A 57,671-nucleotide genomic window follows, 5' to 3' on the forward strand; every position below is an offset into this window, starting at 1 on the left:
GCTTCTATCTGCCCAATCTCTACGTGAAGAATGCCGGAACCAAACGTCAGACAGCGATACAGGCCGCATGGCCGGATGCGCTTGATCTTCTGTTAATCTGCGTCGAATCCGGTATGTCGATTGAGGCGGCATTCAAAAAAGTATCGGAGGAGATTGGCGTCCAATCTGCTGAGCTTGCCGAGGAACTTGTTCTGACCAATGCGGAGCTATCATTTCTGTCTGAGCGTCGTCAGGCCTATGAAAACCTGGCCCTGCGTACCGGGCTGGAAACGGTCAAATCGGTGGTGCAGGCGCTGACACAATCTGAACGCTATGGCACATCGATTGGTGGAGCGCTGCGGGTGCTTTCAGATGAAAGCCGCGAAATGCGATTGATGGCTGCGGAAAAGAAGGCAGCCGCATTGCCGCCGAAGCTTACGGTGCCCATGATCGTGTTTCTTTTGCCGGTATTGTTCTGCGTCATTCTTGGCCCGGCAATCATCCAGATCAACGCGCAAGGCGGCATCTTCGGTCACGCCACAGCGAAATAGCGGTGGAAGCCGCTATATACCCGGAGGTCGCAGATCAGACGATCAGCCTTTCGGCGACTTCTTGTCCTTGAGCATGTTCCATGAATTCTGCTGCGAGAGCATGGACCGCAAATACTGAACATTTGTTTTTGCCTGCTGGGCGGAAAGCTCCTGACTGGCAATCTGTTCGGCTTCATCGAAGCGACCCTGCAAGCCGACAACAAGCGCGAGGTTTTGGCGAACACGGCTATCCGAACCCGGTGCACCAACTGCCTTACGCATATAGGTTTCAGCTGTACTCAGCTCGCCCGAGAGAACGTAGGACATCCCCATGTTGGAAAGGATGGAAGCTTCATCGGGCTTGACCTGCAAGGCCTTGCGGTAGAGGTCACGCGCTTCTCCAGTCTTGCCGAGCTGGTCGAGGATTGCGCCTTCAGCCGATAGCAATCTCCAGTCCGGATATTCCGGTGTTTGCGCCCGGCGCAAAGAGTCTAGCGCGGCTTCAAATTGGCCACTGCTCGCCAGTGCCTTGCCATAGGCCGCCAGAACATCGCGATCTTTGGGATAGGCGATGGCAAGACTGCGCATGACAGCCAATGCCTGATCGCTACGATTTGTCATGCGAAGGACAGTGGCATAATTGATTGCAGTCGCTTTATCCTTCGGATTGCCTTGATAGCGTGTTCCAAGACTAGTCGATGCCTGCATCAATTGTTGCTGGTTCATCTGGTCGAAATTGCCGGCTGGCATTGTGGGTGAATTGCTGGCCGCCGGACTTATGGAACCGGTCGTCGTTTTATCCGTGGTGGAACACCCGGATATGCCGCTGGCCAGAGCGATTAACGCTACTGACAAAATGAAACTGCGCTTACGTTGAATAAAAGCTGGACCTGTCATAATTTGCCCCACGCGCAGTTTATCGTCTGCGACTCATTCCCGTATGAAAGAAATAATCTGTTAACCCTAATGGACTCTTAACAACGTCGATCCGGGATGCAGAAGTTTGATCAGGAGAAACCCATGGCCGCCGAAATTACAGCGAGAAAGTCGCGTGACAGCAAACCCATATGGTTTGTACGCAAAGGCGAGTTGGAAACAGCCGGTCTTGAAAGCGCAACACTCAGCTGGGCAAAAGCAAATGGCTTTGAAGGACAGGCTGGACGTGTGTTGACGGTTCCTGGCGTGAACGGCGAAATTGCTGGTGCGCTCTTCGGTTTGGGTAAGGACGAAAATCGACTTGCGGCGGGGAAACTTGCAACGGCTTTGCCGGACGGGGCCTGGCATATTGCGGGCGCTGTCAACGAACCTGATTTGACAGCTTTGAGCTTCCTTCTTGGAGGATACAAGTTCACCCGCTACACCAAAAAGGACAAGACAAGCATCAGCCTGACGCTGCCCGAAGGCGCGGACAAGGCGGATGTAAAGCGCTTGGCCAAGGCAGTCGCTCTCGCGCGCGATCTCATCAATACGCCAACCAATGATATGGGGCCGGTTGCGCTTGAAACTGCAGTCCGCGATGTGGCCGACGAGCATAAAGCCTCGGTCAATGTCGTAAAGGGCGATGCCCTGTTGAAGAAGAACTTTCCTATGATCCATGCGGTAGGGCGCGCTGGCAGCGAAGAACCCCGGCTGATTGATCTGGAATGGGGAAAAAAGAACGCGCCGAAAGTAACGCTGGTAGGAAAGGGCGTCTGTTTCGATACGGGCGGTCTGGATATCAAACCAGCCAGCAGCATGCTTCTGATGAAAAAGGATATGGGCGGCGCAGCCAATGTACTGGCGCTTGCGCAACTCATCATGGACGCGAAATTGCCGGTGCGCCTGCGCCTGTTAATACCGGCTGTTGAAAATTCGATAGCTGCCAATGCTTTCAGGCCGAGCGACGTGCTGACCAGCCGCAAGGGGTTGACGGTAGAAATTGGCAATACTGATGCAGAGGGCCGGCTGGTTCTGGCCGATGCGCTGGCGCTTGCCGATGAAGAAGAGCCTGAGATTCTCATCGACATGGCGACGTTGACCGGTGCTGCACGTGTGGCGCTTGGACCCGACCTGCCGCCATTTTACTCCAACGATGATGCTTTTGCCTGGGACGTGGCTGCCAGTGCAACCGCTGTTGCCGATCCGGTTTGGCGCATGCCGCTTTGGACACCTTACGAGGCCAAGCTTTCTTCGCGTGTCGCGGACATGAACAATGTCACCACGGATGGGTTTGCCGGCTCGATTACGGCCGCCTTGTTCCTGCAGCGCTTTGTAACCAGGACGAAGACTTGGGCTCATTTCGATATATTTGGTTGGAACCCGGTAGAGAAAGCGCATTCACCCATTGGCGGAGAAGCCCAAGCCATAAGGGCGCTTTACCGTCTTTTGAAAGAACGCTATCCAGCAAGTTGAGCGGCTTGCATCGCAAATGTGACAGAGTAGAATGAAACGGAACCGAAATGATTGCGGAAGCCGTTCATGCTTGAACTCAAGCCCTTGCAGGCGCTGACATTGTGGAAGGAAATCGCCCTTTCAGAAGTGCGTGATGACGCCCATGATCTGACCATGCGCCAGCTTGCAATCCTGCTTACGATCTATCTGGAGCCGCCGCCGCACACGATCCGCGCGATGGCTGCAAAGCTGGCCGTAACAAAACCGGTCATCACCCGTGCTCTCGACACAATGGGCGCCTATGGTTTGGTTGATCGTCACCGTGACGAAAAGGACAAGCGCAACGTTCTCGTCAAGAGAACAGTAAAAGGTGCGCTCTATGTTGAAAGGCTCGGTGATCTTGTGATCGCCAAAGCGAGAGGATTGCCACTTTGAAATCACCCGAGAAACTCGACAAGCGGCTGAATGCATATAGGCCTGATCTTGCCGACGAAAGTCTGCGCGGGCTTGTCGAGGCTGAGCGCTTCGTCGAAGGCAAGCCGATGCGCATCGCCGACCCTGTGGTGGATGTCCGTTCCGAGCCGCGCGGCGATGCAGGCATGACAACGCAGTTTCTTTACGGCGATGACGTCCTTGTTTTCGAAGACGATAATGGCTGGTGCTGGGTGCAGAACGAGCGCGATGGTTATGTCGGTTATGTGGTGGATACATCGCTTTATCGCCGCGCCGATGAAGCGACGCATATTGTCATTGCTCCCCGTACATTCGTTTATGTCGGCTCCGATCTGCGTTATCCGCGATCCCGTGCCTTATCGATGGGTTCCCTCGTGACAATCACTGGCGGGCAGGAGCGTCGCGGCACGCTTTACGCCATGCTGCCAAGCGGTGAGGCGGTCATTGCCAAGCATCTCGTGCCTATTGATGAAGTGGCACAGGACCATGTTGCCGTGGCCGAAAGCCTTATGCACACGCCCTATCTTTGGGGAGGCGTTTCCGGCTTTGGCATTGATTGCTCAGGTCTGGTGCAACTGTCTCTGTTGATGACCGGTCAAGGCGCTTTGCGGGACACGGACTTGCAGGAGGGATCTGTCGGCGAATTGATCGAGCCCGATGAACATTACAAGAATCTCAAGCGCGGTGATTTCGTATTCTGGAAAGGCCATGTGGGCATCATGGCCAGCCATTCCACGCTGCTTCACGCAAGCGGCCATACAATGAGCGTTACGCTGGAACCCTTGCCCGATGCTATCGAGCGCATCGCTTATTTGTATGGGAAGCCAACAGCAGTGCGGCGGTTGTAGTATTGGCAGTCATGTGGTGCGTGGTTCGACGGGGCTCACCATGAGGAATGTGAACTGGCTGCAACGACAATCGCAATTTAACGGGCTATGTTCCTGCAAGGAACCACCTCCCTCATGGTGAGCCCCGTCGAACCACGCACCATTGATTATGCAAGCTTAGTATTGAGCAGCCTTATCGACAATGTTCTTTAAAGGCTCACCGCGCTCATAGGATTCGATCTGGGCGACGATTTCAGGCACCAGTGCTTGCGGGCTTGAACTTGCAGCTGCATGCGGTGTGACAATGACCTGCGGATGGGTCCAGAAAGGACTGTCCTTCGGCAGCGGTTCCTTATTGAACACGTCGAGGGTTGCTGCGGAAAGCATGCCGCGGTCAAGTGCTGCCAGAATATCCGCCTCATTTTGCAGGCCGCCGCGTCCGGCATTGATAAGGACAGGCGCGCCGAGAGGACCTTCCGGCTTCAGCTGCGCAAATATGTTCATCGACAGGATGTTCTTCGTGTCCGGCGTCAAGGGAAGCAGGCAGACAAGAATATCTACATCCTTGAGAAAATCCTTCAATCCATCCTTGCCATAATGGGTTGTAACCCCTTCGATGGTTTGCAGGCGGCGGCTCCAGCCACTGACGCGGAACCCGAGCGTGCGAAGCTTTTGCGCGGCGTCACGTCCAAGCACACCAAGACCGAGAATGCCCACATTCACTTCATGAGCGGCTGGCTGGCGCCGATCTTCATGCCACACGCGCTGCTTTTGCTGCTCGCGGTAGCGAAGACCAAGACGGTGATGGTCCAACACCTGCCAGACCACATATTCGCTCATGCGCATGGTAAGATCAGGCGAGACAATACGGACGATTGGAACATCAGGGATTTGCGTGTCATGAAACACATGATCGACGCCTGCACCCAATGAGAAAATCACTTCGAGCTTGGGCAGATTCATCAGCGAACCGGGGCGCTGTTTCCAGACAAGTGCATAGCGAACATCATTCTTGTCAGCTTCACTATCAAGCACGAGTTTGCGCTTGGGCGCTGATTTAGCGAATTCCGTCTGCCAAACCTCCGGGTCCCAGCCGGTTACCGCCAGCAGGATCTTATCACTCTCCAAGCTTGTCATTCGCTAACCGCTCCCTGTTCGGCCGTTTCTATCCTGAAGGCCGCGGCCATCAGGGCTTTTGTATAATCTGTCTTCGGACGTGCGAAGATTTCCTCCGATGGTCCATATTCCACCGCCTTGCCATTGCGCATCACGAGAACATCATTGGCAAGCGCCCTGACAACTTTCAAATCATGGCTGATGAAAAGATACGCCAGATTATGCTTCTGCTGCAATGAACGCAAAAGATCGACAACCTGTGCCTGGACGCTCATGTCGAGCGCAGATGTGGGCTCGTCCAGCATGACGAAACGCGGGTTAAGCACCATGGCGCGCGCAATGGCGATGCGCTGGCGCTGACCACCGGAAAATTCGTGCGGATAGCGGAAACGATTTTCCGGATCAAGGTTCACTTCCTTAAGAGCAGTCACGACGCGCGCATCGCGTTCATCGGCAGAAAGTTTCGGCTCATGAACCTTCAAACCTTCTGCGATAATCTCTGCGATCGACATGCGCGGCGATAGCGAGCCGAACGGGTCCTGAAACACGATCTGCATTTCGCGCCGCAACGGACGCATCTGTTTGAACGAAAACTGGTTGATATCCTTTTCGCCGAAACGGATGACACCTTCCGAAGAAATCATGCGTGACAGGGCAAGGCCGAGCGTGGTCTTGCCGGAACCGGATTCGCCCACGACGCCCAATGTCTGACCGGCGCGAATGGTCACGTCGATGCCGTCAACGGCCTTCACATGGTCGATTGTGCGGCGGAAAAAGCCCTGCTTGATAGGAAACCAGACCTTCATATTCTCGCCGCGCATGACAGGCTCAGCCGAAAGATCAGCCGAGGGCGGATTGCCTTTCGGTTCGGCTGCAAGCAGATGCTTGGTATAGGCGTGCTGAGGATTGTCGAATATTTCCTTTGTCGGCCCCGTTTCGACAATTTTGCCACCTGTCATGACGCAGACGCGATCCGCGATTTTACGGACAATCCCAAGATCATGGGTGATGAAGAGCATCGACATGCCTTGCGCAGATTTCAGCTCCGCAAGGAGTTTGAGAATTTGGGCCTGCACGGTCACGTCAAGTGCCGTTGTCGGTTCATCGGCGATCAAAAGCTTTGGCTTGTTGGCGAGAGCCATGGCAATCATGACGCGCTGCCGCTGTCCGCCGGAAAGCTGGTGCGGATAGGCGTCCAGACGCTTTTCTGGCTCGCGGATGCCAACCTCTTCAAGCAATTCCAGAGTGCGCTTGCGCGCAGCCTGATCACGCATGCCCTGATGTAGCTTGAGAACTTCAACGATCTGCTTCTCAATCGTGTGGAGCGGATTGAGCGAGGTCATCGGCTCCTGGAAGATCATCGTAATGTCATTGCCACGCACACGGCGCAGGTCAGTTTCATCCTTGTCGAGTAAATCCTCGCCATTGAACAGAATCTGGCCTGAAGGATGCGAAGCAGGCGGGTAGGGCAGAAGCTTCAGCACTGAAAGGGCCGAGACGGATTTACCCGAACCGGATTCGCCAACCAGAGCGACCGTCTCACCCTCAGCAATATCGAAAGAAATATGATCAACCGCGAGCGTTTCCCGCCCGTTTTGCGTGAAGGCAACGGAGAGATCGCGGACGGAGAGGAGGGGAGCTTTGGTCATTTGAAAGCCTTGCGTGGATCAAAGGCGTCACGTGTTGCCTCACCGACAAAGATCAGCAGTGACAACATCAACGAAATCACGGCGAAGCCAGTAATGCCCAGCCAGGGAGCCTGCAGATTGTTCTTGCCTTGTGCGAGCAGCTCGCCAAGCGATGCCGAGCCCGGAGGCAGGCCGAAACCGAGAAAATCCAGCGAGGTCAATGTGGTGATTGATCCATTGAGGATGAAGGGCAGGAAGGTCAGTGTCGTCACCATGGCATTGGGCAGAAGGTGACGGAACATGATTGTCCGGTCGGGGACGCCAAGCGCACGCGCTGCGTTCACATATTCGAAATTACGAGCGCGCAAAAATTCGGCACGGACAATGCCAACAAAGCTGACCCAGGAAAATAGCAGCAGGATACCGAGCAAAATCCAGAAGCCGGGAGGCAATATGGATGACATGATAAGCAGGAGGTAGAGCGTGGGTACCGAAGACCAGATTTCGATGAAACGCTGGGCGATAAGATCGACCCAGCCACCGAAATAGCCTTGCAGTGCGCCCGCAGTAACACCAATGACCGCGGAGCAGGCGGTCAGGATAAGGCCGAACAGCACAGAAATGCGAAAGCCATAAAGTGCCCGGGCAAAGACATCGCGGGCCTGATCGTCCGTCCCGAGAATATTCATATTGCCGAAAGTGCAATTGGGATCATTGACGCCGAGCGCATAGCGATTGCAACGCTCTTCAGGCGTATAGAGCCAGAAGGGCTTTGAAGGCGCGGTTTCCGGCAGTTCATTATTGACTGTCCTGTAGGAGTAGCGCACCGGCGGCCAGATGGCCCAGCCGTTGGCATTGATCTCATCCTGAATAACCGGATCGCGGTAATCCGTAACCGCATAAAAGCCGTTGAACTTTTCTTCTGGGTAATCGACCAGAACCGGAAAGAGAATCTCGCCTTTGTAGGAGACGATGATCGGCTTGTCATTGGCAACAAGTTCCGCACAGAGCGAGACAGCAAACAGGAAAAGGAAAATCCAAAGCGCCCACCAGCCGCGCCGGTTTGCCTTGAAGTTTTGCCAGCGTCGCGCATTGAGCGGCGAAAGGCGCGGTCGCTTCACGGAGGCGGGAGCGGTTCCCACGATATCGGTCATCACACGTCCCTCCGCTCAAAGTCGATGCGCGGATCAATCCAAGTGTAAAGCAGGTCAGATAAAAGGGTCATGAGAATGCCGATAAGGGCAAAAATATACACGGTGGCTATAACCACGGGATAATCACGGTTGAGGATCGACTCATAGCCAAGAAGGCCAAGGCCATCGAGAGAGAAGATGGCCTCTATAAGCAGCTGACCTGTGAAGAAGATGGATATGAAGGCGCTGGGAAATCCGGAGATCACGATCAGCATGGCATTTCGGAAAACATGGCCATAAAGGATTTTTCGTTCTGAAAGCCCCTTTGCGCGCGCGGTGGTCACATATTGTTTGCGTATTTCATCAAGAAACGAGTTCTTGGTCAGCAAGGTCGTTGTGGCAAAGGCCGACAGGAGTATCGCTGTCAAAGGCAGAACAAGGTGCCAGGCGTAATCCACGATCTTCTCAAATCCGGATAGCTGGCTAAAATTATTTGAGGTCAAGCCGCGCAGCGGAAACCAATCAAAGAACGAGCCGCCTGCAAAAAACACGATGAGCATGATACCGAACAGGAAGCCGGGAATCGCATAGCCAATGATGATAATTCCACTGGTCCAGATATCGAAGGATGATCCGTCTTTGATGGCCTTGCGAATGCCCAAGGGTATTGAAATCATGTAGGATAACAGAGTTGTCCATAGACCAAGCGATATGGAAACCGGCAGTTTTTCCTTTATCAACTCAATGACGCTGATATCGCGGAAATAGCTTCGCCCGAAATCAAAACGGACATAATTCCAGACCAGAAGGCCGAAACGCTCCAATGGAGGCTTATCCAAGCCAAACTGCTTTTCAAGGCTGGCGATAAAGGCCGGGTCGAGACCCTGTGCGCCGCGATATTTGGAGTTGCCCAATCCCGTCCCAAGCTGATCCTGAGCCTGGCCAATATCGCCGCCGCCACCGCTGATGCGGTCCATGGCATTGCCGCCCTGTCCGGTCAGTTGGCTGATAATACGCTCAACCGGCCCACCGGGTACGAATTGCACGATGACGAAGCAGACAAGCAAAATGCCGAACAATGTCGGTATCATCAGCAGAAGGCGTCGCAGAACATAGGCTCCCATCAGGGGCGCCCTCTCATCGCTTTCAGTCCATCAAACTTTGCCAATTGCCTTCGCCTTTGCTTCGTCGAACCACCACAGCGTTTCAACCGGGAAACCATAATCGGGTTTGGGCTCCTTGAAGCCGAACATGTCCCAATAGGCGATCGGATGATTCGCTGAGTACCAGTTTGGAATCCAATCACGCCTGATACGCAAGAGCCGATCTAAAACCCGCAATAGCGAAACCAGTTCGTCACGCGTTCTTGCATCGCTCACTTTAGCGATAAGCGCATCGACAACCGGATCGGCTGTGCCGGGAAAATTATACGAACCCGGGATATCCCTGCCCTTGGAGCCGAATATCTCCTCCAGTGATTCTCTTGTTGGCGTAGGGGAGAGTTGCACCGCCATACCGATCATGTCGAAATCAAAATTCTGAATGCGGCTTTGATATTGCGCGGGATCGGCCAAGCGCAGATAGGCGTTGATGCCCAAGGCCTTCAGATTGTTTACGAAAGGTGAGTAACTGCGGGTGAAGACTTCAGCATAAATCAAGAGTTCAAGATTGAGCGGTCTGCCTTGCGCATCCACCAACTTGTCACCATCCCGTTTGAATCCCGCCTGATTTAAAAGGTCGGATGCACGCTTCAAGTTTTTGCGGTCACGCCCGCTGCCATCAGAAGGTGTTTGCAACAATGCATCGCCGAATATGGCCTCGGGCAACCTGTCACGAAAAGGTTCCAGAATGGCGAGTTCTTCCGCAGAGGGCTTTCCGCTTGCCCGGAAATCCGATTGCTCAAACACTGAATGGGAGCGCTCATATGCACCATAGAAAAGATTTTTCTGGGTCCACTCAAAATCAAAGCACAGTGCAATAGCTTCGCGTACCTGGGGGTCGCGGAAATGCTCGCGGCGCTGATTAATGGCCCAAGCCTGCAATTGCGGGCGCTTTTCCGTTGTAAACTTGCGTTTAATGACACGTTTCTGTTGTACCGCAGGGAAATTGTACTCTGTCGCCCATGTTTTTGCGGTTGCTTCATATCGCCAGAAAATATCGCCTTTTTTGAAAGCCTCGAATTCCGGTTGGCGCTCCCGGTAGAAATCAATTTTAATACGATCAAAGTGGTTTTGACCGCGTTGTACATTCAGGTCCTTGGCCCAATAATCCGCCACGCGTTCATACTCTATGGTTTGGCCAGGAGCGACACGGCCAACACGATATGCCCCCGAGCCAAGCGGCGGTTCCATTGTTGATGCCGCAAAGTCGCGGGTGGCGTACCATTTTTGGGAAAAAATAGGTATTGAGGCAATATCGAGTATCGCACGGTCAGAATGCTTGCCTGAAAAAATCAGCTGCACGGTATGCGCGTCCAGTGCAGCAATTTTGCTCAACTCCGTCAGAACCAGACGGAGTTGGGGATGCCCTTTGTCCTTGAGGGTTTCAAAGCTGAAAACAACATCTTCCGCAGTGATTGGCGAGCCGTCATGGAAGCGGGCTTCCTGCCGCAGTTTGAAGGTGAAGCTATTGCGATCGGCGGAAACGGTAACTGTTTCTGCCACCAGACCATAAATCGAGTCCGGTTCGTCCAGTGCAGATGCCATCAGCGTATCGAAACAGAGTTCCATACGGGGCGGAGCATCTCCCTTGTTCGAGAACGTATTGAGCGTATTGAAGGTTTGGGGCGACTGATTAAAAACCCACGTATTGGGCGAAAAAGCGAAGGTTCCGCCCTTGGGAGCATCGGGACTGGCATAGTCAAAATGCGTAAAATCCTTCGGGTATTTCAACTCGCCAAACGCAGAGAGGCCATGAAGCGGAACGTCCGTCTGCACATCTGCCAAGGCCAATTTTGGAGCCATGGCAGTGAGCATTGCAGCGCCCGAAAGCTTCATAAGTTCGCGGCGGTTAAATCCCGTCATTGGGCGCGCGCTTTCAAAGCCTGTTCCTTTGCGGTGTCGATCCACCATGAAAAGGGATCCATGCCAATATAGTCGGGCTGTTTTTCCGGCATTCCGAATTTGTTCCAGTATGCCACCCTGCTTCGGTCGTCATACCATTGCGGTACGACGTAGTAATTCCACAGGAGTACACGATCCAGCGCATGGGTTGCGGCAATAAGCTCTTCGCGATCCTTAGCAAGGATTACCTTGTCAATGAGTTTGTCGATGGCGGGGTTTTTAATGCCCATATAATTGCGCCCCCCCTTTACGTCCGCATTGGCTGAACCCCAGTAATCGCGTTGTTCATTGCCGGGAGAAAGCGTTTGTCCAATACCCATAATTGCCAAAACATCATAATCAAAATCATTCACTCTTGCCGCATATTGCGCGGCATCGACAGCTCTTATTTGTGCATCGATTCCCAGTTTGCGTAAACTGGCCATGAACGGCCCGATTGTTCGCTCATCACGAGGATCATCACCAAGAAACTCAATGGTCATTGGCTGGCCGGCTTGATTGACCAGCTTGCCATTCTTCTGTTCATACCCAGCCTCACGCAACAATCCCACTGCCTTGCGCAAATTCTCACGCAACGCTTGCGGTGTATCAGAAACCGGATTCTTGAATTCCTGAGTGAATACTTCTTCGGGGACTTCGCCTTTGACAGTTTGGAGGATTTCCAGCTCCTTGCCTTGAGGAAGTCCGCTCGAAGCGAGTTCTGTACCTGAGAAATAGCTGTTGATGCGCTTGTATTCGCCAAAGAACATATTCTTGCTCATGGTCTCAAAGTCGAAAGCCAGGTTTAGCGCCTGCCGAACTCGTATATCCTTGAACTTGTCGCGCCGTGTATTGAGCAGGAAACCCTGCATCCGGCCCGAAGATCGGGTCGGAAAGATCGTTTTAATGACATCTCCCCGGACAATTGCCGGAAAGTCATATTCACGTGTCCAGCGTCCAATGCTGGGTTCGCCACGAAAATCCTGAAAGCCACCCTTCTTGAAAGCTTCCCAGCTGGCATTGGCATCCCGAAAATATTCATACCGGATACGCTCAAAATTGTTGCGTCCAAGAACGGTCGGAGCATTCTTTGCCCAGTAATCAGCGACACGAACCCAGATGATTGTCTTACCGAAATCGACGCTTTCAATTTTATAGGGGCCAGAGCCCAACGGGATTTCCGATGTAGGCTTTGTTATATCGCGCTTATTGCCGTTTTTATCGGTTCCTTCCCACCAATGCTTTGGAAGTACCGGAAACTCACCGATGATACTTGGAAGTTCACGATTGCCCTTAACGCCAAAGGTGAATGTCACTTCACGTTCCCCTGTTTTCTCGGCCTTGGTCACGTCGTGATAATATTTGTTATATAGCGGGCTTTGCTCTTTCAGCACATTGAATGACCATATTACATCGTCGACCGTAATCGGCTGACCATCGTGCCATTTTGCTGTCGGGGTTAATCGGAACTTGGCCCATGAAAAGTCTTCAGGATAAGAGACCGCTTCGGCGAGCAAACCATAGCTCGTGGCGGGTTCGTCAAGGGCACGGTCGAGCAACGTATCGTAGAGATGCCCTCCCATAATTGTACCGCCGGGAAGGCCCGCAGCAGAGGTTCCTTGCACGATGAATGGGTTCAGACTGTCAAAGGAACCTTGAGCTATGAGATTGAGAGTTCCACCTTTGGGTGCATCCGGATTGACGAAGTCATAATGCTTGAAACCGGCCTTATATTTGGGCTCGCCCAAGGCACTCGTAGCATGACGCCATTCCGGTTCCGCCGCATGTGCAATCTGAAGGGTGCCAAGGGTTGTGGCAGCGAGCAGCGCAAGGCTGATAACGAAGCGGCGAAATCTCAAAACAGGTCTCCACAGTTCTATCTGACAGGCAGTCTAAGAGAAAATGCGGCAGAGAACAGGCCTTCGCTTAAAAAACACGGGGAGTTGATACAAAAAAGCCGGGCATTGAGCCCGGCTTTTAGATCGATATGAGTAGGTTTTAGTGTGCTGGCGCTGGCTGAGCAGGCGCTGCGGGTGTTTCGCCCGCTGGTGCCGGAGCGGCAGGTGCAGCGCCTTCAGCAGGCTTTTCACCGGCTGGAGCAGCATCAGCTGCAGGGAATGGCTTCGGGCTATCTGAAAGCGTCTGCAGATAGGCGATCAAATCGGCACGCTCCGGATCTTTCTTGTCACCCGCAAAGCCCATGGCGGTGCCTTTGATATAGCCCTTTGGCGAGGTCAGGAAGTGATTGAGGTGATCATAGGTCCACTTCTCCTGGCCACCCTTGGAGAATTCCTTCATGGCGCCGGAATAGCTGAAACCTTCATGGGTCGCGATCGGGCGCTCAACAATGTCCCAAAGATTCGGGCCGACCTTGTTAGCGCCGCCCTTTTCTGCGGTGTGGCAAGCAGCGCAACGCTTGAACACAGCTTCACCGCGCTTCGCATCAGCTGAAGCGAGCAGGGTTGCCACCGGCACCGCTGCGGCAGGAGCCTCTGCGCCTGCGGTTGCTTCGCCGCCCTCAGGTGCTTCAATAATAAAGCCTGGCTTTTCGGGAGCGTGCGAATTGAACAGGGAGTCGGACATGATGGCCGCGGACATGACAACGAACACTGTTGCCAGAAACGCCATGGCGTACTTATTAAATGCGGATCCCATCGTCGCTCATTACTCCTCTTGCGGAGGGCTTCAATATCTGATCAATGCAAACCGCTGCATTTGTGGCAGAAACCCCTCGTGATTGCGCGGAAACTAGGGGTTTTATCTCCCACTTGCAACACATATAAGGGCGGTTCTGCCTGAGACTTTTTGACACCGTAGGGGTGTGAGGAATGATGAGAATATTGAACCTGATACCGGCAAGAATGGCTTCGACACGGCTTCCCAACAAGCCTTTGGCCGATATTGCAGGCAAGCCGATGATTGTTCACGTTGCTGAGCGCGCCATAGCTGCGGGCCTTGGCCGCACCGTTGTGGCCACTGATACGGCTGAGGTAAAGTTGGCAGTCGAAGCTTACGGGCTGGAAGCTGTCATGACCCGAAGCGATCACGAATCCGGCTCCGACCGCATCTATGAAGCGCTGCAAGCACTCGACCCTGATGGGAATATTGATGCGGTTGTTAATGTGCAGGGTGACCTGCCAACCATCGAACCGGATGTTATAAAGCGCGCTCTATTGCCATTGCTCAATGGTCCTGCCGATATTGGTACGCTGGCGGTCGAGATTCGCCATGAAGCGGAAAAGACCAATCCCAATGTGGTCAAGATCATCGGCTCGCCTTTGAGTGAAACCCAGTTGCGCGCACTCTATTTCACGCGTGCGACAGCCCCTTGGGGCGAGGGGCCGCTTTACCACCATATCGGGCTTTATGCCTATCGCCGGGCCGCTCTTGAGCGTTTTGTCAGGCTTGGCCCTTCGCCGCTGGAGCGGCGTGAGCGGCTGGAGCAACTGCGCGCGCTTGAGGCTGGGATGCGCATTGATGTCGAGATTGTCGATTCTGTGCCGCTGGGTGTGGACACCCAGGAAGATCTGGATCGCGCCCGCGAATTATTGAATATGAAACAAGGCCAAGGATAATGACCAAGACCAACCGCATCTCTTTTCAGGGTGAACCCGGAGCAAATTCCGATACGGCTTGCCGCAACATGTTTCCAACGATGGAACCTATGCCTTGCCCGACCTTTGAAGATGCGTTCAATGCGGTTGAAAGCGGTGCAGCCGATCTGGCAATGATTCCAATTGAAAATACCATTGCCGGACGTGTTGCCGATATCCACCATCTGTTACCGGAATCGCGACTACACATTGTTGGCGAATATTTTCTGCCGATCCATTTTCAGCTGATGGTTCTACCGGGCACGAAGCGCAGCGAGATCACCTCTGTCCACAGCCATATCCATGCACTTGGCCAATGCCGCAAATATATTCGCAAGAATGGCTGGAAGCCGGTGATCGCTGGCGACACCGCCGGTGCAGCGCGGCTGGTCGCGGAAGTCAAGGACAGGACGATGGCTGCTTTGGCGCCGCGTCTGGCATCAAGCCTCTATGGTTTGGATATTCTCGAAGAGGATGTCGAGGACACTGAAAACAATGTCACGCGCTTCGTCGTGCTGACAAAAACCAAAAAATGGGCACCGCGTACCTCCGATGCGCTGATGATGACCACTTTTGTATTCCGCGTCCGCAACGTTCCGGCTGCACTTTATAAAGCGATGGGCGGTTTTGCCACGAACATGGTGAATATGACCAAGCTGGAAAGCTACCAGATCGACGGTAAATTCACGGCGACGCAGTTTTACGCGGACATTGAAGGCCATCCGGACGATAAGAATGTCGCCCAGGCGCTGGAGGAGCTGGAATTCTTCTCGAAGGAAGTGCGTGTATTGGGTGTCTACCCAGCTGACACGACATTCCGAAGCTCGCAAATAAGCGAAGACTAATTATTGAGCTGAGATTCGGTCGAGAAATTGCTGGACTGCTTGATTGAATTGGTCAGGCCGTTGCAGCGGCGCGAAGTGACTGACGCCCTGTAGCAGGAGAAACTCTGCGCCCGGGATGGTGCGCGCGAGATATTCGGCATGTTCCTGCTTGATAAATTCGTCATGCTCGCTTTGAACGACAGTGACCGGCACCGTAATCTTCGCCAGCTCGGCGGCACCATAATTAGGTTCCGTTTTCATCATTCTGCCGACGGCTGCCAGAAAGTCCTCGAACTGATCAGGCGTTGCCGATAACTCGGCATAATCCTTGACATGGCGGCTGAAGCAACGATCGAGCGCTAGGCTTGGCTGGACTTCCTTGGTGCCGCTCGGGTCCATGTTGCAGCCAAAGAAAAAGACACCGGTGACGCGATGCGATGCCTTTATGCCGAGCACCATTGATGTGCAGGCGCCGTCGCTCCAGCCAAGTAGAGCGGCCTTGGCAATGCTCAATCGATCCATGACCGCAAGCACATCGGATGCCATCAGCTCATAGCTATAGGGTTTACTGTCACGCGTGCTGCGGCCATGTCCACGGCTGTCGATGAGAAGCGCGCGGTGTCCGGCATCGACAAGAGCTGGAACCTGATAGCCCCAATTGCCGCCATGGCCCAATCCGCCATGAAGCAGGATTACCGGCGCTCCGGCACCATAGGCAGAATAGTGGATGCTGGCTCCATCGTTCTCAACGAAACCCTCGTCGGTCGCGTCCGGTAATGGCAGCGCACCATTGGCTTCAAAGTTTTTCAGCTCATCATCGCGAAAGTCCACAGGCGTCGCCTTTCTATCCAATGATTAAAACTTGCTCTCCACCCAGCTGCGGATGAGGTGGGCTGCAATGGCCCCTGCGGGCGGCGTCATAAGGCCATCTGGATGCGTACGGTCCATCATGGTCCTGACTTCTTCGCGGCTGAACCAGCGTCCAGCCTCAAGCTCTGCCGTATCCAATATATAATCGTCCGAGAGGGCTTCGGCATGGCAACCGATCATCAAAGAATAGGGGAAGGGCCAAGGCTGGCTGGCATGATAGAGAACACGCCCTACAGGCAGGTTGGTTTCTTCCATGGTTTCGCGGCGCACTGCATTTTCGATAGTCTCTCCGGGTTCGATAAACCCGGCGAGGCAGGAATACATGCCGGTCCCAAAATGCGCCCCGCGCGCCAGCAGGCACTTGTCGCCGCGCACGACCATCATGATTGCCACCGGGTCTGTGCGCGGAAAATGCTGAGCCTCGCAATTGGGGCATGTACGACGATAGCCGCCATCCCGCATGACGGTTTCATGGCCGCAGCGCCCGCAAAACTTGTGGGTGTCATGCCATGAGAGCAGTGACACGGCTTGCGCCATGGCTCCTATCTGATCTGGGGGAATAAGCCCTTGCGTATAGGCCGAACGATAGTCAACCGCCTCAATGCCCATAGGTAGCGCTTCCGGAGAAAGGCCGCTCGGTCCTGCCAATATTGGCATATCGTCTTGAAGGCCGAGATAAATTGTCTTGTTCAACCCCGGGAGAAGCACCGAGGCTGCTTCCATCCCGAAAAACGCATTCCCTTCCGAGGCGCTGCGATCAACCAGTATCTTGCCATCGCCCACCAGCAACATGCGCGCATCGGCATTTGCCAGCGCAAGGGTGACAACGTCGTCACTCCGTTTTTCCGAATGCCGATTGATCCTGTTCCCGGCGAATCCCACAAAATGGCTGGGCTCGGCTAGCGGAGCATCAAAAAGACGAAACGACATGAATGGAAGCTCCAGAACGGGGAAACTGGACGGGGATTGTTTAAATAGCGTCGAGAATCGTTTTCGCAAAGACCTTTGCGTCGTTTTTGCTGTAAGGCTCGCGTGTTCCATGGCCCCAGACCGGCCCAGGCCATGCCGGATCGCCAGTGTTCCGTGCAATGACATGCACGTGTAGTTGGCGAACTATATTGCCAAGTGCAGCCGTATTGATCTTTTCGCAATTGGTAATCGACTTGAGTGCCTGCGCCGCGATGCCCGCCTCGAATGTCAACATCGTCTGATCGAGCGGCGTCAATTCATGAACTTCAGTGATTCCCGGTCTTTGCGGCACAAGAATAAGCCATGGCCAACGCCGGTCATTCATCAAGCGCAGGTCACAAAGACCCAGTTTTACGATGGGGAAGGTATCTGCGTTTAGTTTTGCGTCGAGTGCGAATGTCATGATGTACGAGTAAATAGCAGTTTTTTTCTGTGTGCGCTTGCTTTTTGCGTTGGGATTGCCGATATGAAAACCGGGAGGTTGGTGGTGGACGAGCCACTCGCCAACCGGGTCAGGTCCGGAAGGAAGCAGCCCCAACGAGCCAGGCACGGGTCGCCGTGCCAGCCTCCCACCCTTTTTATGTGTACCTGCCTGTGTCAAAGCCGCAACCGGCATTGACGCTATGGTGCATGGCGGTCCAAACTTGCGCCATATACAAGAAGCAAATGCAGGAGCGGAAACAAACGCGATGGACACGAAAAAGCCAGACAGCGCCTATCGCGTGCTCGCCCGCAAATATCGCCCCGAAAATTTCAACGATCTGATTGGCCAGGAGCCAATGGTCAGGACGCTGACCAATGCGTTCGAGACAGGACGGATCGCGCAAGCGTGGATGCTGACGGGTGTGCGCGGTGTCGGCAAGACCACGACTGCGCGAATTCTTGGCCGCGCCCTCAACTACAAGAATGGCGATATAGACAAGCCAACCATAGACCTCTCTGTCATGGGCGAGCATTGTCAAGCTATCATGGAAGGCAGGCATGTCGACGTGATCGAGATGGATGCTGCTTCCCATACGGGCATTGATGATATTCGCGAGATCATCGAACAGGTGCGTTACCGTCCGGTATCGGCACGTTATAAGGTTTATATCATCGATGAGGTGCATATGCTCTCCAATCAGGCCTTTAACGGCCTGTTGAAGACGCTTGAAGAGCCGCCGCCCCATGTGAAATTCATTTTTGCGACGACGGAAATCCGCAAGGTTCCCATCACCGTTCTGTCGCGCTGCCAGCGTTTCGATTTGCGCCGCATAGATACCAGCCTGTTGACCTCGCATTTACGCAAGATCGCAGGTCTGGAAAACATAACGGTGGACGATACCTCGCTGTCCATGATCGCGCGGGCAGGCGAGGGTTCCGTGCGTGATTCGCTGTCCATTTTCGATCAGGCCATAGCGCATGGAGCAGGCACAGTGAATGGCGAGGCTGTGCGTTCGATGCTCGGCTTGGCGGATCGTGCGCGGATCATCGATTTGTTCGAAATGCTGATGCGCGGCGACGTGGCTTCGGCATTACGTGAGTTCCGCTCGCAATATGATGTTGGAGCTGATCCCAGCGTAGTGTTGACCGACCTTGCCGACTTCAATCATTTGGTCACACGCATTCGTTTTACCCCGGATGTTGCCGACGATATTTCATTGTCAGAAGACGAGCGGCTGCGCGGACGTGATTTTGCAGAGAAATTGTCCATTCGCGTCCTTTCCCGGACTTGGCAGATGTTGCTGAAGGGTATGGCCGAGGTCGAGAATTCAAATCGCCCCGTTCAGGCAGCCGAAATGCTGCTCATCCGCATTGCCCATGCCGCAGATTTGCCCACGCTTGATGAAGCATTGAAGTCGCTGGATGATGGCACAGCTTTGTCTGGTACCGCCGGCGACAATAATGGGCCGCGTCCGAATCCGGGCAATGGCGGTGCCTCAATGGCACGTGCCAGCGATGCGGTGGTAACTGCTCGCGGCACTGTGAACGCGAGTGGCGGCGCAACCATGCGGCTGGTTGAACCAGCTATCCAACCGGAACCGGCCATGCTCGCTTCGCCGCAGATTGTTGAAGAGGCCGTTCCTTCGGTTCAGATAGGCAGTATTGAAGATATCATCGCACTTGCAGACAAGCAGCGTGATATGCAGTTCAAGATCATGGTCAAGAATTGCGTGCGGCTGGTCAGTATCAAGCCCGGGCGTCTTGAGATTAACCTGACCGAAACTGCGCCGAAAACCCTGCTGACAGATTTGTCGCAAAAGCTTGGCGAGTGGACCGGTATTCGCTGGATGGTTTCGCTTTCGCGTGAGGAAGGCAGCAAGACGCTCAACGAAGTCGAAACGGCAAAGCGTGAAGGCTTGCTGAGCGATGCGCGCGCAGATCCGGATGTGGCCGCCATACTTTCGAAGTTTCCGGGCGCCAAGATTATCAATGTGCGCATAGCCACGCCCGCGGGGCAAGCCGATGATGAATTATCCGCAGGTGCAGGTGATGATACATTGGCGCCCGTTGAAGAAGATGATTGAACGATAGGAGATAACCCATGCGTGACATAATGGGCATGATGAAACAGGCCAAGGAAATGCAGGCGAAGATGGCTTCGATGCAGGAGGAAATTTCCGCACTTGAGGCCGAAGGGCAGGCGGGTGGCGGGCTTGTCACTGTCAAACTTTCCGGCAAAGGCGCACTGACTGCACTGACCATTGATCCTTCACTCTTCAAGGAAGATGATATCGAAGTCATTGAGGATCTCATCATCGCTGCGCACAATGAGGCCAAGGCGAAGGTCGAGGCAATCATGGCAGAAAAAACGCAAGCCTTGACTGCGGGCCTGCCAATTCCTCCGGGATTCAAGTTGCCGTTTTAATCCTATTCGAAAGCAACCAGAAGTTTATTGGAAAGAGTGTCTTATTAAGATAGACTGTTCTTGGAGTAGGGAACGAGCTTTCGCCCGTCCCCTGGTCTCCTTTTGAAAATTGAACCCGGAATGTCAGTGACCAGCTGGTCCGGGTTCTTTTCACAATAAGAGTTACGCTAAACGGAAATCTCCGCATAGTTTCACCTCCAAGTCGAGAGCATGGCTGATGCCGCAGTTGGAGAAGCCCGTCCTCTCCAATACGCTGGCTGGCACCGTGCTGCTGCTTTTGCCCTCAAACCCGTTGCGATCACCGATACGATCCTTATCGGGTCTTGGAGCCGGAACAACCAATCCAAGATTGTATTATTTCGACCAAAATGTTGGATGGGTTGAACACTCCGCCGGTCTTTGATTCCCTAAAGCCGCGAATTGCTCTAAACCGGCGATATGTCGAAACGAATCGCCGGTCCAGAAATTGAGCGCCTAATCCAGCTCCTAGCCAAAGTGCCGGGGCTTGGTCCGCGTTCTGCCAGGCGCGCCGCCCTGCACCTTATCAAGAAGAAAGAAGCGCTGCTGATTCCTCTTGGCACCGCGATGCAGGATGCGGCCGAGAAGGTGCGCATCTGCTCAACATGTGGAAATGTGGATACATCCGACCCCTGCATGATTTGCACCGATCCACGCCGCGAACGCGCGACACTGATCGTGGTCGAGGATGTTTCCGATCTTTGGGCGTTGGAACGTGCCGGGTCGATGAATGTCCGTTATCATGTTCTTGGCGGACGCCTCTCTCCGCTTGATGGTATCGGCCCGGATGATCTCAATATTGCGACGCTTGTCGGACGGGTTGCCGAAGGGGAGATCAAGGAGATTATTCTTGCGGTGAATGCGACTGTCGAGGGTCAGACAACGGCACACTATATCACCGATCAGCTGGCAGATTTTGATGTCCGAATTACCAGGCTTGCTCATGGCGTGCCGGTTGGGGGTGAGCTTGACTATCTTGACGAAGGAACATTAACGGCTGCCTTGCGCGCAAGAACCACACTGTGAAGCCTCTAACTTGTCTTTTTCGAGATTTATGGTCGTTATACTAAAATGCGATAGGACCGAAAAATTTCGGGGCCGGGCAACAGGGGCGAAGTTTCATGATTATCCAGGATATGACGCAGCAGGAAATCAAGGAGTTTCTGGCACGCGCAACAATCGGGCGATTGGCGTGCGCGAAAGATAATCAACCCTACGTTATTCCCCTGAGTTTCGCTTACGATGCCGTTTCTCTTTATTCACTCACGTCAGCGGGCACGAAAGTCGACTGGATGCGTGAAAATCCCAAAGTGTGCATAGAGTTTGATGAGATCGTTGCCACTAATAATTGGCAAAGCGTCGTCGTCACCGGAATTTTCGAAGAGCTGACAAGCGAACCCGGCCATATAGAGGCGCGCAATAATGCGCATCGTCTTTTGAGCCGAACGGCTGAGTGGTGGGAACCGGCCTATGTAAAAACGATTTCAAGAAATCATGTCCGTCCGCTGGAACCGGTATATTTCCGTGTTGCCATCATTCATACCACCGGCCACAAAACCGTTGCCAGTTAAGACGCCAACAGTGCGGGGCTCAAAGATTTGATGAAAAAGCATTTTATCATTGGGTTGGGTATTCTGCTTGTGCTGAGCACAAGCACATTATCTGCCTTGGCGGCGTCCAAGCCCGAGGTTGATGCGCAATTCCAAAACTGGCTTGCCAATGATCTTTGGCCTGATGCCAAGACAGCGGGCATTTCGAAAGCAGTGTTCGATCAGGCTTTTGCCGGCGTATCGCCCAATCTGGACTTGCCTGATCTGATTCTGCCGGGCGAAAAGCCAAAGACACCGAAGAAGCAGGCTCAGTCCGAGTTCGGCTCGCCGGGAAAATACTTCAATGATAAGACCATAAATGCCACAACTGCTGGCGGCGTGGCGCGGGCAGGGCAATATGCCCGGACCCTGAAGGCCGTCGAAAGCAAATATGGTGTCCCGGGTGAGATCGTGCTTGCAGTCTGGGGACGCGAGAGCGGATATGGCAGCGTAAAAATTCCAAATAACGCCTTTACCGTACTTGGTACAAAAGCATTTCTGGCCTCGCGAAAGGAAATGTTCCGCAAGGAACTGATGGCTGCGCTGGAGATTGTCCAGAAGGGATATATTGACGCTGGTGCCATGAAAAGCTCCTGGGCCGGAGCGCTCGGTCAGCCGCAATTCATGCCGACCTCTTACCTGCAACATGCGGTGGATTTTGACGGTGATGGCAAACGGGATATCTGGAACTCAGTGCCGGACACGCTGGGTTCTATCGGTCATTATCTCAAGCAATATGGCTGGCAGGCAGGGCGGGACTGGGGCTATGAGGTCACCGTGCCGGAAACCGTGAGCTGTTCCCTGGAGGGGCCGGATCAGGGCAAGCTGTTTTCCGCCTGGGAACAACTGGGTATCAGCCGGGTCAATGGCAAGGCTTTTCCGTCCAGCGAGATGAAGCGTGAAGGCTTCCTTTTGATGCCCGCCGGAAGGCACGGGCCTGCATTTATTGTTACCAAGAATTTTTATGTCCTAAAAGAGTACAATATGAGTGATCTATATGCTCTATTCATCGGGCATATTGGTGATCGGATTGCCCATGGTGCAAAAGGATTCAGCACTGGCTGGGGCGATGTTGGCGGACTTTATCGCTCTGACATTGCCAGCATGCAAAAGACGCTGGAAAAGCAGGGATATGACGCAGGCGGCGTGGATGGGTTTCCCGGTTTCAAGACGCGGCGGTCAATTGGAGCATGGCAGACAAAACAGGGAATGGAGCCAACCTGTTTTCCGGACAATGCGCTTGTCAAAGCGATCAGATAAACGCTTATCCTGATCGTTTACGCTGCTCAAATCCATTTTGGTTCAGGCTTGGATGCGAATTGATCGCGGTAATGACCGCCAAGGCAGCCAGAGAATTAATATCCTTATTGCCGCGGTTGAAGGCTGTCATAACAGTTTCTGCAATGATCTTGGCGTCGTCATCGGTACTCGACTTTACAACGAGCGTTTTGGCGGCTTTGTCGTAGGCCGCCTGCATGATGTTCCAGTCTTCTTGCGAGTAAATCGACTTCGACGCATTATCGAAAAGCATCCTGTGGGCTCCTCCTCAGACCGAACCGAAGCAGCAAATTACCCTGCCAAATGTGGCATGGCAAACCTCAAGCATGTTTGTTCCGGTACAATGGTTCTGAGCGAGAAAGGCTCTAAATCGTTGGTTCTGTCTCGGATGCTTGCCGGATATGCCGTGAAAGCCGGGACCACCTTTGGCTAAACCACGGGGTTACCAGCGATATTTTCTCAAAACGCCTGTTGGTAAATGTTGGAGCGTTCTCTTCGAACGTCCAGACTTTGAAATTGGTCAATTCATGCGGGCCAAACGTATAAATGAGGGGCGTGTCCGCTGCATCACGGCCGCGGGCAACGACAATCCGGCCGATGCGGCGCTGATTATGGCGGGCATCAAACGTGTGCCATTTGCCACCTAGAAAGACTTCGAACCATGCATTGAAATCCATCGGGGCCGGATCAGCGGGTACGCCAATATCACCCATATAGCCATTCACGTAACGGGCAGGAATATTCATGCAACGGCAGAAGGCCACGGCAAGATGAGCGAAATCCCGGCACACGCCGACACGCTCTTCATGGGCCTGTGCAGCCGTGCGTGTGGCCCTTGCAAAACCATAGCTGAATGTCAGACGCTGATTGACGTAATCGCAGATTGTCTGAACTCGTGTCCAACCCGGTTTGACATGCCCGAACAGGCTCCAAGCAAGATTGCTCAACTCGTCTGTTTCACAATAGCGGCTGGCAGAAAGGTAAGCCAGGCATTCCGTGGGAAGTTTGTCGACGGACACTTCTTCGGCATTTTCATCGACCGGATCCGGCAGGCCATCATCGTTGACAACAGCATCATATTTCAGTGACAAATTGCCAGCCGGTGCAACCAGCCGCAGACAATTATTTCCAAACAGATCTGTGAATGTTTCCAGATTAACCTCTGGCGTTGCCGTGGGTCCACGTTCGCATTGAACATCTTTCAGCCGTGCGGATTCCAGATTTAGATAGGTCGTCATAGGGGTTGGCTCGTTGCAACGAATTCCTATCTCGTAACCAACACGGATCAACATGGGCATATCCTTTAATCTTTTCAGAACAACGCCGGGACGGGATGCTGGTTCCGCAGCCTTGAATTTTTTGCGTAGAAGGATTTTGCAATTCGGTTGATTCATAAACTGTTGACTATAAATCACGGCAATTCGAACCAAATCAGCTTATTTGAGTTATGCTAGTACGGTGCGAGATGCGCCGCATGGAGTGGATTGGAATGATCATGGCACGACATCCAGTGAACGACCGGACTGCAAATGTGCTTCGCGAGCAGGTCGTGCGCGCTGATTATCGCCGAACGATCGAAACGGCCCGTCCATCAAAAGTTGAAAAGAATATTCCGGACGTTCTACGTGATCTTTTGCAAAGACTTGATGCGGCTGAAAAGAAGCAAATCCGTTAGCAGCGTGGCTATCTTATCAAAAACAGGTCACCAGGCTTAGTTTTTGATTTGCATCAAGCTGTCATGATAGGGCGCACGTCCTGATTTTGCATTGTGCACGAAGGATCCGAACGAGAGTGCAAAGGCGAAGAATATTACAAATACGATGCCAAGACGCTGAACAAGCATGACAAATCCCGTCGGTATTTGCTGCGAATAGTAACGCGCGCAGCAGTTGAATTTTTACAAATTATGTGTCGCAATATGAACGCCGCCTGAACCTCTTGTTCATCGAGCATTTGTGTTGTCGGTCGATCGCGAATTCAACGGGGGTTGGACTTTTATGATCATTACACTAGCACTTCTGATTGGTGTCATTGCAGGCTTGAGAGCTATGACCGCGCCGGCAGCGGTGAGTTGGGCTGCCTATTTGGGTTGGCTCAATCTGGGTGATAGCTGGCTGGCGTTTTTGGGCTATGCCTTCACGCCCTGGATCATTTCAATACTCGCCATTGGCGAGCTCATCACAGATCAGTTGCCATCGACCCCGAGTCGAAAAGTACCGGTGCAATTTGGCACACGCGTTCTAATGGGCGCAGTCAGTGGCGCTGCCATAGGCATTGCCGGCGGCATGTTGGTTGCCGGGTTGATTGCCGGGGCAATAGGCGCTGTCATCGGCACCTATGGTGGTGCTTATATCCGTAGCGCGCTTGCTGCCCGCTTCGGACAGGATCGGCCTGCGGCATTGATCGAGGACGCAGTGGCTATTATCGGTGCCTATCTGATTGTTGCTTCGCTGCCATGAGTAATTCTTTCGACGCGATCATTATTGGGGCGGGGCAGGCGGGGCCCGCGCTGGCAGGAAGACTTACAACCGCCGGCAGAAAGGTTTTACTCATTGAGCGGAAGCTTTTCGGCGGCACCTGCGTTAACACTGGCTGTATGCCGACCAAGGCGCTGGTGGCAAGCGCCTATGCAGCGCATTTGGCGCGACGTGGCGCTGATTTTGGCGTTACGATCGACACGCCCATCCGCATTAACATGAAACGCATATGGCAACGAGCCGATACCGTTTCCTCAACCGCCCGAAATAATATCGAGAGTTGGCTGAAGGGCATGGATAATTGCACCATTGTGCAGGGTCATGCGAAATTTATCGGTCCGCATGAAATAGTCGTTGGCGGCGAAACCTATACGGCGCCTCAAATATTCATCAATACCGGCGGACGCGCCGTCATTCCGGATATGCCCGGAATTGATGAGATCGATTATCTGACCAATACCGGCATCTTGCAGCTGGACACACTTCCCGAACATCTGGTCGTGATCGGCGGAAGCTATATCGGACTCGAATTTGCACAGATGTACCGCCGGTTCGGTGCAAAAGTGACAATTGTCGAGAAGGGTCCGCGGCTGGTTTCCCGGGAAGATGAAGATGTTTCCGAGGCAATCAGGCAGATAATTGAGGCCGAGGGCATTGAATGCCGTCTGAATGCCGAATGTATTTCGTTCAAACGCCATGCGATGGGTGCGCAAGTCAGTGTCGATTGCAGCTCGGGCGCACCGGCTATCGTCGGTTCGCATGTGCTTCTGGCTATCGGGAGGCTACCCAATACCGATGATCTGGATGTAGAAAAAGCCGGTATCGAGAGGGACGAACGCGGCTACATTAAGGTCCATGATGATCTTTCGACCAGCGCGGATGGAATTTGGGCGCTTGGTGATTGCAACGGGCGAGGGGCCTTCACGCATACGTCCTATAATGATTTTGAGATTGTCGCAGCCAATTTGCTCGACGGAGAGGATCGCAAGGTCAGCGCGCGTATTCCGGGCTATGCGCTTTATATCGACCCGCCGCTTGGCCGAGTAGGTTTGAACGAAACACAGGCGCGCAAGTCAGGCCGACCACTTCTGATTTCCAAGAGGCCGATGACACGCGTCGGGCGCGCAATTGAAAAGGATGAGACCAAGGGTTTCATGAAAGTTATTGTCGATGCGGAAACAAAGAAGATTCTAGGTGCCGCAATTTTGGGAACCGGCGGTGATGAGGCCATTCATGGCATACTCGACATGATGAATGCCGATGTCGATTATGGGAAATTGCAATGGGCAGTGCCTATCCACCCTACCGTTTCGGAGCTGATTCCCACCTTGCTTGATGATTTGAAGCCTGTCGATAACTAGACAGACATCCATAATCGGATACATTTGCTTAAATGGACATACAAACGTATTGACAACTGCCGTATGATCTGGAAAGTCAAATGAAACGTTTCATATTGAAGAAACGGCGATGACCGGATGAATTCAAAAGAATGATTGCGGTTGTCAGGGAGAGATGGAGTTGGCGGGTTTGTGCTCGCTCCGAAGAGCAACCAAGGGAGGAAGCCTCGTGAAGAAACTTTTAGCATTACTGGCAATAACGCTGGCACTGGCCGTGCCGGCGCTGGCTGAGGGCCCCGTCGACACCTCGAAGGTCAACAAGGAATATGTGACCGGAGCCGACGGCAAGTCCTATACGATCGCAACTGTCGTCAAGGTCGATGGCATTGCCTGGTTCGACCGCATGCGCGAGGGTGTCGAGCAGTTCAAATCCGAGACAGGCGCTGACGTCTGGATGGTCGGTCCTAGCTCTGCGGATGCTGCTGCACAGGTGCAGATCGTAGAAAATCTTATTGCCCAGGGCGTAGATGCCATTTGCATCGTGCCATTCTCGGTAGAGGCTGTTGAGCCGGTTCTGAAAAAAGCACGCGAGCGCGGCATCGTCGTGATTGCGCATGAAGCTTCGAACATCGTCAACGCTGATTATGTCCTGGAAGCATTTGACAACAAGGCCTACGGGGCCAAGTTGATGGAAGTTCTGGGTAAATCCATGGACGGCAAGGGTAAGTATCTTGCTACCGTCGGCAGCTTGACATCGAAATCTCAGATGGACTGGATTGACGGCGCCATCGAATATCAGAAGAAGAATTTCCCCGACATGTCGCTCGCGACAGAACGTCTGGAAACCTATGACGATGCCAATCAGGATTACACCAAGCTGAAGGAAGCCATGACGACCTATCCGGACGTCAAAGGTATCCTCGGCGCACCAATGCCGACCTCTGCCGGTGCTGGACGCCTGATCTCTGAAGGCGGATTAAAGGGCAAAGTCTTCTTTGCTGGTACAGGTCTTGTTTCGGTTGCAGGCGAATATCTCAAGAATGGCGATATCCAGTACATTCAGTTTTGGGATCCAGCAGTAGCCGGTTATGCCATGAATGAACTGGCTGTCATGGCCCTCAACAAAAAGACGGACCTTATTAAGGCCGGTCTCAATCTCGGATTGCCCGGCTATGACAATCTGCTGGCTCCAGATGCATCCAGACCAAATGTACTTTTTGGTGCCGGTTGGGTTGGTGTTACCGCAGATAATATGAATTCATATAATTTCTGATTTTTAACGTGACAGGAAAGCGGGGGCGTTGCAGAAGGCCCCCGCTTTCCTGATATTCGCGGATCTCCACCATAGCGGGGAAAGCATGAGCGAAAACCTTCTGGAACTTAAGAATATCAGCAAGCGGTTTGGCGGCCTTGTGGCGCTCGATAATGTTTCGCTTGTTGTGAAGCCCGGGGAAATCCACTGCCTTGCGGGTGAAAACGGCTGCGGCAAATCGACGATCATCAAGACCATAGCAGGCGTTTATACGCCCACCGAGGGGGAGATCCTGATTGACGGTAAGCCGGTAACAGGATTTACGCCTGCGCGGTCCGTACAACAGGGCATCCAAGTTATCTATCAGGATTTTTCTCTGTTCGGGAACTTGACCGTTGCAGAAAATCTGGCGCTGAACACGTTGCTTCTTGAAGGCAAAAAGTCAGTCAGCTGGAAACGGATTCGCGATCTGGCGACCAAAGCCCTGGCGCGTCTTGGCGTCACCATGGACCTTGATGCCGACGTGGAATCGCTACCGACATCCGGCAAGCAGATCGTGGCAATTGCCCGCGCCATGATGGGTGATGCCAGGCTTATCATCATGGATGAGCCGACAACTGCCCTTACACGCCCAGAAGTTGACGCCTTGTTCCGTATTGTCCGCGATATTCAGGCTCAGGGAATTGCAGTGCTTTTCGTCAGCCATAAAATGCGCGAAATGCTGGAAATCAGCGAGCGGCTGACTGTTCTTCGCAATGGCAAAAAAGTTGCAGAAGGCCCGATCAGCGATTTTAACGAGGCGGCCATTACCCGCGCTATGACAGGGCATGACCTCACGGATCAGACCTATGAATGGACGCCTGTAAAAGGTGATGAGCAGCCGCGTCTGAATGTCAAACAGTTGAGTATTCCGGGCACGTTGGAGAATATTGACCTGACATTGCGCGCGGGCGAAATCGTCGGCTTATCCGGTCTGATCGGCTCCGGTCGTACGGAGCTTGCGCTGGCACTTTTCGGGATGAACCCAAAATATACGGGTTCGGTGACAATTGACGGCAAGGCCGTCCACCCGAAGACCGTACAGGACGCCATCGCCAGCGGTCTTGCCTATGTGCCCGAGGACCGTCTGACCGAAGGGCTGTTTCTTACCCAGTCAATCGAGCGCAATATGCTCGCTACCTCCTTCGAAAACTTCGTCAGCGGTATGTTCATTGACCGCAAAAAAGCGGATGCGGCGACGAAAGCCATGTTTGGAGCGATGCAGATTGCAGCGCCCGGTCCCCAGACTCCGGTCAACCATCTTTCCGGTGGTAACCAGCAGCGCGTGGTGCTCGCCCGGTGGTTGTTGACAGGCGCGCGTGTCCTTATCCTCAACGGCCCTACCGTTGGCGTCGATGTGGGCTCCAAAGCCCAAATTCATCGGAAAATCCGTGAGCTGGCTACCGAGAATGGTTTGGCTGTGCTGATGATATCTGACGATGTTCCCGAACTCGTTCAGAATTGTAACCGTGTCATTGTCATGCATCGCGGACGTTTTGTTGATGAAGTCGCAGCAGATGCATTGAACGAAGACGCATTGAACGACCGGTTGAAGGCTTTGAAATGACGATTTTTCGCCGATCAGAATTTATCATCGCCGCCATTCTACTGGTCGCCATGATCTTTATTGGATTGATTAACCCGGCCTTCTGGTCGCTGGACAATATGTTCGGGTTGCTCCGCAGCAACGTCATTATCGGTATCATGGCGCTGGGCGTCCTTGTCGTAATGATTTCCGGCGGTATCGACGTATCCTTCACCGCCTTTGCGGTGGCGGCGATGTATCTGACCGTCAAGGGCATGCTCTATTTCGGTTATGAAGGCGTGCTTGTGCCCTTTATAGCTGCAACCCTTATCGGCCTCGTTCTTGGCGCGTTCAATGCGTTTTTCATTCATACATTCCGGATGATTCCGCTCATTGTCACGCTTGGAACCGGCAGTGTCGTGCGCGGTCTGTTGCTCGGCCTGGTCGGTACCAGCATCATCAATATCGATAAGATGCCGCCGGAGCTGATTAATTTTGCCAAGGTCAATCTCGTCAATTCAACATCGGCAACCGGAACGAATTTCGGCCTGACGGCCATGATCCTCATCTATCTCGGCCTTGCGCTCGTGACGCATCTTTTTCTGCGCTACACGATGATCGGGCGCAGCATTTTTGCCTATGGCGGTGCGCCGGAAGCTGCCAAGCGTGTGGGCTTCGATACGCGCAAAACATTGTTCTTTGTCTATTGTTTTGCAGGCGCTCTGGCAGGATTTGCCGGTCTTTTGCAGGGCTCGATGATCTGGCAAGCGAACCCGCGTGATTTCGCAGGTTTCGAGCTTGATGTCATTGCAGCGGTCGTGCTGGGCGGCGCATCGATCTTTGGTGGACGCGGCAGCGTTGCCGGAACCTTGCTCGGAGTGTTCATGCTCGTCATGGTCAAGAATAGCCTGATCATCATGAAGGTCGATACGACATGGCAACGCGTTGTCGTCGGCTTGATTATCGTTGGAGCGACTGCGCTGACAGCGTGGCGCGATCGCAAGAAACTGGTGTGAGAAGCACAATGTCAGACCGTTCAATCGCCAAACGTATTTTCGGGCAGGATCGCAATATCCTGCAGCTTATTGCCATCACCATTCTGGTTTTTGCACTGATGTCATGGCTGAATCCGGACAAGTTCCTGCGCTACTATAATTTTGAGTCCATTACCTACATCATGCCCGAGCTTGGCATTCTGGCGATTGCCATGATGATTGCCATGCTGACCGGCGGCATCGATCTGTCGGTGGTAGGCATTGCCAATCTTGCCGGCATTCTTGCCGGCGTATTCTTCCACTCGGTCATTGTCGGAACAGATCAATCCACCGGGATGATCCTGCTCTATACAGGTATCGGCATATTGCTCGCGCTCGGCATCGGATTGCTGGCGGGATTATTGAACGGGTTCCTGATTTCGAAGCTGCGGATTACGCCTATCCTTGCGACGCTGGGAACTGGACAGATTTTCACTGGTCTTGCCGTGGTTCTCACCGGCGGTCCCGCAATCACGGGCTTTCCGGATGGCTGGAACTTCATTGGCAATGGCAAGGTGCTGGGCTTGGCAACGCCATTCGTGCTGTTCGTTATCGTAGCAGGTGCAGTCGCCATCCTGCTGACGCGTACAACCTTCGGCGTCAACCTGATGCTCATCGGTACCAACCCCCGCGCTGCAATTTTTGCCGGTCTGCGCAAGGATCGCATGATCCTTTATTCTTATATGCTGACAGGCATGATGGCCGCCATCGCCGGGATTATCCTTTCCGGCCGCACAAATGCTGCCAAGTCGGATTATGGTGCATCCTATCTTCTGCAAGCTGTTTTGATTGCCGTTCTTGGAGGCACCAACCCCGCGGGCGGCAAAGGCAGGGTGCTTGGCGTCTCCATTGCATTGATTGCGCTGATGTTGCTTTCTTCCGGCTTCCAGATATTGCGGTTCTCTAACCATCTGATCGATTTCATATGGGGTGGATTTCTGCTCATCGTTATTGCCCTGAATGCTTTCCGCAATACAGATAGATAAGAGTTGTAATTTGAGGGACATACATATGGCACGACGCATCGCAGTGGTCGGCAGCAACATGACTGATCTGGTCACATCGATCATCCGCATGCCTGCACCCGGTGAAACACTGGAAGCGCCTGAGTTTTCCATGGGCTTTGGCGGCAAGGGCGCAAATCAGGCTGTTGCTGCGGCAAGACTTGGTGCTGACGTTTTGATGCTCACCAAAGTAGGTGATGATGTTTTTGGTCAAAGCACGATCAATAATCTCAAAGACAACGGAATTGATATCTCCCATGTCGGGACAGTTCCCGGCAAATCGAGCGGCGTTGCGCCAATATTCGTTGATGAAACGGGTGAAAACTCCATCCTCATTATCAAGGGTGCCAATAATGATCTCAAGCCTGCCGATATAGATGCGGCCGCAGAGGATCTTAAAAAATGCAGCCTGATCCTGATGCAGTTGGAAGTGCCGCTGGAAACTGTGTATTACACGCTCGCATTTGCCGAGAAGCATGGAATTGAAACAATTCTCAATCCGGCACCTGCTGCACCGGATTTGGATCCTTCAAAAGTCACGACAGCCACTTTCGTCGTTCCTAACGAGTCTGAGCTGGCCTTGTTGACCGGGTTGCCGACGGGAACAGATGACGAAATCGAACAAGCAGCGCGGTCGCTGATCGCCAAAGGTATACGCACAGTCATCGTCACGCTGGGCGCGCGCGGAGCCCGCTTGATAACAAAAGATCAATCAACAATGATTGCTCCGGTCAAGGTCACGCCGAAAGATACAACCGGCGCTGGCGATGCCTTTATAGGCAGCTTCGCGCGGTTCTATGTCGAAACCGGTGAACTTGAACCATCGCTGAAGAAAGCTGCCATTTATGCGGCAGATTCCATCACACGCCCAGGCACGCAGAAGTCCTATGCCACAGCCAGGGAATTCGAGCAGTTTCTGACCACCCAATCCGCTTAAATGAAGAGGTAAGCAACCGTGCTGAAGAATCTCGATCCGCTGCTGAATGCCGATGTTCTCTACGCCCTGAAATCCATGGGGCATGGTGACCGGCTTGTTATTTGCGACACCAATTTCCCGGGCGATTCCATCGCACGGCAAACGAAATTGGGCCGTCTTTTGCGTATCGACGCTGTAACGGCGCCACGTGCTGCCCGAGCGATCCTTTCGGTTATGCCGCTTGATACATTCATCGACGACGCAGCGGCGCGAATGGAGATTGTCGGAAACCCAGACGAAGTGCCGGATGTGCAAATCGAAATGCAGGCAGAGATTGATCAGGCTGAAGGCAAGCATTGGCCAATGGTTTCAATCGACCGGATGGCGTTTTATGAGCATGCCAAAAACGCCTACTGCGTTATCGCAACAGGTGAGCGCCGCTTTTATGGATGCTTTATCCTGACGAAGGGCGTCATTGCGCCGGATAACGCTTGAGCCTGGAGCAAAGGCCGCTCCACTAGATGCTTACGAGTGTTTAGCGCGGTGCAGCCGTTGAATTGCGTATAACCAACGTCGCATCAAGCAATCCGGCGTTGGTACCCGCGGCGTTTTCACCGATAACAAACGCCACTGCTCGCGCTGCGATTTGTTCCACAGGCTGGCTGATCGTGGTCAGTCTTGGCGTGATCAGATTAGCGAGCGGAATATCGTCGAATCCGATGATTGAGAGATTATCGGGAACTTTAAGATCAAGATCGCTCGCCGCGCGCATCAAGCCAATAGCTTGCTGGTCGCTGGCGGTAGCGATTGCGGTGGGGCGGACGTCTTCAGGACTGCTCAGCAAGTGTTTTCCCAGAACCTCGCCCGACTGATAATCGAAATGCCCCTCTACAACCTCTGGCTGAATGCCGGCGGCAATAAGTGTATCTAGAAACCCTTTGCGTCGCTCCCGGGAAACGGGGGATTCATTGGGCCCCGCAATATAGGCAATACGCCTATGGCCGAGTTGCAAAAGGTGCTGCGCGGCAAGGCCAGCGCCCGCATAGTGATCCACCGAAATCAACGGATAATTTTTCAAGCGGCGGTCTACCGCAACAGTCGCAATATCGCTCTGCCACTTTGCAGGTGCGCCAAATTGCGTGGGAACGACGATCAAGCCGGTCGGATAACTGCGAAGCAGAGTTTCTATCTGTGAAAGCTCGATCTTCGGATCATCATTGGTGATGGACAGCAAAACGGAAAAACCGGCTTGCGACGCGCTGGCTTCCACGTGTTTTGCAAGTTCTGCGAAAAACGGATTGGTAATATCGGGAATAACCAGACCGATCATATCAGTTCGGCTGCGTCTCAAGCCCCTTGCAACGCCGCTTGGCCGGAAGTTCAGCTCCCGGATGGTTGCCTCTACCAGCTCGCGCAGTTCTTTCCCGACGGTTTCGTTTTTGGCCAGCACGCGAGAGACTGTACCGACGGAAACATTGGCCCGCGCCGCTACGTCCTTAATGTTGACCATCGAGAACCTTTTCCGAATCGCTAGTGGAGTGAATTTGACACTTGTATCCCCTCCGGTCGCAAACTCTTATACAAATGTCAAATTCGTAAACGCCACCAGATACATATACTTAACTGAAGCCTTGTTGATGCTAACAGTCGCTACGAGCGCGCCCAAGGCAGTTAGAATCAGACAACCAGCTGACAATTGGTCTCAGCCTTACTCCAATCGCATGCTCTATTCCCGTGAGGCCAGCTCAGCCATATTTGCGTAAGTGCTCGCCAGCTCTTTGCAAGCCCCACTCAAGCAATTGTTCGGCCCGCGCATCAGTTGCAGCTTCCGCATAGCAGCGCAATTCTGGCGCATTGCCCGAGGCGCGATAATGAACCACCTCACCAGTCGCGAAAACAATGCGTATGCCATCAATGGCGTCATTAGCCTCAATAATGCCGAGCTGGGCAAAAAAGCTTGCGCGTTGCTCATCGTCAAGCAAAGCCTGCAGGAATGGGCTGCTCTTGCTGGATTCAACATGCTCGATGCGGCCGCTCCGCGTGAAGCGCGCGGGAAGGTCTTCCAGCAATTTCGACACCTGCACCTTGTCTCTCGCCGCCATTCCAAGCACCGCGATGATCGGCAGCATGGCATCGCGCGTAGGCAATGCCCCCACAGTGCCGCCGCCCAAATCAACATTTGAACCCAGCAGCACACCGCCATTGGCCTCAAAGCCGACGATCCGCTGATAGCCATCCCTGGCAGCCTGTTGCATCGCCTCAATGACATAGGGCGAGCCTACTTTTGTGCGATAGACCTTGGCAAAAAGGCCACTTAGCTCAATAGCTGTATTGGAGGTGACGGGTGTCACGACGGCATCGGCATTCAAAAAGCGCGCCGTCAGCAAGCCAAGACTATCGCCGCGAATAAAGGTCCCGGTTTCGTCGGCAACCAGCGGGCGATCCGCATCGCCATCGGTTGAGACCATTGCATCGAGTCGGTATTTTTCGGCAGCGCCAGCGGCCAGCGTAATATCTTCAGGCCGCAATGCTTCCGTATCCACTGGCACAAATACATCCGAACGGGCGATGGCGACCGTTTCCGCGCCCAGTGCGCCGAGCACGCGCACGATCAGATCGCGCCCGACCGAGCTATGCTGATAGACGCCGATGCGCTTGCCTGCAAGTGCTCCGGCGTCGAGCATGGATATGCACCGGTTTTCATATTCTGCCAGCGCCTTTGGCGAAATATCCCCGGCATCATCGGGAACGGAGATATCATTCCCGGCAAGGTCGAGCACGGCGAGAATACCCGCCTCATCGCTCTTGTCGATCTCGCCATCCGGCCGATAGAATTTCAAGCCATTGCGGTCAGCGGGAATGTGGCTGCCAGTAACCATGATAGCCGGAAGCTTTTGGGCAAGCGCCCGCAGAGCCAGCGCAGGCGTCGGCAGAGGGCCGCTATTTTCAACCTCCATACCGAAAACCCGGGCAGCGTCGATACAGGCGGCGGCGATTCGCGGGCTGCTCTCGCGCAGATCATAACCGACCAGCAGCTTGCCGCCTGGCGCAATAGCATGAGCCTTTTGCATGTGATGCAGGAATGCCAGCGTATAGGCCCGGCAAATCGCATCGGGAAGTTCGCTTACCAGACCGCGAAGGCCGCTCGTTCCAAATTTCAAGCTTGTCATTGTTTATTCTTCATGCCCCCGGGCCTGCGCATATGTGGTAATGCACATATATAACAGTTTATGATCAGGGCAGCCTTTTCGACAAGATAAAACAATTGTCCAAAAGATGCGATCAAGGGGTTTGCAAGCCGATTGATTTCAACTATATGACGACCCGCATCACTGTTGTCCCTCGGGCAACTGTTGGGGAATAGGTTAACGGTAGACCCACGGACTCTGACTCCGTTAGTCCTGGTTCGAATCCAGGTTCCCCAGCCAAATATCAATCCCCGATTATGCAAATTCTCCCGCCCGCTACCGTGACAACCACGCTGGTCACTGCTTGCGCGCCACGATATAGGGCCGATTGTCATTTCCCTTGGTTGCGTGGTTCTCCGAGGCAAGAATGCTAAAGCCAGCGGCGCTGATGATCTGGCTAAGCTCCGCAGCCCGGAAGACACCGGCGTAGGGCGCAAGCCCGACCGCTCGCATAAGCGGCAAGACCAGCCGAATGAGTGGGTTCATCTCGCCGACGCAGGGCGTCTTGGAGATAAACAGCCCGCCAGGCGCGAGCAAGGCATGGATATGGCGCAGCGTGCCGGGCAGATCGCGGACCAGATGGAGATAATTAAAACCGAGAACGGCGTTGTATGGGCCATCGCTGAGCGCCAATCCTTCGGCTGTGGTGACGCGGAAGGAAAGCCCTGCAATGGGATCTGCTGCCCGCTTGCCTTCGGCAATCGCGATCATCTCGCTGGAAATATCTGTCGCGAGATAGGCTTGTACACTGCCCGCAAGCCGCAGCGCCGTCGTGCCTGTGCCACAGCCGAGCTCCAATACTCTGTCGTCCGGCTGTAACAGAGCGCGGGTCCGGTCCAGCGTTTGCTCATATCCGGCCTGATCTGCGATTTTGCCCGCCGCATATTTCCGTGAAGATCGGTCCCAGAAACGGGCGTCACTCGCAGTGTTCATAATGGCGCTCATTGTTTGTTTGAATGGCAGATAGGTCGGCCAAGCCGAGGGGAGACTGGCACCAATGCAACCCTTGTCAATAGTCTTTGCAAATGGCACGTTGAGGTTGTGTGATTCACGCTTGCAAAAGGAAGCTATATTTTGGCCCACAAGTTCGAAATTTATAAAGACAAAGCTGGCGAGTTTCGCGTTCGCTTTAAATATAACAGCGAAGTGATGTTCTCGACCGAGGGTTATACATCCAAGTCCAGCGCGCAAAACGCCATTGATTCAATCAAGAAGAATGGTCCAAGCGCTCCTGTCGAAGACATAAGCTAAGCCTATATTATATGGCGCAGGGCAGGCGCATAGACTGCGCCCGCCCTGCCAATTTTTTGCCCGCATTGCTACTGCGACGGCACGTCTGGTTTAGGTCTGTGCTTAACAGGACAGCTAAGCTTTATCGGATCCCAAATAGAGAGCGACGACACCTACGCCTCTGCTTTGCGATAGACTGTGACGACAAGCCAGATTGCCGCAAGCAGGAAATAGAACGCGCCAAAGGCTGCATAGGGAGCGATTTCCAGAATCGTCGGCGCCACAGTGCCGATGGATTGGCTGATCATGAAGCCACCGGCAAGGGCCGATTGTGCGCCGCTCAGGATCATCGGCCATTGCGCGCCATAAGAACGCCAGCGCTTCAGACCCGTATTCAACTGCAACAAACCTGAAAAGATCGCCCAAACGCCGAACACGGCCAGGACCGCATACATGCTGTTGCTGACAGCAAGGATAACGGCGATGGTTGTTATCGTGCTGACCACGACATTGAACCCTTGAGACGGATTGGCTTTCAAGCCGCCATTGACACGGGCATCAACCAGATTGGCGAGCGCATCCCATGCCGGATAGATGACGAGCAGAAGCACGACGAAAGAGGATTGCGCGTTGAAAAGAATGGCGGCGGTAACCCACGCGACAGAGAAGATGGCGCGTGTGAAATAATAGTTTCGCAGCCAGTTGGACGGTGTTGAAGGTTGAGTTTGCATGGGTGTTTTTCCTGTTTAAAATCTACCTACTAGTAGGAAGGTTAAAATCGAGAGTCAACCCTGTTTCTGAACACCTCATTGTGAAAGGGGCGGCGGCGCATGGTCTTGACATTCAGCCTACCAGAAGGTAGGCGAACTTATGAAATCAATGGCTTCCACTTCAGAAAAGATTCTCGACATTGCGCAGTCTCTCATCGTCGCGGGGGGCTATAACGGATTCAGCTATGCCGATATCTCGGCTGCAATAGGCATCCGAAAGGCAAGTATCCACCATCACTTTCCGACAAAGGCCGAGCTGGTTGCCGAGCTGGTGGACCGTTACCGGGGGCAGGCTGAAGCGGGTTTGAGCTCGCTGCGAAGCCAGGTTGCTAGCCCTGACGAACAGTTGCAGGCCTATTTGAGCTACTGGGACACATGCATCCGCGATGCCTCGCAGCCCTTTTGCGTTTGCGCGATGCTGGCTGGTGAGATGCAAATGCTGCCCGATGAGGTCGCCTCGCGCGTGCGCGCCCATTTCCAAAGCCTCGCAACATGGCTTGCGGCGGTGCTGAGCGCAGGAGCGGAGCAGGGTCTGTTCCGGTTGAACAGGTCCCCGGAAGAGGAGGCCCAAATGCTGATGGCTTCGGTTCATGGGGCTATGCTCTCTGCAAGGGCCTTTGACGATCCCGGATTGTTCATCGCAATCATCAGCAGCCAGATTGCCAAACTGACGAAGTAATCAGCGGAAGAACATTAACGCTACGCTTGCCTTTACCACAGCCATAGGTGCTCAGACGGCCTCAGAGCTCATCAGAGGCTTGCGTGCTACCTGTTTGGGGCAATTTAACCCTGCATTATCCGTTTATGTACTCGGACAGTCTCTTGCGCGGGCGGGGCAAGGCGGTTTGGGTTTTGTGATGCAGGCTCGGAGTTGCTCAGAGGATCAAGCATGAGCAATGCCGGGTTGCCGTCCATAAGTGGGATATGTCTGACGATATGCAGCTGATTTCCCGCATCGCGGTGGACTGAATAAATTAGCTCACCCTTTAAGCCATGATCCATCTGTTTGGCTGTCAGCCGGAAGCGCATCGCCATCGCTATAAGGCCAAGCAGAAAACCGGGCGGGATGAGCAGCCACAGAGCCTTGATCCAATCGGGTGGTGATTGAAAAGTATCAAGAAAATCAGAAATAAAATTATACTCGGTCATGAAAACTCCCTTGTCTCGCGAGGAAAGCGGTCACCCGAGGGTTATCCTCTGGTGACCGGGGAGTTCGTAAGCCGCCAGTAGACGACCGCCACGGCCTTTAAGCCGAAGCTCTGAACATACGCCGAAGCCTCCCCGGCCATAAGGCTGAGGAGGTGTCATTGCGGTCGACACCGACCGCTACTGGAGGGGATACGACTTAACCAGAATCATAGTGGGAAATGTGGGCAGGTGAAAGGGGGGATCCACTCAATTATGGTATGTTTGTCGGCTCTTAGCCCATTGATGGATAAGGGAATCCAAACATTGCGAACACAACTTTTAAGTATCTCACGCTTCAATACAACCGCAGATTGATTTTATGGATTATGTGAGTAGAACAGGTAAGGATTCGACTTATGGATAAGCTGTATACTTATGCTGGCAAAATTTTTGGTGAGAGTTACGCGTGATTATTCGCAAGAGCGTAAAAAGCCTTTCGCTGGTTCAGATTTTGGTAGATTTGTCCGCTCGGAGGTTGTTGAAGAAGCGCGAAAACAACTTTCGACCACTGATTTTGACTTAACTGTAAAGGCAAGCGTAGGGCAGGGCTATTGGGCGTCGGTTCCGTGGCTGGCTTATTTCGATCCATTGATCACTGACACCGCAACGAAAGGGTTTTACGTTGTCTTTTTGGTGAATCCGCAGAACCAAACATTTGTGCTCTCACTCAATCAAGCAGCAACAGAGATTTATAGCGAGTTTGGTGAGAGGCGCGGTCTAGATGTTTTAGCCAGACGCGCGCGTGATTTTGCAGATCGTTTATCCAACTATCGCAAGTTTTTTTCGGAAGATCCTATTGATCTCGGCTCGAATGAAAGATTGCCAGCTGGTTACAAAGCAGGGCACGCGTTGGGGAGGACATATTCCGCTGCAAGTGTCTCGGGAGAGCAACTTTCTGATGACCTAAAGTTAATGCTCACGGCTTATCGGGCATTGGTAGATCGTGGAGGCATCCTCCCAACGGAAATAATGCAAGAAGAAGTCGGGGGATCTAACATTGACGAGACTCGACGATACATTTTGTCTCGTAGGATAGAACGCTCACCTCGGGTCCGCAGAGATGTTCTGCGTTCCAAGCCACTGGTATGCGAATGTTGTGGGCTCGATCCTGTCCGAGACTATGGTTATGCGGGTGGGTTAGATCAAACGCCTTTAGACGTACATCACTCGAAGCCGCTTTATGGTATGTCAACAGGCGAAACACGTCGTTATGTTGTGCCTGACGATTTCTTAATCTTATGTCCTACATGTCATAGGATGATACACAAGCAAGACGATCCAGCTGATATTGGAAGTCTGCGTTCAAATCTAAGATTCAAGAGAACATAGATTATTGAAATGAGAGCGATGTTGGCCAGAACATCAAAGAAGGTAGGGTGCTTTAGTGGTGCCGCTTCCCGGAATCGAACCGAGGACCCCATCATTACGAATGATGTGCTCTACCAACTGAGCTAAAGCGGCGGGAACGCTGGTTTCCCTGATCCAAAAGCGGCCAAACTTGATTGGCCGTGGATGACGCGCCTGATATCGTCATTGTGGCTGAATTGCAAGCCTTGCGATGCCAGCTTTGACGCAAATACCCACAATCCCTTTATGCGTGAACAAGCGGCAAGCCCTCTCGTCAGTGCACTCTAGCGCTTGCTCAGCACGATCACGGCATAGCGGCAGGGCGCATTCGTCTCATTGGCGAACACACAGTCGCTGGGGATGCCAAGCTCAAGGCAATCGCCTTCTTGCAAGGTGTGGGTCGTCTCCCCCTCGATGAAGGTCAGTGTCCCGCCAAGAACCCAGATCAACTGGCGCAGGAAAATATAGGCCGAGGCAGGCAGCGGCACACGCGTCTGTGGCGGCAGGTCGATATGAACCACGTCCATGGGAAGGTCCGAGACGGGCGAGACATGGCGCCGAGTATAGCCGCTTTCCGGGTCGGTCCATATGGGTTGGTCACCACGACGCAGCAAACGCCCCGCCTGCATTTCCGCTCGCGCCATCAATGTTGACATGCTCAACCCAAAGGCGCCGGAAAACCGCGCCATCAGCATGGCTGTCGGGCTGCTCTGGCCGCGTTCCACCTTATTGATCATGGCGCGGGAGACGCCGGATTTTTGTGCAAGTTCTGTCAGAGACCAGCCGCGTGCTTCCCGTTCTATGCGGATGCGGGAGCCAATTTTTTGATCGACATTATCTATTTTATGAGACATATTAAAATTATAGTAGACAAATATTAAAGGTGCAAGTTGTGATTGTGCGTGCGGCTGTGGAATCGGATCTCCCAATTATCCTGGAAATATACAATGATGCTGTGCTCAACACGACGGCGATCTGGAATGAGACGCTGGTCGATCTCGATAATCGCAATGCTTGGCTGCGGGATCGGCAGTCAAAGGGTTTCCCCGTGCTTGTCAGTGTCAATAATGAGGGGCAAGTCACCGGCTATGCATCGTTTGGCGATTGGCGAGCCTTTGAGGGCTATCGCCACACGGTGGAACATTCGGTCTATGTCCATAAGACTGCGCGTGGCGGTGGTATCGGCAAGATGCTCATGCTGGCGTTGATTGAAAAAGCGCGCGAGCTGGGCAAGCACGTAATGGTTGCCGGTATTGAATCCGGCAACGAAGCTTCCATCCGCCTGCATGAAAAACTTGGCTTTCAGGTGGTCGGCCATCTGCCGGAAGTAGGAACCAAATTCGGCAAATGGCTTGATCTGACATTTATGCAGATCGTTCTGGACAAGGCGGCTGCGCGTTAGGCGGCGCAGAGCGCTGCCTTGGCTTCCTTATATTCACGCTCAAGCCGCGCGACGAGTTCGCCTGCCGGAACAATCTGTTTGATTGCGCCGATGCCCTGGCCGCAACCCCATATGTCTTTCCAGGCTTTTGCGCCGGTGGTCGCCGCTTCGAAATCCATCTTGGAAGGGTCGGCTTCGGGCAAATGATCCGGGTCCATGCCCGATTTGGCGATGGATGGTTTCAGATAATTGCCGTGAATGCCGGTGAAATAGTTGGAATAGACAATATCGGAAGAGGCGCTATCGACAATCATCTGTTTGTAGTCGTCAACAGCGCGCGCTTCTTCAGTGGCGATGAAGGAGGAGCCGATATAGGCAAGGTCTGCGCCCATGGCCTGCGCGGCCAGCACGGCCTTGCCTGTGGCTATAGCGCCGGAAAGCAGCAGCGGGCCGTCAAACCATTCACGGATTTCCTGTACAAGCGCGAAGGGGGAGAGCGGGCCCGCATGGCCGCCTGCACCGGCGGCAACGGCAATCAGCCCATCGGCGCCCTTGCGGATGGCGGAGTTTGCGTGGCGGTTGTTGATGATGTCATGCAGGACAATGCCGCCATAGGAATGGATCGCGTCATTTACCTCGGGAACTGCGCCCAGCGACGAGATGACAATAGGCACCTTGTATTTCACGCACATGGTCAGGTCATGTTCGAGCCGCTTATTGGAGCGGTGGACGATTTGATTGACCGCAAAAGGCGCGGCGGGGCTGTCCGGGTTCTTCTCGTCATGGTCGCGCAGAGCCTCGGTGATTTCCGCCAGCCATTCATCAAGCTGAGCTTCCGGCCTTGCATTGAGCGCGGGGAAGGAGCCGACAATGCCAGCCTTGCACTGCGCAATGACCAAAGCCGGATGGGAAATGATGAATAAGGGCGCTCCGACAACCGGAATCCGCAGGTTTTTCTTCAGAATTTCCGGCAATGCCATGACTACCTCCCAGATATGACAAATTTTGACGTTTGCGTAAACGTAAGCCTTTTTATCATGCCTTTGATTTTGAGCAAGCAAAAGCTATGTGGGCCAAAAATGATCTCATCAAAAAGTATGATGCGGCCATGATTGCGCCGCCTCTGTCTTGAATAAGCAGTCAGATAGGTTATGGCTAGCCTCTGATTCTTTTAAGGGATAATCGTCGGTTTGGAAGCGATCGAACAAGCAATCCGCAATGCATTGGCCAAGGCTGATGCCAAGAACCCTGCGATACGGCAGAAGGTTTACGAGTCGGCCTGGGGCGCGCATGAGCGTTCGCTGGCGGCCAATGGGGCGCTTGACGACGCGCAGCGCGAGGAGCGGCGGGAGCGCCTGAAGCTCGCCATTACCAAGATCGAAACTGAAGCGCAGGCTGCGCGCCCGGTAGTTAATGCTGCGCCAGCGCCGGTTGTCGAGCCGCGTGAGCCAAGCTTTTCCGCAGCGCCTGCGGCCCCTCGTGGCCGTGATGCACGTATCGAGCCGACCATCGGCAACGCACCAGCCCCAGAGCTCGGTGCTCCGGAACTGGCCACAGACAGGCCTTTTACTGCCGGCAATGAACGCCCAGACTATGTGAAGAAAGATCGTTACCGGCGCGAGAAAAAGCAGCGCCAGGAGAGCAAGAAGGCTACAGGCCTGACAAAGCTTTTGATTGTTCTTGCCCTGTTTGTCGTCGCGATCGTTGTATTGTGGATGGTGGCGACGGGCATAATCAATTCGAAGCCTTCCAGCGTCCCGGCCAGCACGGGCAATCCCGCAGCCAGCGGCAGCCACGAACCTTTGAAAGAAGGGCAATTGCCCAGCGAAGGTACGTGGATTGGCATTTTCGAACCTTCGGATACAACACAGGTTTCCGTTTCGGGGCGGGCAACGGCAACCATTGATGGCGATCAGGTGCAGAAATATCTGCGTATAAAATCGCCGAGCGAAGCAGATGAGATCAGCTTCCAGATCGGTGAGGGCGTATTGCAGCAACTGGCGGGCAAGACCGCGCTGTTTGATATCGTGGCAAGGACGCCGGATGGCACCGCGACGCAAATGGCGGTCAGTTGCAACTTCGGCAATCTTGGCGAATGTGGCCGCAAGCGCTACGATGTTTCCGACGCCAGCAAGGAATATCTTGTGCAGGTTGATTTTCCCGCCGACAAGAAACCTTCGGGCAATGGCGCCATCAGGATCAATTCGGATATTTCCCAAACCGGCAAGGTTGTCGATATTATCGCCATCCGCGTGCAGATCACGAACTGACAATAGTGGCGCGTGCGTTCCACTCATCCGGTGATCTGATAGCCGACCGCCGCGCTTCCTATGCCGATATGCTGTTCGACAGCGGCGATCATGCCGCTGCCGCCGATCTTATGGCGCAGGCGCTGGAACTTGTTCCGGGTTGGACTGCAGGGCGGTTTCGCCTCGGTGAAATGTGGGAAGCCGCCGGGCAGCATGAATCAGCCGCTGCGGCTTGGCGCGAGGTTCTGGAATGCGATCCGGAAGATCGCTTTGGTGCAGGCCTGAAGCTTGCCGCGACCGGTTATGCGCAAGTGCCTGCAATGCCGCCTTTGGCCTATGTCGAAACTCTTTTTGACGCCTATGCGCCGACTTTTGAAAGCGCCTTGCTGGACAAACTCGACTATCGCGTTCCAGAGCTTTTGGCACAAGCCATTGAAGTGCATGGCGGTGCACGCAGATATCATCGGGCGCTTGATCTGGGCTGCGGCACGGGTTTGATGGGTCCATATGTGCGACCGGTCGCTGACCGTCTGGACGGAATGGACTTGTCGGAGGCCATGTTGCAAAAGGCTGCCGAAAAGCAAATCTATGATGATCTACGCAAGAGCGATGTCAACGAATTCGAGGTGGAACCAGGTAGCCTCGATCTTGTGATTGCCGCCGATGTTTTCGTATATGTGGGCGATCTTGAGCGCGCCTTTGCAACGATCGCAAAGTCAATGGCGGTGGATGGACTCTTTGTCTTTTCGGTCGAAAATCAAGAGGGCAGCGATGAGCCGATCCTGCAACCTTCGCTACGCTATACCCACTCGCAATCCTATATAGAGCGGCTTTTGTCGGCGCAGGGCATGGCTTTGGTCTCGCTTGCCAGAGAAATTATTCGGCTTGATCGCGGCGAACCTCTGCAAGGGCTGATTATTGTTGCAAGACTGCGGGATTGAGGATCAATCCTTACGGAAAATCAGGCGGCCAGCCCAGCCGGTAACCACGGCCAGCAGCACGGCGAAAATACCGTAAAGCAAGCTATGTTGGTTCGCTGCACGATAAATGCGGAACTCAAGCCCAGCCTTTACAATATTGAGACTGGTGGCATTTTCGCGCAAGAACTCACCATTGCGGAAGAGAAAAGCCCGCGCTACATGCTTGCCAACAGGAACATTGGCAGGCAGGGATAGCGTCGCGCGGAAAAGAGTCGCCGACAAGAACTGAACATCGCCGGGACGCTGGTTATACAGCCTTTGCTTAAGCTTGAGGCGCGGCAATTCGGTCGTGAATTCCTTGAGTGATTCACTGGAGCTGAAACCGTCCGGCATCGGTTCATAGTACATATTGTTCACGCCAAGCCCAAGCTGCGTGAAGATTTTCGGCGTCGCAATGTCCTGTAGATTTCGCGTGGAGGCAAGGGAATAGGACGCTGGAATGTGCTGGAACGAGGCAGATTCGGCATTGACCCAAATACCCAGATAGCGGTCCTTGCGGCGGACAACAAAACTGCGTTCCGGTCCTTCTAGAACCACGACAATATCGTAGCGCCCCTGCCGTTGAATGAGCGGGTCGGCATTATCCAAGGCCCCGAATACGATCAGGTCAGTGCCGCGAAAGCCCGAGGTGATTGCAATCGTATCGGTCGAAAGGCCAATCTCCACTGTTTCCGTATTTGCTGGACGCTGTTGGGCCAGGGCAGGTTGCCCGGCAAGAAATGCGGCAAGCAGAATGAATGAATACCGGGCCAGCCTCATAAGCCGCCCCCGGTTACAACTGCAAGGCTGATCGAATAAAGATCATCAGGAGTGACAAAAAGCTCGATAGCAAGACGCAGGCCAACAGCGAGAACCAGCATAGCCAGCAAGGCGCGCAGTTGCTCGCCGCGCAATTTCTGGCCGATACGCGCTCCATATTGCGCGCCGATGACACCGCCGGACATCAACAGAAACGCAAGCACAATATCGACCGACTGGTTGGTGGTTGCCTGCATGATTGTTGCAAAGGCGGTAACGAAGACGATTTGATAGAGCGACGTGCCGATAACGACATTGGTCGGCATTTTAAGCAGATAGATCATGGCTGGAACCATGATGAAGCCACCACCCACACCCATAATTGACGACAGGAAGCCAATTGCTGCCCCCAATACCAGAATTGGAATAATGCTCACATAGATCTTTGAGGCACGAAACCGCATTTTGAATGGAAGCCGGTGCACCCAATTGTGCTGCCCCGGTTTTTTCAACGTTGCCAATTGTCCTGCTCGGGTTCGTCGCATGGCCTGGACGCTTTCATAAAGCATCAGACCACCGATTGTTGACAGGAAGACCACGTAAAGCAGGGAAACTATCAGATCCAGCTGACCAAGTTCGCGCAAGAGAACGAAAACATAAATGCCTATGCCAGCACCAACAATGCCGCCTATAACCAGCAATGACCCAAGTTTGACGTCCAGCGTGCCGCGCTTGAAATGCGTAAGAGCGCCGCTGAAAGAAGAGGCGATGACCTGATTTGCACCCGTCGCAACGGCGACAGCAGGGGGAATGTTGTAGAAAATCAGGAGCGGGGTGATGAGAAATCCCCCACCGACACCAAACATGCCAGACAGGAATCCCACAGCCGCTCCCATGCCGAACAGCACGAAGATATTGACCGAAATCTCGGCTATTGGCAGGTAAATACCCAAGTCTCTTCAAACCCCATTATGGTGCTCAAGCACCACGATGACAGCAATTCTTTAAGGTTTCTTGCTCGCTTGCGGGCTTTATTGGAGTTTAGACTGAGAGTTTGACTTTAATATAGGTTTAAACGCGAAACCCTTTGTCGCAATGGATTTTTTCGGGTCCTGAGGCAATTTTATCACGGCAAAGCGCTTGGAGCGTTCAGCCGTTTTTCTTCAACAGGTTTTGTACCAGATCCTTGTCGATATTGCCGGTCGGCTTCAGACCATTATCCTTCTGGAACGCCATGATCGCCTCGCGGGTTTTGGAGCCGATTCTCCCGTCAGAACCACCAGCATCATAGCCGTTCTTGTTCAAAATCAGCTGGATGTTGCGCACGGCCTTTTCCATGTCGAGCGAACCGGTCTTCACAGGCGTTTCGCGCCATTGTTCAGGAATATTCAGCGCATTGGCGTCGGCATCCATCGCCTTTGGCTTCCACAGGGCAAAGGCAGCCTTGGCACGGGCAAGCTGATCGGGAGTCATCGCGTGCGCAACATCCTCACGCTTGGAAGCAGCATCGCTATCACCGGCTTGCGCCGCGATGGCGAACCATTTGTAGCTTTCTTCCAGATTTTGCTTCATGCCAACGCCCTTCGCCGAAAGTATGGCAAGGTTGAACTGGCTATCCTTGACGCCAAGCTCGGCAGCACGCGTGAACCAGCGTGCCGCCGCTTCATTGTCCGGTGCGCCATTTGTCCCGGCGGCCAACAGTACTGCGAGATTATGCATGGCGCTGGCGTTGCCTTGATTGGCGGCAAGTTCGTACCAGTGCTTGGCCTTCGCGGCATCGCGGTCTACGCCAAGCCCTTTTTCGTAGAAGTTGCCGATCCTGTATTGAGCAGGAGCAAAACCGCGCTCTGCGGCCAGCCTGTACCACTCGGCGGCTTTGCCATAATCGCTCGCAAGGCCACGGCCATCCATGTAGCGGTCGCCAATTTCAAACAGCGCCTTGTTATCGCCAGAGACGACAGCTGTGTGAAGTTCATCCGGCAATCCATCGGTTGGGATGGCAGGGATCGCCATGGGCTCAGATGACTTCGGCGGCACGGATTGGGTCGTCATGCTGGTGTCGACCGCTTCATTGACGGTCGCCGGCATTTGTTGCTGCGCAGCAATAACGCTTTCCACGCTTACCGGCGCAGGTTGCACCGCTGCAAGTTCGCGTGCAGCTGCTACCGGAGCGGGCTTTTCCACGACCTTGGCTGGCGCGGCTTTGGACGCTGTAGCTTGAGGTGCGACAGGATGGTCCAGAAAGGTTGCCTTCAACTGCAGTCCGGCAATAGCAATCATAATGGCGCCAATGGCCAAAAGAATAGGTTTGCGCTGCCTTGCGAGAAAACTCCGCTTGGGGTGATCCTCGCCAGCCAGTTCATCGGCTGTGGATGGTGAATTTTGCTGATTCTCCATTTCCGATGCCGCAGCCTGTGCTGCGCGGCGTGCGGCGGCAATGAAATCCGCCTTGCCGTTGCCGGATCCAGCCAGTTGCATCTCGCGCCGATCTTCGCGCACACGCTTGAGAATGGAATTCAGATCAGGCATGCCGGAACCCGGCTCAAGCGGACGATTAAGCAGGCTTGGATCGATATCCAGCTTCAAATCGGGTTCATCGCGCCCCATGTCGGTTTCTGGGTCTTGTGCCGGAGCTTGTTTGCTACGGCTCTTCAGACCGCGGGTCAGACCTCCAAATATCGATGTCTTTGCATTCGGCTCAGGGTCAGCCATCTCGCTATTGTAAGCGGCTGCTGCTTCGGGAGAGATTTCTTCGGACTTGGAGAACGTCGGAGTTGCAAAAGCAGGTTCGGTTATCGTCGGTTCATTTGTTACGGTATCCTGAACATGACGATAGACTGGAACAGGTCCGCTTTCCAAAGATGCCAGACGATCAACGATCTTCAACAGCGTGTCGTGGATCGCTTCAAATGTCTTTGTATTCCGGTCTTCCGACTTGCGGGCAAGACTTTCAAGAGTCTTCAGGTCGCCAGCAAGTTCGCGTGCAACCGCGCTATCATGGACATTCGTCACGCCAGAAATATTGCGGACAGCTTCAACGGCAGCATTACGCGCGGTTTCGACAATAAAATCCCGGTTGGCGGCGATTGATTCCTCAATTGCTTCCAGACGGGGAGGAATGGCGGCCATTTCAGCGTAGTGATCATTGGACTTGGCTAAATGCTCTGCAAGACCCGCAATCTGCAATTCGAGATTATGGATAGCGTCGGAAGTCTTATTATTTTGCGGAGCGCTTTCCCAAATGAAGCGGGCCATATCATCGAAGCGCGATTCAATACTGTCTGACAGTCGGATACCGCTATGCTCGCTCATCTGGTGGTGATCGTCGAGCCGCTGCGTAAGCTCTGCAAATCGCTGATCGATCGTGGCACTGAAGAGGGGATCAATCGCAGACTGCTGCGGCATGGCTTCGAGCTTTTCGATGACCTGCAGTACCCGATCTTCAAGATCGCGGAAATCCGAAATGCTGATGGCGGCAGGCGCATTCTGCAAATGACGCGCTACGGCGGCAAGATGTTCGGAAAGCGCATCAATGTTGATAGCGGGGCGCTTGGCCTGTTCGGCGAGATGGTCAACACGCTGTGCCAGTTCGCCCATGCGTTGCAGTATGACATCAGAAGTGCGATCTGGCGTTGTTGCTTGCACGCTGCTTGCCAATGATGCGATGCGCGCTTCCAGGCGTTCAAAAGCATCGGCTTCGGCAAAGCGTGCTGGCGTCTGGTGGGAGGTCGCAACGAGCGCCCGACTTATTTCGTCGAGGCGATCATCGATCTGCTGCATATAGCGGACTGGCATTGAAGCATTGTGTTGAGGTGCGTCATTGCGGCCAAGTTTGGCTACTGCCTGCTTCAATTCGTTAAGGTCGCCCCGCAGCATGGAAATCGCTGCCGGATCGTTGTCCAACTGCTTATTGTTAAAATGGTTGGCAGGTGCCGATGACTGCTGCAGCCGATTTAGCGTCGTATTGTGCAGGATCGAATTATTGGATGTTTCAGCATCATCGCGCATTTCCGTACGCAACTGCTTTAATTGCGCGGCTATGGCAGAAAGGTCATGCTTGCCATTTTGCAGCGGGCTTGCAGGCGCAACCTCACGGCGGGATGGTGATGCCAATCCGGCGCGCGAAGCCAATGCAGCAAAGCGATCAGCAATATCACTGCCGTCCTGCTCGTTTTCCGGCGCTTTGGGCCGCATGGCATTGCGCAACTGGCTTTCGAGTGCTTCGAGCGTGCGATTGAGATTGTCCAGCGACGTGGCATCGCGGCGGGCGCGATTGACATTGACCTGTTCCATCAGTGACCTCTGGTTCGTCATGAACGTCTGCTGCTCAAATTAACTCGCCAGTTGCCTGGCAATTTATACTGTGGATGCTCGAAGGAAAGCCGAGGCCGCGTTGCGCGTCGGGGCCAATCCGGAGAGCCGGGGCCCATGCCCCATGCGTTCCGACAAGCCGTGAAAAACAAATCACTTATAGACACGGTTCACCGTCGCGTTGACATTGGCGAAACGTGGTAAACAAGTGGTTAAGACCCCGGTTAAAGCGCTAAAATAACGACTAATTTAGTGGCAGTGATCTGATACAACGCGCGAAAGCTCAGATAACCGATTGCAGTCTGCATCCTGCGGAGAAATATTGAATGATACATCGCTGTTTATTGCTGCTGCTGGTCGCGGTATTTGCCCATATTGCATCAGCGGTCGCCTTTGCAGATGAATTGTCCATTCGCACCAACCAACTTGGCTATTTGCCGGATGGACCAAAGCTGGCGACGATTATATCGCCGTCAGATGCGCCTTTGGAATTTCAGCTTGTGGATGCTGAAAATGTATCGGTGTTGAAGGGCAGGACGAGGCCTATGGGTTTCGACGCGATGGCGGGACTGAAAACCCATCTGGCGGATTTCACAAATTATCGTAAGACAGGCGTAGGCTATCATCTGGTCGTGGGCGAAAGCACGAGCCCGGTTTTTTCCATCGAAGCCAATATCTATGATCGGTTGAGTGTGGATGCGCAGTCCTGGTTTTATCTGGCCCGAAGCGGCACAGAAATCAGAAAGGATATTGCCGGATCACTCTATGCGCGCCCCGCAGGACATCTGGGCATTGCACCGAACCTGGGCGACACATCTGTTCCATGTCTTGATCGCGACGCCGCTGCAAAGTTTTATGCCGAATTAAAATGGGACTGCAGCTACGAGCTCGACGTGACGGGTGGCTGGTATGATGCAGGCGACCAAGGCAAGTATGTCGTGAATGGTGGTATCGCTGTTTCCCAGCTTTTGGACACAGTCGAGCGGGGAAAGCTTTTTGCCAGCAATGCCGAAAAAGTCCTGAGCGACAGGCGGTCACGTTTGCCGGAGCAGGGCAATGGCGTGCCGGACATTCTCGATGAGGCGCGGTGGGAATTGGAATTCATGCTGAAAATGGTGGTTCCGCATGAGGAGCCATTGGCTGGCATGGTTCATCATAAGGTTCATGATACAAGTTGGACCGGTGTGCCCATGCTGCCTCATAATGATCCGCAACCGCGCGCACTTTATGCTCCTTCCACGGCAGCCACTCTGAATCTGGCGGCCGTCGCAGCCCAGGGTTCCCGCGTGTTCAAGAATTACGACGAAACATTTTCAACACGGCTTTTGACCTCGGCAAAACAGGCATGGTCTGCCGCACAAGCCCATCCTGATATTATTGCGCCATGGGCAAATTTCCACGGCGGTGGCGCCTATGGCGATGATGATGTCAGTGACGAATTCTATTGGGCCGCCGCTGAACTTTATCTTGCGACGGGCGATACGATCTATCTTTCCGCAATCAAAAGCTCGCCGCACTGGCGTGGTGACGTATTCAGCCGGGGCGGGCATGGTGCCTTCGACTGGGCGAATGTTGCCGGGCTTGCTCGTTTGCACCTCGCTCTTTACGCAAGCAAGCTGCTGGGAAGGGAGGACTGGGATGACGCTAGAACCTCTGTAATTGACGCTGCCGTGGATTTTATTGAACTCCAGAAGAAAGAGCCATTCGGACAAATATATCATCCCGACAATGGCCGATATGATTGGGGGAGCAATCATTCCATCCTGCAGAATATGATCGTCGTGTCCGCTGCTTACGATTTGAGCGATAAGCAGGAATATCTCGATAGCGTTCGCGAAAGCATGGATTATCTTCTGGGCCGCAATGCCATGAACATTTCTTATATTACAGGATACGGCACGATTTTTTCAAAGAATCAGCATAGCCGCTGGTTTGCTCACCAAATTGATTCCGACCTGCCTAATCCGCCGCCGGGTTCTCTTGCGGGAGGCGCAAACTCGTCGCTTGTTGATGATATTTCCAAGGAGAAGCTTGCTGGCTGCGCTCCCCAGCGATGCTATCTTGACGATATTGAAGCCTATGGCTCCAACGAGATTACGATCAACTGGAATGCCCCTCTGGTCTACATTGCCAATTTTCTCGACAATACACGCACGAAGTGATCCGTATTTCTGATCTTGCATTGTTCATTTCAAATCATGATGTACATGCTCTGCCGTTTCAAAAAAGCCAGTGCCTGCAAATTTTGACGTTTACGGAAACGTCAAAATTTGCTAAGAAGTACGAAATATTGGCAGCACGGATGCTCTGCGTGCTGTTTTTACTCGTTTTTGTTTTGGAGGAAGCTTATGCCGAGTTACCGCGCGCCCGTTGAAGACACGCTTTTTGTTCTCAATGATGTTCTGGGTTTTGAGCGTTACAATAATCTTGAAGGATTTGCAGATGCGTCGCCGGATATCGTTGACGCAATCCTCGGCGAAGGCGCAAAGCTTGCGGAAAACACCCTGTTCCCAATTAATCAATCGGGCGACCGGGAAGGCTGTGTACGCAATGCCGATGGTTCGGTAACAACGCCGAAAGGCTTCAAACAGGCATTTGATCAGTATCGCGAAGGTGGTTGGGTCGGATTGGCTGTACCCCAGGAGTTCGGTGGGCAGGGCCTACCATACGCGCTCCATGTGGCGGTTGGTGAATATATGGCTTCTGCCAATATGGCGCTGGTCATGTATCCGGGACTTACGCAAGGGGCTATTGCCGCAATCCTTACGCACGGAACGGATGAGCAAAAGCAAGCCTATCTGCCAAAGATGGTTGACGGCACCTGGACCGGTACCATGAACCTGACAGAACCGCATTGCGGCACTGATCTTGGACTGTTGCGCACAAAAGCTGTTCCAAATGGCGATGGTTCTTACAAGATTTCAGGACAGAAAATATTCATTTCCGCTGGCGAGCACGATATGGCGGAGAATATTGTCCATCTGGTACTCGCTCGCATTGAAGGCGCGCCAGAGGGCGTAAAGGGCATATCCCTATTCATTGTCCCCAAGTTCAATCTCGACGATAATGGCAATCCGGGAACCCGCAATAGCGTCTCCTGTGGTTCCATCGAAGAGAAAATGGGAATTCACGCCAATTCGACGTGCGTGATGAACTATGATGAAGCCAAGGGCTTCTTGATCGGCGGCGAGAACAAGGGCCTGCGCGCCATGTTCACCATGATGAACGAAGCTCGGCTTGGTGTTGCCTTGCAGGGCCTTTCAATTGGCGAGATCGCTTATCAGAACGCCGCCATTTATGCGCGTGAGCGTATTCAGGGCCGCTCTCTGACAGGTCCAAAAGCGCCGGATAAAAAGGCTGATCCACTTATCGTTCATCCTGATGTGCGCCGCATCCTTATGACGATCAAGTCGTTCAACGAGGCAGGGCGGGCCTTCATTCTCTGGTCTGCATTGAAATCCGATGTTGCACATCGTTCCGCAGACGAAGCGGAAAAGCAGTTGGCCGACGATATTCTCAGCCTGATGACCCCTGTGCTCAAAGGCGTTCTGACGGACAAGGGTTTTGAGCATGCCGTCATGGCACAGCAGGTTTTTGGTGGCCATGGCTATATTGAAGAGCACGGAATGAGCCAATATGTCCGCGATGCGCGCATTGCCATGATCTATGAAGGCGCAAGCGGTGTTCAAGCCTTGGATTTGGTCGGACGCAAGCTTGGCGCCAATGGCGGCCGCGCTATCATGGCTTTCTTTAAGGAGGTCGGCGACTTCTGCGAAGAAAATCGTGGTGACGAGAAGCTTGCCTTCTACACCAAGCATTTGAAAAAAGGTCTCAATGACCTGCAGGCAGCGGCCATGTGGCTGATGCAAAATGGCATGGCCAATCCGGACAATGCCGGAGCGGCATCCACCGATTTCATGCATCTCTTTGGCTTGGTGTCGCTGGGTTATATGTGGGCGCAGATGGCCAAGGCGGCAAATGCAAAATTGGATGATGGCGCAGAAAACAAAGCGTTTTACGAAACCAAGCTGATCACGGGCAAGTATTTCATGGAACGCGTAATGCCTGAGACCTCTGCCCATCTGGCACGTATCCAGACTGGAGCCGATACAATGATGGCGCTTGCGGCAGAAGCATTCTAAGCTGATGCAACGCAGCCACGGGCCGCGGTCGCGCGGCCTGCTTTAACAAATCTCGGGAGGATTGTCATGGGTGTGCGACCAGAAGACGTGTTGGGTGTTCCAAGGCCTGAATGGAAAACTGACGACGTCGTCATGCTGCAAGAAATGGCCGCAAAATTCCTTGAGGCCGAGGTCCTGCCGCATTATGACCGCTTTGAAAAGCAGGAAATTTTTGACCGTTCCGTATGGGAACTGGCAGGCCAAAACGGGCTTCTCTGCGCCTCTATGCCAGAGGAATATGGTGGTTCTGGCGGTACCTACGCCCATGAAAGCGCCATTCTCGAAGCGATCAGCCATGTCGGTGTCGATGGCTTTGGCATTGCCCTGCACAATTCCATCGTAGCACCCTATATCCTGCATTATGGCTCAGAAGAGCAAAAGCAGAGATGGTTGCCAAAAATGGCAACTGGCGAATTGATCGGCGCTATTGCCATGACTGAGCCCGGTGCAGGTTCCGATCTGCAAGGCGTTAAGACCAGCGCGAAGAAAGATGGCAATCACTATGTCATCAATGGTTCAAAGACCTTTATTACCAATGGTCAATTGGCAAATCTGGTCATTGTTGTCGCCAAGACTGATCCGGCTCAGGGCGCCAAAGGTACCTCGTTGCTGATTGTTGAGACTGACGGGCAGGAGGGTTTTGAGCGTGGCCGTAACCTCGATAAGGTCGGGTTGAAATCCAATGATACATCCGAGCTGTTCTTCAACGAGGTGCGGGTACCGACATCTAATCTTTTGGGCACCGAAGAAGGACAGGGATTTGTCCAGCTAATGCAGCAATTGCCGCAGGAACGGTTGCAAATTGGCGGTACTGCCATTGCCATGGCGGAACGCGCCATTGCAATTACCAGTGACTATGTGAAGGAGCGTAAAGCCTTCGGCAAGGCTGTGATCGAGTTCCAGAACACCCAGTTCAAGCTGGCGGAATTAAAAACCGAAGCAACGATAGGCCGGGTGTTCTACAATCATTGTGTTGAGCGGCATGTAAATGGTGGGCTTGATCCGGTGACAGCCTCCATGGCCAAATATTGGCTGACAGACCTGCAAAACAAGGTCGTGGATGAGTGCCTCCAGCTACATGGTGGCTATGGCTATATGAATGAATATCCAATCGCCCGCATGTTCCGTGACGCTCGCGTCCAGCGGATTTATGGCGGCACCAACGAAATCATGAAGCTTTTGATCGCCCGCAGCCTTTGAGCCTGCGGTAGCAACAGGGAGTATATTATGGCCGACGCATATATTTACGATCACGTCCGCACACCGCGTGGCAAGGGCAAGAAAGATGGCAGCCTGCATGAGGTTCCTGCCGTTCGCCTTGGTGCGCATGTTCTCGAAGCCTTGCGTGACCGCAATGGGTTGGACACTGGCCTGGTCGACGATATCATTTATGGCTGTGTCGATCCGGTCGGCGAAGCTGGCGCTGTTATCCCTCGCTCTTCCGCTTTTGAAGCCGGGTATGATTTCAAAGCTCCAGGCATGCAGATATCGCGTTTCTGCGCTTCCGGCCTCGATGCAGTAAATTTTGCTGCGGCCAAGATTGTGCAAGGCGCAGATGATATCGTTATCGCTGGCGGCGTTGAATCCATGTCACGCGTCGGAATGGGCATGTCCGGCGGTGCCTGGTATATGGATCCGTCAGTCGGCTTGCCGGGCTATTTTATGCCTCAGGGCGTCTCGGCCGATCTTATCGCCACGAAATATGGTTTCACCCGCGATGATGTCGATGCATACGCTGTCGAGAGTCAGAAGCGTGCGGGCGAAGCCTGGAAGAAGGGTTATTTCAAGAATTCCGTCCTGACCATCAAGGATGTCAACGGTCTGACAATCCTGGACCATGACGAGCATATGCGTCCAACAACAGATATGCAGGCTTTGGCATCGCTCAATCCTTCCTTTGTCATGCCCGGCGAAATGGGCGGTTTTAATGCTGTCGGCATTCAGGCCCATCCGGAAGTTGAAACTATCAATCACGTGCATCATGCCGGTAATTCATCCGGTATTGTTGATGGTGCCGCCGGTGTTCTTCTTGGCTCCAAGAGTGCTGGTAAGGCGCTATCGGCCAAACCGCGTGCCCGCATCCGAGCATTTGCCAATATAGGTTCTGATCCGGCTCTGATGTTGACTGGTCCTGTCGATGTGACAGAGAAGTTGTTGAAGCGCGCCAAGATGAAAATCTCGGACATCGATCTGTTTGAGCTCAACGAAGCCTTTGCCGCTGTCGTTCTGCGTTACATGCAGGCATTCGACATTCCGCGTGACAAGATTAACGTCAATGGTGGCGCGATTGCCATGGGCCATCCACTCGGCGCAACAGGCGCAATGATCCTTGGCACGGTTCTTGACGAACTTGAGCGCCGCGATCTGAATATCGCGCTGGTAACCCTATGCATTGGCGCTGGTATGGGCACTGCAACCATCATCGAACGCGTTTGAGGAGAGAGAATATGACTTATACAAACTTCAAATTCGACGTCGATGCAGATGGTATTGCTCTCGTCACATGGGACATGCCCGACAAATCCATGAACGTCTTCACAGAAGAGGTCATGAAGGAACTGGATGCCATCGTCGACAAGGTTGCAGGTGATGCTGCGATCAAGGGCGCTGTGATAACATCCGGCAAAGATACGTTCTCTGGCGGCGCGGATTTGACCATGCTCAAGCGCATGTTCCAGCTCTTTCAGGACGAGAAAGCAAAAGATCCTCAAAAAGCAGTAGAGCTGCTTTTCGAAACGACAGGCAAAATGGGTAGCCTGTTCCGCAAACTCGAAACATCGGGCAAGCCCTGGGTTTCGGCGATCAATGGCACTTGCATGGGCGGTGCTTTTGAAATGTCGCTCGCTTGCCATGGCCGCGTGGTTTCTGACGATCCTTCGGTTAAAATGGCTTTGCCTGAAGTCAAGGTCGGTATTTTCCCCGGTGCCGGCGGAACGCAGCGCGTCCCGCGCCTGACCAATCAGCAAGATGCCTTGCAGATGATGACAACTGGTTCAAGCCTGACTGCATCGCGCGCCAAGGCTATGGGATTGGTGCATGAAATTGCTCCGGCCAAGAAACTGGTCGAAGCTGCCAAGAAGATGATCAAGGATGGCTTGAAGCCGGTGCAGCCTTGGGACGAAAAGGGTTTCAAACTGCCAGGTGGGGCAATCTATTCTGCCGCCGGTGCTAATCTGTGGCCAGCTGCCACGGCTATTTTGCGCCGTGAAACCTATGGCAATTATCCAGGTGCCGCATCGATCCTGAAATCGGTCTATGAAGGTCTGCTCGTCCCCTTCGATACAGCTCTCAAGATCGAACAGCGCTACTTCACGAAAATTTTGCAGACCACTGAAGCAAGCATGATGATCCGCTCGCTGTTCATCTCCCTGCAGGAATTGAACAAGGGCGCGCGCCGTCCTGACGATGTGAAGCCCACGAAATTCAAGAAGGTCGGCGTTGTCGGCGCTGGTTTC

Annotated in this window: 54 protein-coding genes, 2 tRNA genes and 1 other RNA gene (2 of these 57 running past the window's edge); 33 read left to right on the plus strand and 24 right to left on the minus strand. The window is 53.5% G+C overall.

Annotated features, from left to right (window positions below; translation table 11 throughout):
* On the plus strand, positions 1-530 hold the 3' portion of the coding sequence (locus V9K92_RS05835; RefSeq protein WP_115051376.1) for a type II secretion system F family protein. Its footprint begins 496 nt before the window's first position; 530 of the gene's 1,026 nt are visible here — the last part of the coding sequence; the start codon falls outside the window, past its left edge; the stop codon is at positions 528-530.
* A 42-nt stretch (positions 531-572) separates the two neighbouring features.
* Here the strand turns inward: V9K92_RS05835 and V9K92_RS05840 are convergent, their stop codons facing one another.
* Complete coding sequence (locus V9K92_RS05840; RefSeq protein ID WP_307282449.1) at positions 573-1,406, minus strand: tetratricopeptide repeat protein; 834 nt, start codon at positions 1,404-1,406, stop codon at positions 573-575.
* A gap of 123 nt (positions 1,407-1,529) precedes the next feature.
* Between V9K92_RS05840 and V9K92_RS05845 the strand changes: the two genes are divergently transcribed.
* From V9K92_RS05845 to V9K92_RS05855, 3 genes are all read left to right on the plus strand, one after another.
* Positions 1,530-2,900 (plus strand): leucyl aminopeptidase family protein, encoded by a 1,371-nt coding sequence (locus V9K92_RS05845; protein WP_337353551.1) that lies wholly within the window; start codon positions 1,530-1,532, stop codon positions 2,898-2,900.
* Between the two features lie 66 nt (positions 2,901-2,966).
* A complete protein-coding gene (locus V9K92_RS05850) occupies positions 2,967-3,314 on the plus strand; it encodes a MarR family transcriptional regulator (protein ID WP_115051373.1) in 348 nt (115 codons plus the stop codon).
* Positions 3,311-4,180, plus strand: a complete 870-nt coding sequence (locus V9K92_RS05855; RefSeq protein WP_307282455.1) for a C40 family peptidase — start codon at positions 3,311-3,313, stop codon at positions 4,178-4,180. The genes V9K92_RS05850 and V9K92_RS05855 overlap by 4 nt, the downstream gene beginning before the upstream one ends.
* A gap of 156 nt (positions 4,181-4,336) precedes the next feature.
* Here the strand turns inward: V9K92_RS05855 and V9K92_RS05860 are convergent, their stop codons facing one another.
* The 7 genes from V9K92_RS05860 to V9K92_RS05890 all read right to left on the minus strand — a co-directional run bounded on the left by V9K92_RS05860 (position 4,337) and on the right by V9K92_RS05890 (position 13,732).
* Positions 4,337-5,296: a 2-hydroxyacid dehydrogenase gene (locus tag V9K92_RS05860; protein ID WP_337353552.1), complete on the minus strand. Its 960-nt coding sequence runs from the start codon at positions 5,294-5,296 to the stop codon at positions 4,337-4,339.
* Positions 5,293-6,924 carry an ABC transporter ATP-binding protein gene (locus V9K92_RS05865; protein WP_337353553.1) on the minus strand — a complete coding sequence of 544 codons (1,632 nt, stop codon included), beginning with the start codon at positions 6,922-6,924 and terminating at the stop codon, positions 5,293-5,295. Before V9K92_RS05865 ends, V9K92_RS05860 begins: the two co-directional genes overlap by 4 nt.
* Positions 6,921-8,057: an ABC transporter permease gene (locus V9K92_RS05870; RefSeq protein WP_307282462.1), complete on the minus strand. Its 1,137-nt coding sequence runs from the start codon at positions 8,055-8,057 to the stop codon at positions 6,921-6,923. The genes V9K92_RS05865 and V9K92_RS05870 overlap by 4 nt, the downstream gene beginning before the upstream one ends.
* Complete coding sequence (locus V9K92_RS05875) at positions 8,057-9,160, minus strand: microcin C ABC transporter permease YejB (protein ID WP_337353554.1); 1,104 nt, start codon at positions 9,158-9,160, stop codon at positions 8,057-8,059. Before V9K92_RS05875 ends, V9K92_RS05870 begins: the two co-directional genes overlap by 1 nt.
* A gap of 30 nt (positions 9,161-9,190) precedes the next feature.
* Positions 9,191-11,059: an extracellular solute-binding protein gene (locus tag V9K92_RS05880; protein WP_337353927.1), complete on the minus strand. Its 1,869-nt coding sequence runs from the start codon at positions 11,057-11,059 to the stop codon at positions 9,191-9,193.
* Complete coding sequence (locus tag V9K92_RS05885) at positions 11,056-12,936, minus strand: extracellular solute-binding protein (RefSeq protein WP_440807245.1); 1,881 nt, start codon at positions 12,934-12,936, stop codon at positions 11,056-11,058. Before V9K92_RS05885 ends, V9K92_RS05880 begins: the two co-directional genes overlap by 4 nt.
* Positions 12,937-13,075: 139 nt before the next feature.
* Entirely contained in the window at positions 13,076-13,732 is a 657-nt protein-coding gene (locus V9K92_RS05890; RefSeq protein ID WP_336440653.1) for a c-type cytochrome, read from the minus strand.
* Between the two features lie 176 nt (positions 13,733-13,908).
* On the opposite strand from V9K92_RS05890, the gene V9K92_RS05895 reads away from it, so the two are divergent.
* Both V9K92_RS05895 and V9K92_RS05900 read left to right on the plus strand, forming a co-directional pair.
* The gene (locus V9K92_RS05895; RefSeq protein ID WP_115051364.1) at positions 13,909-14,652 is read left to right on the plus strand and encodes a 3-deoxy-manno-octulosonate cytidylyltransferase; all 744 of its coding nucleotides are present in this window, start codon (positions 13,909-13,911) and stop codon (positions 14,650-14,652) included.
* Positions 14,652-15,515 (plus strand): prephenate dehydratase, encoded by an 864-nt coding sequence (locus V9K92_RS05900; protein ID WP_307282471.1) that lies wholly within the window; start codon positions 14,652-14,654, stop codon positions 15,513-15,515. The genes V9K92_RS05895 and V9K92_RS05900 overlap by 1 nt, the downstream gene beginning before the upstream one ends.
* On the opposite strand, the gene V9K92_RS05905 is transcribed toward V9K92_RS05900, so the two are convergent.
* From V9K92_RS05905 to V9K92_RS05915, 3 genes are read right to left on the minus strand one after another with little or no spacing between them, the layout of a single operon-like run.
* Positions 15,516-16,325 (minus strand): alpha/beta fold hydrolase, encoded by an 810-nt coding sequence (locus tag V9K92_RS05905; protein WP_336440652.1) that lies wholly within the window; start codon positions 16,323-16,325, stop codon positions 15,516-15,518.
* Positions 16,326-16,349: 24 nt separating this feature from the next.
* Complete coding sequence (gene nudC, locus V9K92_RS05910) at positions 16,350-17,294, minus strand: NAD(+) diphosphatase (protein ID WP_337353556.1); 945 nt, start codon at positions 17,292-17,294, stop codon at positions 16,350-16,352.
* A 40-nt stretch (positions 17,295-17,334) separates the two neighbouring features.
* Entirely contained in the window at positions 17,335-17,739 is a 405-nt protein-coding gene (locus tag V9K92_RS05915; protein WP_115051608.1) for an HIT domain-containing protein, read from the minus strand.
* Positions 17,740-17,809: 70 nt separating this feature from the next.
* On the opposite strand from V9K92_RS05915, the gene ffs reads away from it, so the two are divergent.
* The 6 genes from ffs to V9K92_RS05945 all read left to right on the plus strand — a co-directional run bounded on the left by ffs (position 17,810) and on the right by V9K92_RS05945 (position 23,048).
* An RNA gene (gene ffs / locus V9K92_RS05920) (signal recognition particle sRNA small type) lies at positions 17,810-17,906 on the plus strand.
* Positions 17,907-17,956: 50 nt separating this feature from the next.
* Positions 17,957-19,840, plus strand: a complete 1,884-nt coding sequence (locus tag V9K92_RS05925; RefSeq protein ID WP_337353557.1) for a DNA polymerase III subunit gamma/tau — start codon at positions 17,957-17,959, stop codon at positions 19,838-19,840.
* A 17-nt stretch (positions 19,841-19,857) separates the two neighbouring features.
* Positions 19,858-20,181: a YbaB/EbfC family nucleoid-associated protein gene (locus V9K92_RS05930; protein WP_008122553.1), complete on the plus strand. Its 324-nt coding sequence runs from the start codon at positions 19,858-19,860 to the stop codon at positions 20,179-20,181.
* A 438-nt stretch (positions 20,182-20,619) separates the two neighbouring features.
* Positions 20,620-21,225 carry a recombination mediator RecR gene (recR, locus tag V9K92_RS05935; RefSeq protein WP_307282478.1) on the plus strand — a complete coding sequence of 202 codons (606 nt, stop codon included), beginning with the start codon at positions 20,620-20,622 and terminating at the stop codon, positions 21,223-21,225.
* A gap of 95 nt (positions 21,226-21,320) precedes the next feature.
* The gene (locus V9K92_RS05940) at positions 21,321-21,770 is read left to right on the plus strand and encodes a pyridoxamine 5'-phosphate oxidase family protein (protein ID WP_115051358.1); all 450 of its coding nucleotides are present in this window, start codon (positions 21,321-21,323) and stop codon (positions 21,768-21,770) included.
* Between the two features lie 30 nt (positions 21,771-21,800).
* Positions 21,801-23,048, plus strand: coding sequence for a lytic murein transglycosylase (locus V9K92_RS05945; RefSeq protein WP_337353558.1), 1,248 nt, complete (start codon positions 21,801-21,803; stop codon positions 23,046-23,048).
* A gap of 4 nt (positions 23,049-23,052) precedes the next feature.
* Here V9K92_RS05945 and V9K92_RS05950 read toward each other — a convergent pair whose 3' ends face one another.
* Both V9K92_RS05950 and V9K92_RS05955 read right to left on the minus strand, forming a co-directional pair.
* The gene (locus V9K92_RS05950; RefSeq protein ID WP_337353559.1) at positions 23,053-23,319 is read right to left on the minus strand and encodes a hypothetical protein; all 267 of its coding nucleotides are present in this window, start codon (positions 23,317-23,319) and stop codon (positions 23,053-23,055) included.
* A 112-nt stretch (positions 23,320-23,431) separates the two neighbouring features.
* Positions 23,432-24,358 carry a transglutaminase-like domain-containing protein gene (locus V9K92_RS05955; protein WP_115051607.1) on the minus strand — a complete coding sequence of 309 codons (927 nt, stop codon included), beginning with the start codon at positions 24,356-24,358 and terminating at the stop codon, positions 23,432-23,434.
* Positions 24,359-24,561: 203 nt separating this feature from the next.
* On the opposite strand from V9K92_RS05955, the gene V9K92_RS05960 reads away from it, so the two are divergent.
* The 9 genes from V9K92_RS05960 to V9K92_RS06000 all read left to right on the plus strand — a co-directional run bounded on the left by V9K92_RS05960 (position 24,562) and on the right by V9K92_RS06000 (position 33,148).
* Positions 24,562-24,741, plus strand: a complete 180-nt coding sequence (locus V9K92_RS05960; protein WP_336440648.1) for a hypothetical protein — start codon at positions 24,562-24,564, stop codon at positions 24,739-24,741.
* Positions 24,742-25,063: 322 nt separating this feature from the next.
* Positions 25,064-25,525 carry a DUF4126 domain-containing protein gene (locus V9K92_RS05965; protein ID WP_307282484.1) on the plus strand — a complete coding sequence of 154 codons (462 nt, stop codon included), beginning with the start codon at positions 25,064-25,066 and terminating at the stop codon, positions 25,523-25,525.
* The gene (locus V9K92_RS05970) at positions 25,522-26,904 is read left to right on the plus strand and encodes an FAD-containing oxidoreductase (protein WP_337353560.1); all 1,383 of its coding nucleotides are present in this window, start codon (positions 25,522-25,524) and stop codon (positions 26,902-26,904) included. The genes V9K92_RS05965 and V9K92_RS05970 overlap by 4 nt, the downstream gene beginning before the upstream one ends.
* 208 nt (positions 26,905-27,112) lie before the next feature.
* A complete protein-coding gene (locus tag V9K92_RS05975; RefSeq protein WP_115051353.1) occupies positions 27,113-28,156 on the plus strand; it encodes an autoinducer 2 ABC transporter substrate-binding protein in 1,044 nt (347 codons plus the stop codon).
* Between the two features lie 85 nt (positions 28,157-28,241).
* Entirely contained in the window at positions 28,242-29,741 is a 1,500-nt protein-coding gene (locus V9K92_RS05980; RefSeq protein ID WP_336440646.1) for a sugar ABC transporter ATP-binding protein, read from the plus strand.
* Positions 29,738-30,715, plus strand: coding sequence for an ABC transporter permease (locus V9K92_RS05985; RefSeq protein WP_115051351.1), 978 nt, complete (start codon positions 29,738-29,740; stop codon positions 30,713-30,715). Before V9K92_RS05980 ends, V9K92_RS05985 begins: the two co-directional genes overlap by 4 nt.
* Positions 30,716-30,723: 8 nt before the next feature.
* Positions 30,724-31,719: an ABC transporter permease subunit gene (locus tag V9K92_RS05990; protein ID WP_115051350.1), complete on the plus strand. Its 996-nt coding sequence runs from the start codon at positions 30,724-30,726 to the stop codon at positions 31,717-31,719.
* Positions 31,720-31,744: 25 nt separating this feature from the next.
* Complete coding sequence (rbsK, locus tag V9K92_RS05995) at positions 31,745-32,674, plus strand: ribokinase (RefSeq protein ID WP_337353561.1); 930 nt, start codon at positions 31,745-31,747, stop codon at positions 32,672-32,674.
* Positions 32,675-32,692: 18 nt separating this feature from the next.
* Entirely contained in the window at positions 32,693-33,148 is a 456-nt protein-coding gene (locus tag V9K92_RS06000; RefSeq protein ID WP_115051348.1) for an RbsD/FucU domain-containing protein, read from the plus strand.
* 40 nt (positions 33,149-33,188) lie between these two features.
* Here V9K92_RS06000 and V9K92_RS06005 read toward each other — a convergent pair whose 3' ends face one another.
* Positions 33,189-34,163 (minus strand): LacI family DNA-binding transcriptional regulator, encoded by a 975-nt coding sequence (locus tag V9K92_RS06005; protein WP_307282499.1) that lies wholly within the window; start codon positions 34,161-34,163, stop codon positions 33,189-33,191.
* Positions 34,164-34,398: 235 nt separating this feature from the next.
* Positions 34,399-35,823, minus strand: a complete 1,425-nt coding sequence (locus tag V9K92_RS06010; protein WP_337353562.1) for a phosphomannomutase — start codon at positions 35,821-35,823, stop codon at positions 34,399-34,401.
* A gap of 184 nt (positions 35,824-36,007) precedes the next feature.
* On the opposite strand from V9K92_RS06010, the gene V9K92_RS06015 reads away from it, so the two are divergent.
* Positions 36,008-36,081, plus strand: a tRNA-Gln gene (locus V9K92_RS06015).
* Positions 36,082-36,138: 57 nt separating this feature from the next.
* On the opposite strand, the gene V9K92_RS06020 is transcribed toward V9K92_RS06015, so the two are convergent.
* The gene (locus V9K92_RS06020) at positions 36,139-36,774 is read right to left on the minus strand and encodes a methyltransferase domain-containing protein (RefSeq protein ID WP_115051605.1); all 636 of its coding nucleotides are present in this window, start codon (positions 36,772-36,774) and stop codon (positions 36,139-36,141) included.
* 141 nt (positions 36,775-36,915) lie between these two features.
* Here V9K92_RS06020 and V9K92_RS06025 point away from each other — a divergent pair, with 141 nt between their 5' ends.
* A complete protein-coding gene (locus V9K92_RS06025; protein ID WP_115051345.1) occupies positions 36,916-37,092 on the plus strand; it encodes a YegP family protein in 177 nt (58 codons plus the stop codon).
* A gap of 152 nt (positions 37,093-37,244) precedes the next feature.
* Here V9K92_RS06025 and V9K92_RS06030 read toward each other — a convergent pair whose 3' ends face one another.
* Positions 37,245-37,802 carry a DUF308 domain-containing protein gene (locus V9K92_RS06030; RefSeq protein ID WP_337353563.1) on the minus strand — a complete coding sequence of 186 codons (558 nt, stop codon included), beginning with the start codon at positions 37,800-37,802 and terminating at the stop codon, positions 37,245-37,247.
* A gap of 139 nt (positions 37,803-37,941) precedes the next feature.
* On the opposite strand from V9K92_RS06030, the gene V9K92_RS06035 reads away from it, so the two are divergent.
* The gene (locus V9K92_RS06035; protein ID WP_337353564.1) at positions 37,942-38,520 is read left to right on the plus strand and encodes a TetR/AcrR family transcriptional regulator; all 579 of its coding nucleotides are present in this window, start codon (positions 37,942-37,944) and stop codon (positions 38,518-38,520) included.
* A gap of 104 nt (positions 38,521-38,624) precedes the next feature.
* On the opposite strand, the gene V9K92_RS06040 is transcribed toward V9K92_RS06035, so the two are convergent.
* Positions 38,625-38,990: a hypothetical protein gene (locus V9K92_RS06040; protein ID WP_337353565.1), complete on the minus strand. Its 366-nt coding sequence runs from the start codon at positions 38,988-38,990 to the stop codon at positions 38,625-38,627.
* Between the two features lie 414 nt (positions 38,991-39,404).
* On the opposite strand from V9K92_RS06040, the gene V9K92_RS06045 reads away from it, so the two are divergent.
* Entirely contained in the window at positions 39,405-40,358 is a 954-nt protein-coding gene (locus tag V9K92_RS06045) for an MrcB family domain-containing protein (RefSeq protein WP_337353566.1), read from the plus strand.
* A gap of 56 nt (positions 40,359-40,414) precedes the next feature.
* Here V9K92_RS06045 and V9K92_RS06050 read toward each other — a convergent pair.
* Together V9K92_RS06050 and V9K92_RS06055 are read right to left on the minus strand one after the other, a co-directional pair.
* Positions 40,415-40,490, minus strand: a tRNA-Thr gene (locus tag V9K92_RS06050).
* Positions 40,491-40,660: 170 nt separating this feature from the next.
* Positions 40,661-41,230 carry a helix-turn-helix domain-containing protein gene (locus V9K92_RS06055; protein ID WP_336440636.1) on the minus strand — a complete coding sequence of 190 codons (570 nt, stop codon included), beginning with the start codon at positions 41,228-41,230 and terminating at the stop codon, positions 40,661-40,663.
* 38 nt (positions 41,231-41,268) lie between these two features.
* Between V9K92_RS06055 and V9K92_RS06060 the strand changes: the two genes are divergently transcribed.
* Complete coding sequence (locus V9K92_RS06060) at positions 41,269-41,778, plus strand: GNAT family N-acetyltransferase (protein ID WP_337353567.1); 510 nt, start codon at positions 41,269-41,271, stop codon at positions 41,776-41,778.
* On the opposite strand, the gene V9K92_RS06065 is transcribed toward V9K92_RS06060, so the two are convergent.
* Positions 41,775-42,737: a nitronate monooxygenase gene (locus tag V9K92_RS06065; protein ID WP_115051339.1), complete on the minus strand. Its 963-nt coding sequence runs from the start codon at positions 42,735-42,737 to the stop codon at positions 41,775-41,777. The genes V9K92_RS06060 and V9K92_RS06065 overlap by 4 nt on opposite strands.
* Positions 42,738-42,947: 210 nt before the next feature.
* Between V9K92_RS06065 and V9K92_RS06070 the strand changes: the two genes are divergently transcribed.
* Positions 42,948-44,027 (plus strand): hypothetical protein, encoded by a 1,080-nt coding sequence (locus V9K92_RS06070; protein ID WP_115051338.1) that lies wholly within the window; start codon positions 42,948-42,950, stop codon positions 44,025-44,027.
* A gap of 5 nt (positions 44,028-44,032) precedes the next feature.
* Positions 44,033-44,947 (plus strand): methyltransferase domain-containing protein, encoded by a 915-nt coding sequence (locus V9K92_RS06075; protein ID WP_337353568.1) that lies wholly within the window; start codon positions 44,033-44,035, stop codon positions 44,945-44,947.
* 3 nt (positions 44,948-44,950) lie between these two features.
* Here the strand turns inward: V9K92_RS06075 and V9K92_RS06080 are convergent, their stop codons facing one another.
* The 3 genes from V9K92_RS06080 to V9K92_RS06090 all read right to left on the minus strand — a co-directional run bounded on the left by V9K92_RS06080 (position 44,951) and on the right by V9K92_RS06090 (position 50,038).
* Complete coding sequence (locus V9K92_RS06080; protein WP_337353569.1) at positions 44,951-45,745, minus strand: TIGR02186 family protein; 795 nt, start codon at positions 45,743-45,745, stop codon at positions 44,951-44,953.
* Positions 45,742-46,620 carry a sulfite exporter TauE/SafE family protein gene (locus V9K92_RS06085; protein WP_370878855.1) on the minus strand — a complete coding sequence of 293 codons (879 nt, stop codon included), beginning with the start codon at positions 46,618-46,620 and terminating at the stop codon, positions 45,742-45,744. Before V9K92_RS06085 ends, V9K92_RS06080 begins: the two co-directional genes overlap by 4 nt.
* Before the next feature lie 253 nt (positions 46,621-46,873).
* Entirely contained in the window at positions 46,874-50,038 is a 3,165-nt protein-coding gene (locus V9K92_RS06090; protein ID WP_337353570.1) for a peptidoglycan-binding protein, read from the minus strand.
* Between the two features lie 323 nt (positions 50,039-50,361).
* Between V9K92_RS06090 and V9K92_RS06095 the strand changes: the two genes are divergently transcribed.
* The 5 genes from V9K92_RS06095 to V9K92_RS06115 form a co-directional block, all read left to right on the plus strand.
* Positions 50,362-52,197 (plus strand): glycoside hydrolase family 9 protein, encoded by a 1,836-nt coding sequence (locus V9K92_RS06095; protein ID WP_337353571.1) that lies wholly within the window; start codon positions 50,362-50,364, stop codon positions 52,195-52,197.
* Between the two features lie 186 nt (positions 52,198-52,383).
* Positions 52,384-54,177: an acyl-CoA dehydrogenase C-terminal domain-containing protein gene (locus V9K92_RS06100; RefSeq protein WP_337353572.1), complete on the plus strand. Its 1,794-nt coding sequence runs from the start codon at positions 52,384-52,386 to the stop codon at positions 54,175-54,177.
* Positions 54,178-54,243: 66 nt separating this feature from the next.
* Positions 54,244-55,416, plus strand: coding sequence for an acyl-CoA dehydrogenase family protein (locus tag V9K92_RS06105; RefSeq protein WP_115051331.1), 1,173 nt, complete (start codon positions 54,244-54,246; stop codon positions 55,414-55,416).
* 27 nt (positions 55,417-55,443) lie between these two features.
* Entirely contained in the window at positions 55,444-56,652 is a 1,209-nt protein-coding gene (locus tag V9K92_RS06110) for an acetyl-CoA C-acetyltransferase (RefSeq protein ID WP_337353573.1), read from the plus strand.
* Between the two features lie 11 nt (positions 56,653-56,663).
* Positions 56,664-57,671 carry the 5' end (the start) of a 3-hydroxyacyl-CoA dehydrogenase NAD-binding domain-containing protein gene (locus V9K92_RS06115; protein ID WP_337353574.1) on the plus strand. 1,212 nt of this gene lie beyond the right edge of the window, so only the first 1,008 of its 2,220 coding nucleotides appear in the window; its start codon is at positions 56,664-56,666; its stop codon lies off the right edge, out of view.

This window comes from Phyllobacterium sp. CCNWLW109, from assembly GCF_037203905.1.
GTDB lineage: Bacteria > Pseudomonadota > Alphaproteobacteria > Rhizobiales > Rhizobiaceae > Phyllobacterium > Phyllobacterium ifriqiyense.

Coding starts and splice junctions, on each gene's coding strand:
- V9K92_RS05950 (WP_337353559.1), bottom strand. CDS start 23,319: ATGCTTTTCGATAATGCGTCGAAGTCGATTTACTCGCAAGAAGACTGG.
- V9K92_RS05890 (WP_336440653.1), bottom strand. CDS start 13,732: ATGGGATCCGCATTTAATAAGTACGCCATGGCGTTTCTGGCAACAGTG.
- V9K92_RS06010 (WP_337353562.1), bottom strand. CDS start 35,823: ATGACAAGCTTGAAATTTGGAACGAGCGGCCTTCGCGGTCTGGTAAGC.
- V9K92_RS06095 (WP_337353571.1), top strand. CDS start 50,362: ATGATACATCGCTGTTTATTGCTGCTGCTGGTCGCGGTATTTGCCCAT.
- V9K92_RS05845 (WP_337353551.1), top strand. CDS start 1,530: ATGGCCGCCGAAATTACAGCGAGAAAGTCGCGTGACAGCAAACCCATA.
- V9K92_RS06005 (WP_307282499.1), bottom strand. CDS start 34,163: ATGGTCAACATTAAGGACGTAGCGGCGCGGGCCAATGTTTCCGTCGGT.
- V9K92_RS05870 (WP_307282462.1), bottom strand. CDS start 8,057: ATGACCGATATCGTGGGAACCGCTCCCGCCTCCGTGAAGCGACCGCGC.
- V9K92_RS05880 (WP_337353927.1), bottom strand. CDS start 11,059: ATGACGGGATTTAACCGCCGCGAACTTATGAAGCTTTCGGGCGCTGCA.
- V9K92_RS06045 (WP_337353566.1), top strand. CDS start 39,405: ATGCTGGCAAAATTTTTGGTGAGAGTTACGCGTGATTATTCGCAAGAG.
- V9K92_RS06055 (WP_336440636.1), bottom strand. CDS start 41,230: ATGTCTCATAAAATAGATAATGTCGATCAAAAAATTGGCTCCCGCATC.
- V9K92_RS06020 (WP_115051605.1), bottom strand. CDS start 36,774: ATGAACACTGCGAGTGACGCCCGTTTCTGGGACCGATCTTCACGGAAA.
- V9K92_RS06105 (WP_115051331.1), top strand. CDS start 54,244: ATGGGTGTGCGACCAGAAGACGTGTTGGGTGTTCCAAGGCCTGAATGG.
- V9K92_RS06100 (WP_337353572.1), top strand. CDS start 52,384: ATGCCGAGTTACCGCGCGCCCGTTGAAGACACGCTTTTTGTTCTCAAT.
- V9K92_RS05980 (WP_336440646.1), top strand. CDS start 28,242: ATGAGCGAAAACCTTCTGGAACTTAAGAATATCAGCAAGCGGTTTGGC.
- V9K92_RS05985 (WP_115051351.1), top strand. CDS start 29,738: ATGACGATTTTTCGCCGATCAGAATTTATCATCGCCGCCATTCTACTG.
- V9K92_RS05955 (WP_115051607.1), bottom strand. CDS start 24,358: ATGTTGATCCGTGTTGGTTACGAGATAGGAATTCGTTGCAACGAGCCA.
- V9K92_RS05930 (WP_008122553.1), top strand. CDS start 19,858: ATGCGTGACATAATGGGCATGATGAAACAGGCCAAGGAAATGCAGGCG.
- V9K92_RS06080 (WP_337353569.1), bottom strand. CDS start 45,745: ATGAGGCTGGCCCGGTATTCATTCATTCTGCTTGCCGCATTTCTTGCC.
- V9K92_RS06085 (WP_370878855.1), bottom strand. CDS start 46,620: ATGGGAGCGGCTGTGGGATTCCTGTCTGGCATGTTTGGTGTCGGTGGG.
- V9K92_RS05945 (WP_337353558.1), top strand. CDS start 21,801: ATGAAAAAGCATTTTATCATTGGGTTGGGTATTCTGCTTGTGCTGAGC.
- V9K92_RS05965 (WP_307282484.1), top strand. CDS start 25,064: ATGATCATTACACTAGCACTTCTGATTGGTGTCATTGCAGGCTTGAGA.
- V9K92_RS06090 (WP_337353570.1), bottom strand. CDS start 50,038: ATGACGAACCAGAGGTCACTGATGGAACAGGTCAATGTCAATCGCGCC.
- V9K92_RS05895 (WP_115051364.1), top strand. CDS start 13,909: ATGAGAATATTGAACCTGATACCGGCAAGAATGGCTTCGACACGGCTT.
- V9K92_RS05960 (WP_336440648.1), top strand. CDS start 24,562: ATGGCACGACATCCAGTGAACGACCGGACTGCAAATGTGCTTCGCGAG.
- V9K92_RS06110 (WP_337353573.1), top strand. CDS start 55,444: ATGGCCGACGCATATATTTACGATCACGTCCGCACACCGCGTGGCAAG.
- V9K92_RS05840 (WP_307282449.1), bottom strand. CDS start 1,406: ATGACAGGTCCAGCTTTTATTCAACGTAAGCGCAGTTTCATTTTGTCA.
- V9K92_RS05850 (WP_115051373.1), top strand. CDS start 2,967: ATGCTTGAACTCAAGCCCTTGCAGGCGCTGACATTGTGGAAGGAAATC.
- V9K92_RS06040 (WP_337353565.1), bottom strand. CDS start 38,990: ATGACCGAGTATAATTTTATTTCTGATTTTCTTGATACTTTTCAATCA.
- V9K92_RS06035 (WP_337353564.1), top strand. CDS start 37,942: ATGAAATCAATGGCTTCCACTTCAGAAAAGATTCTCGACATTGCGCAG.
- V9K92_RS05925 (WP_337353557.1), top strand. CDS start 17,957: ATGGTGCATGGCGGTCCAAACTTGCGCCATATACAAGAAGCAAATGCA.
- V9K92_RS05860 (WP_337353552.1), bottom strand. CDS start 5,296: ATGACAAGCTTGGAGAGTGATAAGATCCTGCTGGCGGTAACCGGCTGG.
- V9K92_RS05990 (WP_115051350.1), top strand. CDS start 30,724: ATGTCAGACCGTTCAATCGCCAAACGTATTTTCGGGCAGGATCGCAAT.
- V9K92_RS05970 (WP_337353560.1), top strand. CDS start 25,522: ATGAGTAATTCTTTCGACGCGATCATTATTGGGGCGGGGCAGGCGGGG.
- V9K92_RS06030 (WP_337353563.1), bottom strand. CDS start 37,802: ATGCAAACTCAACCTTCAACACCGTCCAACTGGCTGCGAAACTATTAT.
- V9K92_RS05900 (WP_307282471.1), top strand. CDS start 14,652: ATGACCAAGACCAACCGCATCTCTTTTCAGGGTGAACCCGGAGCAAAT.
- V9K92_RS05875 (WP_337353554.1), bottom strand. CDS start 9,160: ATGGGAGCCTATGTTCTGCGACGCCTTCTGCTGATGATACCGACATTG.
- V9K92_RS05865 (WP_337353553.1), bottom strand. CDS start 6,924: ATGACCAAAGCTCCCCTCCTCTCCGTCCGCGATCTCTCCGTTGCCTTC.
- rbsK (WP_337353561.1), top strand. CDS start 31,745: ATGGCACGACGCATCGCAGTGGTCGGCAGCAACATGACTGATCTGGTC.
- nudC (WP_337353556.1), bottom strand. CDS start 17,294: ATGTCGTTTCGTCTTTTTGATGCTCCGCTAGCCGAGCCCAGCCATTTT.
- V9K92_RS05940 (WP_115051358.1), top strand. CDS start 21,321: ATGATTATCCAGGATATGACGCAGCAGGAAATCAAGGAGTTTCTGGCA.
- recR (WP_307282478.1), top strand. CDS start 20,620: ATGTCGAAACGAATCGCCGGTCCAGAAATTGAGCGCCTAATCCAGCTC.
- V9K92_RS06065 (WP_115051339.1), bottom strand. CDS start 42,737: ATGGCATTGCCGGAAATTCTGAAGAAAAACCTGCGGATTCCGGTTGTC.